This window comes from bacterium, assembly GCA_035691305.1.
Lineage (GTDB): Bacteria > Sysuimicrobiota > Sysuimicrobiia > Sysuimicrobiales > Segetimicrobiaceae > DASSJF01.
In genome coordinates this window covers 1-57,671 of sequence record DASSJF010000038.1, presented here as the reverse complement: position 1 = coordinate 57,671, position 57,671 = coordinate 1, and the positions used below count along the sequence as shown (strand labels likewise).

At 69.9% G+C, this 57,671-nt stretch carries 57 protein-coding genes and 1 pseudogene (1 of these 58 running past the window's edge); 54 read left to right on the top strand and 4 right to left on the bottom strand.

Annotation, left to right across the window (positions count from 1 at the left end; translation table 11 throughout):
- Together VFL28_07065 and VFL28_07060 are read right to left on the bottom strand one after the other, a co-directional pair.
- On the bottom strand, positions 1 to 485 hold the 5' portion of the coding sequence (locus VFL28_07065) for a peroxiredoxin (protein HET7264413.1). Its footprint begins 175 nt before the window's first position; the window shows 485 of its 660 coding nt (coding positions 1–485); the start codon lies at positions 483 to 485; its stop codon lies beyond the left edge, outside the window.
- 289 nt (positions 486 to 774) lie between these two features.
- Positions 775 to 3,114, bottom strand: a complete 2,340-nt coding sequence (locus tag VFL28_07060) for a tetratricopeptide repeat protein (protein ID HET7264412.1) — start codon at positions 3,112 to 3,114, stop codon at positions 775 to 777.
- Between the two features lie 439 nt (positions 3,115 to 3,553).
- On the opposite strand from VFL28_07060, the gene ilvB reads away from it, so the two are divergent.
- The 23 genes and pseudogenes from ilvB to VFL28_06945 all read left to right on the top strand — a co-directional run bounded on the left by ilvB (position 3,554) and on the right by VFL28_06945 (position 25,370).
- Positions 3,554 to 5,296: a biosynthetic-type acetolactate synthase large subunit gene (ilvB, locus tag VFL28_07055; GenBank protein HET7264411.1), complete on the top strand. Its 1,743-nt coding sequence runs from the start codon at positions 3,554 to 3,556 to the stop codon at positions 5,294 to 5,296.
- 37 nt (positions 5,297 to 5,333) lie between these two features.
- The gene (ilvN, locus tag VFL28_07050) at positions 5,334 to 5,819 is read left to right on the top strand and encodes an acetolactate synthase small subunit (GenBank protein HET7264410.1); all 486 of its coding nucleotides are present in this window, start codon (positions 5,334 to 5,336) and stop codon (positions 5,817 to 5,819) included.
- A gap of 35 nt (positions 5,820 to 5,854) precedes the next feature.
- A pseudogene (gene ilvC / locus VFL28_07045) lies at positions 5,855 to 6,841 on the top strand (ketol-acid reductoisomerase).
- 189 nt (positions 6,842 to 7,030) lie between these two features.
- On the top strand, positions 7,031 to 8,566 hold the full coding sequence (locus VFL28_07040; GenBank protein ID HET7264409.1) for a 2-isopropylmalate synthase: 1,536 nt from the start codon (positions 7,031 to 7,033) through the stop codon (positions 8,564 to 8,566).
- Positions 8,567 to 8,570: 4 nt separating this feature from the next.
- The gene (cimA, locus tag VFL28_07035; protein ID HET7264408.1) at positions 8,571 to 10,199 is read left to right on the top strand and encodes a citramalate synthase; all 1,629 of its coding nucleotides are present in this window, start codon (positions 8,571 to 8,573) and stop codon (positions 10,197 to 10,199) included.
- 11 nt (positions 10,200 to 10,210) lie between these two features.
- A complete protein-coding gene (gene leuB, locus VFL28_07030) occupies positions 10,211 to 11,275 on the top strand; it encodes a 3-isopropylmalate dehydrogenase (protein ID HET7264407.1) in 1,065 nt (354 codons plus the stop codon).
- 14 nt (positions 11,276 to 11,289) lie between these two features.
- Positions 11,290 to 11,547: a DUF1272 domain-containing protein gene (locus VFL28_07025; protein HET7264406.1), complete on the top strand. Its 258-nt coding sequence runs from the start codon at positions 11,290 to 11,292 to the stop codon at positions 11,545 to 11,547.
- Between the two features lie 152 nt (positions 11,548 to 11,699).
- Positions 11,700 to 12,410: a hypothetical protein gene (locus VFL28_07020; protein HET7264405.1), complete on the top strand. Its 711-nt coding sequence runs from the start codon at positions 11,700 to 11,702 to the stop codon at positions 12,408 to 12,410.
- Positions 12,411 to 12,421: 11 nt separating this feature from the next.
- The gene (locus tag VFL28_07015) at positions 12,422 to 13,342 is read left to right on the top strand and encodes a hypothetical protein (GenBank protein HET7264404.1); all 921 of its coding nucleotides are present in this window, start codon (positions 12,422 to 12,424) and stop codon (positions 13,340 to 13,342) included.
- Between the two features lie 57 nt (positions 13,343 to 13,399).
- Positions 13,400 to 13,732 (top strand): YerC/YecD family TrpR-related protein, encoded by a 333-nt coding sequence (locus tag VFL28_07010; GenBank protein HET7264403.1) that lies wholly within the window; start codon positions 13,400 to 13,402, stop codon positions 13,730 to 13,732.
- Positions 13,719 to 14,291 (top strand): cytochrome c-type biogenesis protein CcmH, encoded by a 573-nt coding sequence (locus VFL28_07005; protein ID HET7264402.1) that lies wholly within the window; start codon positions 13,719 to 13,721, stop codon positions 14,289 to 14,291. Before VFL28_07010 ends, VFL28_07005 begins: the two co-directional genes overlap by 14 nt.
- 82 nt (positions 14,292 to 14,373) lie before the next feature.
- Positions 14,374 to 15,669 (top strand): ATP phosphoribosyltransferase regulatory subunit, encoded by a 1,296-nt coding sequence (gene hisZ / locus VFL28_07000; protein ID HET7264401.1) that lies wholly within the window; start codon positions 14,374 to 14,376, stop codon positions 15,667 to 15,669.
- Entirely contained in the window at positions 15,666 to 16,340 is a 675-nt protein-coding gene (gene hisG / locus VFL28_06995) for an ATP phosphoribosyltransferase (GenBank protein ID HET7264400.1), read from the top strand. The genes hisZ and hisG overlap by 4 nt, the downstream gene beginning before the upstream one ends.
- A gap of 14 nt (positions 16,341 to 16,354) precedes the next feature.
- Positions 16,355 to 17,665, top strand: coding sequence for a histidinol dehydrogenase (hisD, locus tag VFL28_06990; GenBank protein HET7264399.1), 1,311 nt, complete (start codon positions 16,355 to 16,357; stop codon positions 17,663 to 17,665).
- A complete protein-coding gene (gene hisB / locus VFL28_06985) occupies positions 17,662 to 18,291 on the top strand; it encodes an imidazoleglycerol-phosphate dehydratase HisB (GenBank protein ID HET7264398.1) in 630 nt (209 codons plus the stop codon). The genes hisD and hisB overlap by 4 nt, the downstream gene beginning before the upstream one ends.
- The gene (gene hisH / locus VFL28_06980; GenBank protein HET7264397.1) at positions 18,288 to 18,914 is read left to right on the top strand and encodes an imidazole glycerol phosphate synthase subunit HisH; all 627 of its coding nucleotides are present in this window, start codon (positions 18,288 to 18,290) and stop codon (positions 18,912 to 18,914) included. The genes hisB and hisH overlap by 4 nt, the downstream gene beginning before the upstream one ends.
- Positions 18,892 to 19,632, top strand: coding sequence for a 1-(5-phosphoribosyl)-5-[(5-phosphoribosylamino)methylideneamino]imidazole-4-carboxamide isomerase (gene hisA, locus VFL28_06975; protein ID HET7264396.1), 741 nt, complete (start codon positions 18,892 to 18,894; stop codon positions 19,630 to 19,632). The genes hisH and hisA overlap by 23 nt, the downstream gene beginning before the upstream one ends.
- A 28-nt stretch (positions 19,633 to 19,660) precedes the next feature.
- On the top strand, positions 19,661 to 20,476 hold the full coding sequence (gene hisF / locus VFL28_06970) for an imidazole glycerol phosphate synthase subunit HisF (GenBank protein HET7264395.1): 816 nt from the start codon (positions 19,661 to 19,663) through the stop codon (positions 20,474 to 20,476).
- The gene (gene hisIE, locus VFL28_06965; GenBank protein ID HET7264394.1) at positions 20,473 to 21,132 is read left to right on the top strand and encodes a bifunctional phosphoribosyl-AMP cyclohydrolase/phosphoribosyl-ATP diphosphatase HisIE; all 660 of its coding nucleotides are present in this window, start codon (positions 20,473 to 20,475) and stop codon (positions 21,130 to 21,132) included. The genes hisF and hisIE overlap by 4 nt, the downstream gene beginning before the upstream one ends.
- A 12-nt stretch (positions 21,133 to 21,144) precedes the next feature.
- The gene (locus tag VFL28_06960; GenBank protein ID HET7264393.1) at positions 21,145 to 21,879 is read left to right on the top strand and encodes a metallophosphoesterase family protein; all 735 of its coding nucleotides are present in this window, start codon (positions 21,145 to 21,147) and stop codon (positions 21,877 to 21,879) included.
- Between the two features lie 79 nt (positions 21,880 to 21,958).
- Positions 21,959 to 24,022 carry a S9 family peptidase gene (locus tag VFL28_06955; protein ID HET7264392.1) on the top strand — a complete coding sequence of 688 codons (2,064 nt, stop codon included), beginning with the start codon at positions 21,959 to 21,961 and terminating at the stop codon, positions 24,020 to 24,022.
- Positions 24,019 to 24,579, top strand: coding sequence for a cob(I)yrinic acid a,c-diamide adenosyltransferase (locus VFL28_06950; GenBank protein HET7264391.1), 561 nt, complete (start codon positions 24,019 to 24,021; stop codon positions 24,577 to 24,579). The genes VFL28_06955 and VFL28_06950 overlap by 4 nt, the downstream gene beginning before the upstream one ends.
- Positions 24,580 to 24,584: 5 nt before the next feature.
- Positions 24,585 to 25,370 (top strand): DUF692 family protein, encoded by a 786-nt coding sequence (locus VFL28_06945; GenBank protein HET7264390.1) that lies wholly within the window; start codon positions 24,585 to 24,587, stop codon positions 25,368 to 25,370.
- On the opposite strand, the gene VFL28_06940 is transcribed toward VFL28_06945, so the two are convergent.
- Together VFL28_06940 and VFL28_06935 are read right to left on the bottom strand one after the other, a co-directional pair.
- Positions 25,371 to 26,585 carry an NADP-dependent isocitrate dehydrogenase gene (locus VFL28_06940; protein HET7264389.1) on the bottom strand — a complete coding sequence of 405 codons (1,215 nt, stop codon included), beginning with the start codon at positions 26,583 to 26,585 and terminating at the stop codon, positions 25,371 to 25,373.
- A 19-nt stretch (positions 26,586 to 26,604) separates the two neighbouring features.
- Positions 26,605 to 27,456, bottom strand: a complete 852-nt coding sequence (locus VFL28_06935) for a hypothetical protein (GenBank protein ID HET7264388.1) — start codon at positions 27,454 to 27,456, stop codon at positions 26,605 to 26,607.
- 131 nt (positions 27,457 to 27,587) lie between these two features.
- Between VFL28_06935 and VFL28_06930 the strand changes: the two genes are divergently transcribed.
- From VFL28_06930 to tpiA, 31 genes are all read left to right on the top strand, one after another.
- On the top strand, positions 27,588 to 28,325 hold the full coding sequence (locus tag VFL28_06930; protein ID HET7264387.1) for a succinate dehydrogenase: 738 nt from the start codon (positions 27,588 to 27,590) through the stop codon (positions 28,323 to 28,325).
- A 50-nt stretch (positions 28,326 to 28,375) separates the two neighbouring features.
- On the top strand, positions 28,376 to 30,115 hold the full coding sequence (locus tag VFL28_06925) for an FAD-binding protein (protein ID HET7264386.1): 1,740 nt from the start codon (positions 28,376 to 28,378) through the stop codon (positions 30,113 to 30,115).
- 14 nt (positions 30,116 to 30,129) lie between these two features.
- The gene (locus VFL28_06920; GenBank protein HET7264385.1) at positions 30,130 to 30,888 is read left to right on the top strand and encodes a succinate dehydrogenase/fumarate reductase iron-sulfur subunit; all 759 of its coding nucleotides are present in this window, start codon (positions 30,130 to 30,132) and stop codon (positions 30,886 to 30,888) included.
- A 17-nt stretch (positions 30,889 to 30,905) separates the two neighbouring features.
- The gene (gene mdh / locus VFL28_06915; protein HET7264384.1) at positions 30,906 to 31,844 is read left to right on the top strand and encodes a malate dehydrogenase; all 939 of its coding nucleotides are present in this window, start codon (positions 30,906 to 30,908) and stop codon (positions 31,842 to 31,844) included.
- A 19-nt stretch (positions 31,845 to 31,863) separates the two neighbouring features.
- Complete coding sequence (gene sucC / locus VFL28_06910) at positions 31,864 to 32,994, top strand: ADP-forming succinate--CoA ligase subunit beta (GenBank protein ID HET7264383.1); 1,131 nt, start codon at positions 31,864 to 31,866, stop codon at positions 32,992 to 32,994.
- The gene (gene sucD / locus VFL28_06905; protein ID HET7264382.1) at positions 32,994 to 33,860 is read left to right on the top strand and encodes a succinate--CoA ligase subunit alpha; all 867 of its coding nucleotides are present in this window, start codon (positions 32,994 to 32,996) and stop codon (positions 33,858 to 33,860) included. Before sucC ends, sucD begins: the two co-directional genes overlap by 1 nt.
- 105 nt (positions 33,861 to 33,965) lie before the next feature.
- Positions 33,966 to 34,307: a phage holin family protein gene (locus VFL28_06900; protein ID HET7264381.1), complete on the top strand. Its 342-nt coding sequence runs from the start codon at positions 33,966 to 33,968 to the stop codon at positions 34,305 to 34,307.
- Complete coding sequence (gene rapZ / locus VFL28_06895; GenBank protein ID HET7264380.1) at positions 34,304 to 35,248, top strand: RNase adapter RapZ; 945 nt, start codon at positions 34,304 to 34,306, stop codon at positions 35,246 to 35,248. Before VFL28_06900 ends, rapZ begins: the two co-directional genes overlap by 4 nt.
- Positions 35,245 to 36,678, top strand: a complete 1,434-nt coding sequence (locus VFL28_06890) for a gluconeogenesis factor YvcK family protein (protein HET7264379.1) — start codon at positions 35,245 to 35,247, stop codon at positions 36,676 to 36,678. Before rapZ ends, VFL28_06890 begins: the two co-directional genes overlap by 4 nt.
- A 211-nt stretch (positions 36,679 to 36,889) precedes the next feature.
- On the top strand, positions 36,890 to 37,195 hold the full coding sequence (locus VFL28_06885; GenBank protein ID HET7264378.1) for an NADH-quinone oxidoreductase subunit A: 306 nt from the start codon (positions 36,890 to 36,892) through the stop codon (positions 37,193 to 37,195).
- A gap of 6 nt (positions 37,196 to 37,201) precedes the next feature.
- A complete protein-coding gene (nuoH, locus tag VFL28_06880) occupies positions 37,202 to 38,182 on the top strand; it encodes an NADH-quinone oxidoreductase subunit NuoH (protein ID HET7264377.1) in 981 nt (326 codons plus the stop codon).
- Positions 38,179 to 38,673, top strand: a complete 495-nt coding sequence (locus tag VFL28_06875) for an NADH-quinone oxidoreductase subunit J (protein HET7264376.1) — start codon at positions 38,179 to 38,181, stop codon at positions 38,671 to 38,673. Before nuoH ends, VFL28_06875 begins: the two co-directional genes overlap by 4 nt.
- A complete protein-coding gene (gene nuoK / locus VFL28_06870; GenBank protein HET7264375.1) occupies positions 38,673 to 38,981 on the top strand; it encodes an NADH-quinone oxidoreductase subunit NuoK in 309 nt (102 codons plus the stop codon). The genes VFL28_06875 and nuoK overlap by 1 nt, the downstream gene beginning before the upstream one ends.
- Positions 38,982 to 38,988: 7 nt before the next feature.
- Positions 38,989 to 40,860 (top strand): NADH-quinone oxidoreductase subunit L, encoded by a 1,872-nt coding sequence (gene nuoL / locus VFL28_06865; GenBank protein HET7264374.1) that lies wholly within the window; start codon positions 38,989 to 38,991, stop codon positions 40,858 to 40,860.
- Complete coding sequence (locus tag VFL28_06860) at positions 40,857 to 42,365, top strand: NADH-quinone oxidoreductase subunit M (protein HET7264373.1); 1,509 nt, start codon at positions 40,857 to 40,859, stop codon at positions 42,363 to 42,365. The genes nuoL and VFL28_06860 overlap by 4 nt, the downstream gene beginning before the upstream one ends.
- Positions 42,366 to 42,375: 10 nt before the next feature.
- Entirely contained in the window at positions 42,376 to 43,857 is a 1,482-nt protein-coding gene (locus tag VFL28_06855) for an NADH-quinone oxidoreductase subunit N (GenBank protein HET7264372.1), read from the top strand.
- Between the two features lie 239 nt (positions 43,858 to 44,096).
- Complete coding sequence (locus tag VFL28_06850; protein ID HET7264371.1) at positions 44,097 to 44,447, top strand: V-type ATPase subunit subunit G family protein; 351 nt, start codon at positions 44,097 to 44,099, stop codon at positions 44,445 to 44,447.
- Entirely contained in the window at positions 44,444 to 46,399 is a 1,956-nt protein-coding gene (locus VFL28_06845) for a hypothetical protein (protein ID HET7264370.1), read from the top strand. The genes VFL28_06850 and VFL28_06845 overlap by 4 nt, the downstream gene beginning before the upstream one ends.
- Before the next feature lie 59 nt (positions 46,400 to 46,458).
- Positions 46,459 to 46,719 carry a F0F1 ATP synthase subunit C gene (locus VFL28_06840; protein HET7264369.1) on the top strand — a complete coding sequence of 87 codons (261 nt, stop codon included), beginning with the start codon at positions 46,459 to 46,461 and terminating at the stop codon, positions 46,717 to 46,719.
- Between the two features lie 18 nt (positions 46,720 to 46,737).
- Positions 46,738 to 47,325 carry a V-type ATP synthase subunit E gene (locus tag VFL28_06835; GenBank protein ID HET7264368.1) on the top strand — a complete coding sequence of 196 codons (588 nt, stop codon included), beginning with the start codon at positions 46,738 to 46,740 and terminating at the stop codon, positions 47,323 to 47,325.
- Positions 47,326 to 47,328: 3 nt separating this feature from the next.
- Positions 47,329 to 48,354 carry a V-type ATPase subunit gene (locus VFL28_06830; GenBank protein HET7264367.1) on the top strand — a complete coding sequence of 342 codons (1,026 nt, stop codon included), beginning with the start codon at positions 47,329 to 47,331 and terminating at the stop codon, positions 48,352 to 48,354.
- Positions 48,347 to 48,664 (top strand): V-type ATP synthase subunit F, encoded by a 318-nt coding sequence (locus VFL28_06825; protein HET7264366.1) that lies wholly within the window; start codon positions 48,347 to 48,349, stop codon positions 48,662 to 48,664. The genes VFL28_06830 and VFL28_06825 overlap by 8 nt, the downstream gene beginning before the upstream one ends.
- A 17-nt stretch (positions 48,665 to 48,681) precedes the next feature.
- Positions 48,682 to 50,508: a V-type ATP synthase subunit A gene (locus tag VFL28_06820; protein HET7264365.1), complete on the top strand. Its 1,827-nt coding sequence runs from the start codon at positions 48,682 to 48,684 to the stop codon at positions 50,506 to 50,508.
- Position 50,509: 1 nt separating this feature from the next.
- Positions 50,510 to 51,925 (top strand): V-type ATP synthase subunit B, encoded by a 1,416-nt coding sequence (locus tag VFL28_06815; protein ID HET7264364.1) that lies wholly within the window; start codon positions 50,510 to 50,512, stop codon positions 51,923 to 51,925.
- Positions 51,926 to 51,971: 46 nt separating this feature from the next.
- Positions 51,972 to 52,607: a V-type ATP synthase subunit D gene (locus VFL28_06810; protein ID HET7264363.1), complete on the top strand. Its 636-nt coding sequence runs from the start codon at positions 51,972 to 51,974 to the stop codon at positions 52,605 to 52,607.
- Positions 52,608 to 52,636: 29 nt separating this feature from the next.
- Positions 52,637 to 53,542 (top strand): Clp1/GlmU family protein, encoded by a 906-nt coding sequence (locus VFL28_06805; protein ID HET7264362.1) that lies wholly within the window; start codon positions 52,637 to 52,639, stop codon positions 53,540 to 53,542.
- On the top strand, positions 53,539 to 54,294 hold the full coding sequence (locus VFL28_06800; protein HET7264361.1) for a DUF881 domain-containing protein: 756 nt from the start codon (positions 53,539 to 53,541) through the stop codon (positions 54,292 to 54,294). Before VFL28_06805 ends, VFL28_06800 begins: the two co-directional genes overlap by 4 nt.
- 4 nt (positions 54,295 to 54,298) lie before the next feature.
- The gene (locus VFL28_06795; protein HET7264360.1) at positions 54,299 to 54,667 is read left to right on the top strand and encodes a small basic family protein; all 369 of its coding nucleotides are present in this window, start codon (positions 54,299 to 54,301) and stop codon (positions 54,665 to 54,667) included.
- Positions 54,668 to 54,822: 155 nt separating this feature from the next.
- Positions 54,823 to 55,827 carry a type I glyceraldehyde-3-phosphate dehydrogenase gene (gene gap, locus VFL28_06790; GenBank protein HET7264359.1) on the top strand — a complete coding sequence of 335 codons (1,005 nt, stop codon included), beginning with the start codon at positions 54,823 to 54,825 and terminating at the stop codon, positions 55,825 to 55,827.
- Between the two features lie 8 nt (positions 55,828 to 55,835).
- On the top strand, positions 55,836 to 57,020 hold the full coding sequence (locus VFL28_06785; protein HET7264358.1) for a phosphoglycerate kinase: 1,185 nt from the start codon (positions 55,836 to 55,838) through the stop codon (positions 57,018 to 57,020).
- Positions 57,013 to 57,671: triose-phosphate isomerase (tpiA, locus tag VFL28_06780; protein HET7264357.1), on the top strand; the 659-nt coding region annotated here is incomplete at its 3' end. The genes VFL28_06785 and tpiA, both read left to right, overlap by 8 nt.

The window sequence follows — 57,671 nt, the reverse complement described above, 5'->3', positions numbered from 1 at the left end:
ACCCGCAGTACCTCGTCGAAGTTCCGGCCGGTGCTCATCGGGTACGCGATCGTCAGCTTGATCTTCTTGTCCGGCCCGATCACGTAGACTGTGCGCACGGTCTGGTTGTCGGCGGCGGTGCGGCCGTCGCACGACCCTTCGAGGTCGGCCGGCAGCATCTCGTATAGTTTAGAGACCTTGAGCTCGGTGTCCCCGATCATCGGATAGTTCGGCGCGTGCCCCTGCGTCTCTCTGATATCGTTGGCCCACTTGGAGTGGTTGCCCACGGGATCGACGCTGAGTCCGATGATCTTGGTGTTGCGCCGGTCGAATTCCGGCTTGATCTTGGCCATGTAACCGAGTTCGGTGGTGCAGACCGGCGTAAAGTCCTTCGGGTGGGAGAACAGCACCGCCCACCCGCCGCCGATCCAGTCGTGAAACCGAATCCGGCCCTCAGTCGTCTCGGCCTCGAAATCGGGGGCCGTATCGCCAAGCCGAAGCGTCATCTTCAGCACCTCCGTATGCTTGATGTCTATCGTACAGGAAATCTGGACGAACCGGCGTTCCTGCTTTCGGCCGGTCATCGACGGTTCGCGGCCGCCGAGCCCCGGCCCTTGCACGGTGGGCGCTCGGCCGCCCGGCGTCAATCCCCTCCCTCCGCGTCGCGGATTGCCTCGTTGGGGCGGGTTCAGGATAGCGCGGCGCCGGGGGTTAGGTCACCGGGAGAAATACCTGTTTGAGGTCGTGCCGGTACCTGTCCTTTGCGCGCGGGTACCGTCCGGAGGTCTGCGGCGGTCAGCCCGACGGGATCCGGAGCCCGTGCTCAACCGCCCACGCGGCGATCTGGGCGCGTGAGCTGAAGCCCAGCTTATTGAGGATGCTCTGCACGTGGCCTTCGGCGGTGCGTTCGGCGATCACGAGGCGCGATGCGATCTGTCGGTTGGGCAGGCCTCGGGCAACAAGCGCCGCGACTTCGCGCTCGCGGGCGCTCAGCGGGAGCCCGGAGACATCTCGCCGGCGGGCGCTCTCGCTCCGCCCGACCGGCGTCGCGGACATGGCGAACGCTTCCGCGACGGCTTCGTCGGCGGTCATGGCCCGTCCGGCGTCGCGCGCGGCGGTGAAGGCGTGATCCCCGAGGCGGGCGCGTAGCGATGCCGTCGTCTCCTCGAACTCCGCACGTTCTGCCGGCTCGAGGTAGAGGCCGGCGGCGTCGAGTAGGCTGCTCACCGCGCCTGTGAGCCGCGCCGATCGTCCGGCCTGCGCGTCTCGCGACACCGCCGCGAGCCCGGCAACGGCCATGATAACGTCTCGAGGACTCCTCAGGTTCTTCGCGCTCAACAGGCTTTCACGCAGAAGGTCGCGCGCCTCGGTGATCCTGCCCTGATGGAGCCTGATGTGCCCGAGGTTGTGGAGGAGATGCGCATGACCGCGGTGGTCGCCGATTTCGTCGTAGAGCGCCATCGCACGCCGCGTCAAAACCTCGGCGTGGTCGTACTCCCCCCTGCTGCGCGCGATCTCGCCGAGGCAGTCGATGGAGTTGGCCAACCCGCCGCGATGGTGGACCTCTTCATACAGCGCCACGCTGCGTTGCATCATCCGAGCCGCTTCATCGTAATCGCCGGCGCTCTGACGAACGTGCGCAAGGAAATGAAGGGACTGGGCGGCTGCATATGCGTCGTCGTGCTGCTTCGCAAGCGACAGGGCGGTCGAGCAGAGGGTCGTGGTGCGCGCATAGTCCCCCTGACGATAGGCCAGGATGCCGGCGGTATTGAGGGCCCGGGCCCGCACCCGCGGCGTCGCGCTCTCCCCGGCCGCGATCATGCTCTCCAGCCACGCCCGCGCTTCGGCGTAATAGGCGCGCAGCTCCCAGTAGCGCTGGAGGTGCACCGCCAGCTGCAAACCGCGCTCCACTTCTGCGGCGCGCCCACGGCTCCATTCGAGGGCGGCCCGCATGTTGTCGTACTCGGCGTCGCTGCGGTCCAGCCATGCCGTGTGCTGCGCTCCGTCCAGCTCCACGCTGCCCTGCTCGGCCGTCGTGAGACACCAATCGCGGTGGCGTCGCCGGATGGGTTCCGCGGAGTCCGTATCGTCCAAGCGTTCGCCGGCATACTGCCGTACCGTTTCAAGCAGGGCGTAACGCGCCGCGCCGCTTTGGATGTCCGCGAGCACAAGCGATTTATCGACCAGAGAGGCCAACAGATCCAGGATCTCCGCCGGCTGGATCCCGTCGTCGGCGCACACCGCCTCAGCGGCCTCGAGCGTCCATCCGCCGGCGAACACCGACAGCCGGCCGAGCAGCGCCCGTTCCCGCTCGGTCAGAAGGTCGTAGCTCCAGTCCATCGCGGCGCGCAGGGTACGGTGCCTCGGAAGCGCCGTCCGGCTGCCGCTCGTCAGCAGACTGAACCGATCGTCGAGGCGGGCCGCGATCTGCTCAGCCGAGAGTGCCCGCACCCGCGCAGCCGCTAGTTCGATCGCCAACGGAATCCCGTCCAAACGATGACAGATCTGCGCGAGCGCGCGGGCGTTGTCGTCCATGACACCGAAGCCGGGCCGAACCGCCGCGGCGCGCTCCACGAAGAGCCGCACCGCCTCGAACCGTATGAGGTCATCCGCAGACGGCAAGTGAAGCGGGTCCGGAACCGCGAGCGAGGGTACGCGCCAAACGGTTTCACCCGGTACCCCGACCGGCTCGCGGCTCGTGGCGAGGATGCGCAGCCGGGAACATTCTCGCAGCAACGCCGCCGAGAGGTCGGTACACGCACTCAACACATGTTCGCAATTGTCGAGAACCAGCAGCAGCAATTTGTCTCGAAGCGCCCGGGCGATCACATCCGTAACCGCCTGGGTGACGCGCTCGGTCACCCCGAGCGCCGACGCCGCTGCATGGGGGACCAGGGCCGCTTCGGAAAGGCCGGCCAATTCGACGAGCCATACGCCGTCGCGAAAGTCCTCGAGCTGAGTCCGTGCGACCTCATAGGCCAGTCGTGACTTGCCGCATCCTCCTGCTCCGGTTAGGGTAAGGAGGCGCGTGCCGGAGAGGAGCCGCCGCACTTCACTGATCTCGCGCTCGCGGCCGACAAAACTCGTTAATGAGGCGGACAGGTTGTTGGGAACCACGTGGTGCGCGCGGGCCATGCGCCGACCCCCGGCCGGGCCGGTCGGCGGCCCGGTGGGAGGGCACGTTCGGCGGAGCCAGGCCGGTTCCTTGACAGGGTACCGGTGGTTTGATAGAGTCACTTGACAAGTTCTCGCATACAGGCGATGAGGAGGCCGGGCCGCGGTAGCCCGGATTCCGAGAGAGCTGGGTCAGGTGTGAGCCAGCATCCGGAACCGTGACCGCTCACCTCCGAGCTGCGGAACCAAAGGCGACGCCGGCCGTATCCCGCCGGCCAGTCCCCGCAAGGGCGACAGCCGAGTAGCATCCGCCGGCCCCCGCCGTAACCGGGCAGAGTGCCGTTCGAGCCGCCTCCGGCCGGATGGAACTAAGGTGGTACCGCGGGAAGCCCCGTCCTTAGATGGCATCCCGCGGTTTTTGTTTTTGGCCGGCAGCGTTATTCGAGGGAGGAACAGTGAGATGACGCGTCAGACGACGTCTACGGTGAAGCCGGGGCCGGCGACCACGGTGAAACGCATGCTGGGATCGCAGGCGCTGATCGAATGCCTGCACCGGGCCGGCGTCGAGGTCATCTTCGGCCATCCGGGCGGCGCCGCGCTCCCGCTCTACGACGCGCTGTACGACGCGCGGGGCATCCGCCATGTCCTCGTCCGCCACGAGCAGGTGGCGGCGCACGCGGCGACCGGGTACCACCGCGTCACCGGCAAAGTCGGCGTGTGCATGGCGACGTCGGGCCCGGGCGCGACGAACCTGATCACCGGCATCACCGACGCGATGATGGACTCCGCCGGGATCGTCGCGATTACCGGCCAAGTCAGCACGCTCGCGATCGGCCGCGACGCGTTCCAGGAAGCCGACGTGACGGGCATCACGATGCCGGTCACCAAGCACAACTGCATCGTGCAGAAGCCGGACGAGCTTCCGCGCCTCGTGCTGCAGGCGTTCCTGATCGCCGGCAGCGGCCGGCCGGGTCCGGTCCTTGTCGACATCCCGCGCGACATCGCCGCGGCGGAGCACGACTTCGAATTTCCTGAACAGGTGACGCTGCGCAGCGGGAAGATCCCGCCGGCCGTGCCGAGCCCGAACCAGATCGCGGCGGCGGCCGCGCTGCTCTCCGGCGCCTCACGTCCCCTCATCTACGCCGGCGGCGGCGTCATCACCGCGAACGGAGCCGCGGAGCTGACCACGCTCGCGCGCCAGACGCGCATCCCGGTCACGACGACGCTGATGGGCAAGGGCGGCTTTCCCGAGACGGACCCGCTGTCGCTCGGCATGCTCGGCATGCACGGCACGGCGTACGCGAACCACGCGATCAACACGGCGGACGTCGTCCTCGCCGTCGGCGTGCGCTTCGACGACCGCGTGACCGGGCGCGTGAAGGACTTCGCGCCGCACGCCAAGTTCATCCACGTCGACGTCGACCCGGCGGAGATCGGCAAGATCAAACCGGCGGCGGTGCCGATCGTCGGTGACGCCCGCGAGTCGCTGCGGGTGCTGGCGGCGCAGGTTACGGCGCCGGCGTGCGAGCCCTGGCACGCGCAGCTCGCGGAGTGGAAGGCGCGTTTCCCGCTGCGCTACCGGCAGAACGGCGACGGGATCAAGCCGCAGTTCGCGATCGCGGAGATCTACAAGATCACCGAGGGGAAGGCGATCGTCGCGACCGACGTCGGCCAGCACCAGATGTGGGCGGCGCAGTTCTACCTCACGACGGAGCCGCGTACCTGGGTCAGCTCCGGCGGTCTCGGGACGATGGGCTTCGGCTTCCCGGCGGCGCTCGGCGCCCAGATCGGCAGGCCGAACGCGCTGGTGTGCGCGATCGTCGGCGACGGCGGCTACCAGATGACGATGCAGGACCTCGCGACGGCCGTGGAGTGGGGCCTGCCGATCAAGGTCTACATCATCAACAACGGGTCGCTCGGCATGGTCCGGCAGTGGCAGCAACTGTTCTATCGGGAGCGGTACTCGCACGTCTTCCTCAAAAACCCGGACTTCGCCAAGGTGGCGGATGCGTTCGGGGCGGTGGGCATCAGCGTCCGGCGGCCGGACGAGGTCGGGCCCGCGGTGCGCCGCTCGCTCGAGGTCACGGACCGGCCGTGCGTGGTCGACATCTTCTGCGATCCGGACGAGAACTGCTACCCGATGATCCCGTCGGGCCAGTCGATCAAGGAGATGATCGTTGAAGATGATCGCATCCGCGACTGAGGCCCTCAACGAGACCGCGCCGCGGACGCAGCGCCCGATGAAGCACACCATCTCCGTGCTGGTGGACAACGCGCCGGGCGTGCTGATGAAGGTTGCCGGCCTGTTCCGCCGCCGCGGCTACAACATCCACAGCCTGGCTGTCGGCGTGACCGAGCAGCCCACCGTGTCGCGGATGATCATCGTCGTCGAGGGCGAGCCGGAGATTCTCGAGCAGATCATCAAGCAGCTCAACAAGGTGATCGAGACGATCAAGGTCAACGACGTCACCGGTTTCAACACCGTCGACCGCGAGCTCGCGCTGATCAAGCTCAACGCGACCCCGCAGACGCGGATGGAGATCATGGAGATCAGCAACGTATTCCGCGCGAGCGTCGTCGACCTGACGGAAAAGACGATGACGCTCGAGGTCACGGGCCGGTCCGACAAGATCGACGCGATTCTCCAACTGCTTTCGAAGTACGGCGTGCGCGAGATGGTCCGGACGGGTCAGGTGACCCTCGTGCGCGGCACCCAACCTACGTAATCTTCGGGGCGAGCCCCAAGGGAGGCGGCGCAGCGATGCCGGCCAAGGTCTATTACGAACAGGACGCCAACCTGAACGTGCTCCGCGGCCGCCGGGTCGCGGTGATCGGCTACGGCAGCCAGGGGCACGCCCAGGCCCAAAACCTGCACGACAGCGGCGTCTCCGTCGTGGTTGGGCTGTATAGGGGCAGCCGGTCTTGGGAGCAGGCCCAGGCGGACGGCCTCGAGGTCGCGACGGTCTCCCAGGCCGCCGCTCAGTGCGACATCATTCAGATTCTGATTCCGGACGAGATTCAGGCCCGGGTGTACCGCGAGGAGATCGCGCCGCACCTCACGGCCGGCAAGGCGCTCGGCCTCTCCCACGGGTTCAGCATCCACTTCCATCAGATCGTGCCGCCGGCGGACGCGGACGTGTTCATGATCGCGCCGAAGAGCCCCGGCCACCTGCTGCGCCGGATGTACGTCGAGGGGAAGGGCGTACCGTCGCTGCTCGCGGTCCACCAGGACCATACGGGCAAGGCCCGCACGACCGCGCTCGCGTACGCGCACGGCATCGGCAGCCTGCGCGCCGGGGTCATCGAGACCACGTTCCGCGAGGAGACCGAGAGCGACCTCTTCGGCGAGCAGACCGTGCTGTGCGGCGGCATCTCCGAGCTGATCAAGGCGGGGTACGAGACGCTCGTCGCCGCCGGCTACGCTCCGGAGATCGCGTACTTCGAGTGCCTGCACGAGATGAAGCTCATCGTCGACCTCATCTACGAGGGCGGCCTGGGCCTGATGCGCTATTCCGTCAGCAACACCGCGAAGTTCGGCGACTTCACACGGGGCCGCCGGATCATCACCGACGAGACGCGGGCCGAGATGCGCCGCATCCTGGCGGAGATCCAGAGCGGTGCGTTCGCCAAGGAGTGGATCCTCGAGAACGAGGCGGGGCGCCCGGTGTTCAACGCGCGCTACCGTCAGGAAGCCGATCATCCGATCGAGGAGATCGGGCGGCAGCTGCGCGCGATGATGCCGTGGCTGAAGCGGGACATCTCCGTGCCCGGGCAGGACGGCGCGGGAGCGAAGGCCGGGTCTCGGAAAACCGAGGCGCGTGCCAAGCGGTAGGCGGCCGCGCCGGCGCATTCCGCCGGCTTGTCCCCGCGAGGGACGCGGCGGGCCGCGCGCGGATCACGGCCCCGCATTCGCGAGGCCGGAGGGGGAGGAGAAGGGATGGGCGAGATGATCCGGATCTTCGATACCACGCTGCGGGACGGCGAGCAGTCGCCGGGCTTCACCATGAACACGCAGGAGAAGCTCGAGGTTGCCCGCGCGCTCGCCGCGCTGCGGGTCGACATCATCGAAGCCGGCTTCCCGGCGAGTTCGCCCGGCGATCTCGAAGGCGTGCAGCTGATCGCCCGCGAGGTGCGCGGGCCCGTGATCGCCGGCCTCGCCCGCGCGAATCGCGGCGACGTCGAGGCGGCGATCGAGGGCGTGCGCGAGGCGGAGCGCCCGCGCATCCACACCTTCATCGCCACGTCCCCGATCCACATGGAGCATAAGCTGCGCATGACGCCGGACCAGGTCTACGAGGCCTCGGTCGCGGCCGTGCGGCTCGCGCGGCGGTCGGTGGAAGACGTCGAGTTCTCGGCGGAGGACGCGAGCCGGTCGGATCCCGCGTTCCTGGTGCGCGTGTTCGACGGCGCGATCGCGGCGGGTGCGACGACGATCAATGTCCCGGACACGACCGGTTACGCGACGCCGGAGGAATACGCGGCGCTGCTCAAGTTCTGCATCGAGCACACCCGGGGCGGCGACAAGGTCGTCTGGAGTGTGCACTGTCATGACGACCTCGGGCTGGCCGTCGCCAACTCGCTCGCCGCGCTGCGCGTCGGCGTGCGTCAGATCGAAGGCACGATCAACGGCATCGGCGAGCGGGCCGGCAACGCCGCGCTGGAAGAGATCGTCATGGCGCTGCACACGCGCCGCGGCTACTACGGCTGCGAGACCGGGATCGACACGACGAAGATCTACCGCACCAGCCGGCTGATCAGCGCGATCGCCGGCGTGCCCGTTCAGCCGAACAAGGCGATCGTCGGCGACAACGCGTTCGCGCACGAAGCCGGGATTCACCAGCACGGCGTCCTCATGAACCGCGAGACCTACGAGATCATGACGCCGCAGACGATCGGTATCCCGAGCAACAAGCTCGTGCTCGGGAAGCACTCCGGCCGCCACGCCTTCAAGAACCTGCTCGAGGAAAACGGCCTCAAGCTGAGCGACGCCGAAGTCGAGCGGGCGTTCGTCGAGTTCAAGGTGCTCTGCGACAAGAAGAAGCAGGTCTCGGTCGAGGACATCCTCTCGCTCGTCGAGAGCGAGGGGCAGGGGCCGCAGACCTACGCCCTCCGTGCCTTCCACGTCTCGACGAGCAGCACGCTCCCGCCGATGGCGTCCGTCACCCTCGCGCGCGGCCGCGAGCTGTTCACGGAGGAGGCGAGCGGCGACGGCCCGGTCGACGCGATCTACAACGCCGTCAACAAGATCACCGGCCTCTCCCCGACCCTGGCCGACTACGCGATCAAGGCCGTGACCGTCGGCACCGACGCGCTCGGCGAAGCCACGGTGAAGGTGCGGGACGGCGACGGCCTGTTCGTCGGCCGCGGAACCAGCACCGACGTGCTGGAGGCGAGCGCGAAGGCCTACCTCACCGCGGTCAACAAGCTCATCTACGAGCGCGAGCACTGGATGAGCAACACCTACGGCGGCTAGACGAATGCCGAACGGCGGGCGCATCGCGCTCTACGACACGACCCTCCGGGACGGCACCCAGGGGGCGGGCATCACGTTGTCCGCCGACGACAAGTTGCGGATCGCGGAGTACCTCGACGCGTTCGGCCTCGACTATGTTGAAGGGGGCTGGCCCGGCAGCAATCCGAAGGACATGGAGTTCTTCGAGCGGGCCCGCGGCCGGACGTGGCGTCACGCCCGTCTCACCGCGTTCGGCAGCACCCGGCGGCCCGGGATCCCGGCCCAAGACGACGAGAACCTCAACCTGATCCTCGCCGCGGCCACACCGGCCGCGGCGCTCTTCGGCAAATCCTGGGATCTGCACGTGCGCGAAGCGCTTCACACGACCCTCGACGAGAACCTGGCCATGATCGAGGATTCGGTCCGCTACCTGCGGTCGCGCGGCCTCGAGGTCGTCTACGACGCCGAGCACTTCTTCGACGGCTGGAAGGCCAACCCGGACTACGCGCTCGCCACCCTCCGCGCGGCGGAGCGCGCCGGCGCATCGGTCGTCGCGCTCTGCGACACGAACGGCGGCTGCCTCCCGCACGAAATCCGCAAGGGCGTCGAGGCGGCGCGCGGGACGGTCGCGGGGCCGCTCGGCATCCACACGCACAACGACGGTGAGCTCGGCGTGGCGAACACGCTGGTCGCGGTCGAGGCCGGCTGCGTGCACGTCCAAGGCACGATCAACGGGATCGGCGAGCGCTGCGGCAACGCGAACCTCGTCTCCATTATTCCGAACCTCCAGCTGAAGATGGGCTACCGCTGCCTGCCGGGGGAGCACCTCGTGCGGCTCGGCGAGGTGTCGCGCTACGTCGCCGAGCTGGCCAACCTCACCCCGGACGAGTACCAGCCGTTCGTCGGACAGAACGCGTTCGCGCACAAGGGCGGCGTGCACGTCAGCGCCGTGATGGCCCACCCGCCGACCTACGAGCACATCGCGCCGGAGGCGGTGGGCAACGCGCGTCGCGTCGTGGTGAGCGATCTCTCGGGGCGCGCCAACGTCATGTACAAAGCGCAGGAGATGGGCATCGACCTCTCGCGCGACCGGCCGGAGGTCCGCCGGATCCTGGCGGAGCTCAAGCGGCTGGAGCACGAAGGATACCAGTTCGAGGCCGCGGAGGCCTCGTTCGAGCTGCTCATGCGGCGGATCCTCGGTCAGCACCGGCCCTCGTTCACCCTGCTCGGCCTGCGGGTGACGGTCGAGAAGCGGGGCGGCGGCGCAAGCGCGGCGGAGGCCACGATCAAGGTCGCGGTCGAGGGCCAGGAAGAGCACACCGCCGCGGAGGGCGACGGTCCGGTGAACGCGCTCGACCGCGCGCTGCGGAAGGCGCTCGGGCGCTTCTACCCGGCGATCCAGCGCGTGCGCCTGACTGACTACAAGGTGCGCGTGCTCAACGCGGACGCGGCGACCGCCGCACGCGTGCGCGTGCTGATCCAGTCCACCGACGGGACGAACACCTGGGGCACCGTCGGCGTCTCCGAAAACGTGGTAGAAGCGTCCTGGCAGGCGCTGGCCGACAGCCTCGAGTACGTGCTCCTGCGCGCGGAGGTCGCAGGCCGCGCGGTCCCCGCCGGGGCCGGGGCAGGGCGCCCGGGCGTCCGCCCGTGAGCGGGCGCGCCATGCAGATCGCGGTCGTTCCCGGCGACGGGATCGGCCCCGAGGTGGTCACGCAGGCGGTGCGGGTCCTCCGTGAGGCCGGGCGGCGGTTCGAGATCTCGCTCTCGTTCGAACAGGGCATCGCCGGCGGCGCCGCGATCGACGCGACCGGCGATCCGATTCCGGACGAAACGGTCAATCTGTGCGCCCGCTCGAACGCGATTCTCCTCGGCGCGTGCGGCGGCCCAAAGTGGGACAAGGGGCCGCGGCACCTTCGGCCGGAGCAGGCGTTGTTCACGCTGCGCCGGCGGTTCGGGCTCTACGCCAACCTCCGCCCCGCGGTCGTGCGCGGGCCGCTCGTCGGCGCGTCGCCTCTGCGGCGCGAGCTGGCCGAGGGCGTGGACATGCTGATCGTGCGCGAGCTCACCGGCGGCCTCTACTTCGGGCCGCAGTCGCGCACCGGGGAAGGCGAGGCGGCCACCGCGCAGGACACCCTGCCGTATTCGGCGGGAGAGGTGCGCCGGGTCGTCCGCGCGGCGTGCCGGTTCGCGCGTACACGCCCGCGGCGCAAGGTCACGTCGGTCGACAAAGCCAACGTGCTCGAGACCTCCCGGTTGTGGCGCGAAGTGGCCGCGGAGGTCGGGCGCGAGTTCGCAGACGTGACACTCGAGCATATGCTGGTGGACAACTGCGCGATGCAGCTCGTGCGCGACCCGAAGCAGTTCGACGTGATCGTGACGGACAACATGTTCGGCGACATCCTGAGCGATGAGGCCGCGGGTGTGATGGGCACGCTCGGGTTGATGCCGTCGGCCAGCCTCGGCGATGCGGCGCCCGGCCTGTTCGAGCCGGTGCACGGCACGGCGCCGGACATCGCCGGCCGCGGGATCGCGAATCCGCTCGCGGCGATTCTGACGGGCGCGCTGCTGCTGCGCTACGGCGCCGAGCACGAAGCCGCGGCGTCGGCGATCGAGATCGCCGTCGTCCAGGCGCTCGCGGACGGCTGTCGCACGGCCGACATGGCCGGAAACGGGCCGGCGCTCGGGACCGCGGCGATGGCCGACGCGGTGCTGGCCCGGCTGTCCTGAGGGCGAGGCGGGCGATGTTGGAGATTCGTCCCAACTGCGAGTGCTGCGACCGAGATCTCCCGCCGGATGCGGCGGACGCGATGATCTGTTCCTTCGAGTGCACCTTCTGCCGCGGCTGCGCGGAGAGGATTCTCCGCGGCCGGTGTCCGAACTGCGGCGGCGGCCTCGTTCCGCGCCCGATCCGGCCCGCGGCCGCGTTGGCCCGGCATCCCGCCTCGACGGTGCGCGTGCTCAAGCCCGAGCGCTGCGGCCGCGCGCCGGCAACCGCGTAATCAAAACCCGACCGCGGCCCCGGGCCGTGTAGGGGAACCCGCCGTACGACCGCCGGCGCTCTCGTCCGGGTGACGATCGCGTCGTCTTGCTTGCATTTGCGCGCGTGCCGAGCCTACAATAACCCTGTCGTGCGTTCAGACAGCGCGCATTGGTGATGCCCGCGGCCGCCGGGCTCGCGCTCGGGTACGGGCTGGCGGCGGCGGTCGCCGTGATGGGCGGGTCCAGGTCCTTGCGGCCTTGGCTTCTTGTCGCGTTCGCGGCCGGCAGTATCGCTTTCCCCCTGACGGTCTTCCTGGTTTTCTCGATTCAGCTCCTATTGGCGTCCCTGTTCGGCTGGGGACCCGACGCGATCGCGATGACGCTCGGTCCGGGGCTCGCAGGTGCGGTCGTGACCGCGACCGTGAACGAGGTATTCACGCTTGCGGCGGCGCTGCTTGCGTGGCGACTGTCGCGCGGCGGGGCGCCGTACGCGTTCGGGGCCGCGGCCGGCGCCGGGTTCGCGGTGGTCGGCGCGTATCAAGTCATCCACCTGGCGCTGATGGCCCGCGCCCTGCCGATCAGCTCCGCGTCGGCCTTCGGTGTGTCGCTGCTCCAGCAACTCGCGTTCGTCGCCGCCAACACCGCGTCAACGGCGCTCGCCGCGCTGGGGGCGGCGCGCGGGCGGGGCGGCGCGTACCTCGTCGCAGCCATCTTGTTTCAGAGCGTCTTTCTCGCCTTCGGGCTGCTGTACGCGCTTCGGCTCTACTCGAACGTCGTATGGACCGCGCTGGAGCTGACCGCCGCCGCGGCGCTGGTCGTCGGCGTGTTGATTCTCGACCGGCGGCGCCCTGCCGGCGACGCGGCGCTCCCGTCCGCGGCCTGACGGCCCCGCTCGTGGACGCGCGGCCCACGGGACGCACGCGCGCCGCGGAGGGCTGGCGCGCGCTCCGCGCCTTTTTCGCGGAGGGCGCGCGGCATCTGTCCGAGGCGGTCGCCGCGTTCGAGGAGGCCGAGCGCCTGCTGCGCCGCGCGGATCCGGAGACCGCCGGCCCCGGCGGGGAGACCGGCGCCGCGGACGTCGAAGGCGTACTGATCGGCTTGTCGCTCGCGCTACGTCTCCGCCGCCGCCCCGAGGACGCGCGCCGCGCGGTCGTGCTGGCGCAGGAACTGCTCAACGTCGTGCGCCGGGAATCCGGTGAAGCGGCCGCGGTTCCGCTGCGCGCCTATCTCGAGGACGCGTACCGCGACCTGGCCGACCTGACGACGGGCGCCGAGGCCGGGCGCGCCGCGGAGGACGGGATCGCGGCGTGCGACCGTACCCTCGCGCTCGCGAAGCGCTTCCACGCCGGCGACGCGGTGGCGCACGCGCGGGCGACAAAATCGCTCCTGCTTCGACGGCTCGCCGCGCTGCGGACGCGGCCCTCGGGGGACGGCGTCCGCTCCGCCTCCGCGGCGGCGGAAGCGCGCGGGCTGCTGCGGGAGGCGGACCGTCTCGCCGCGGCGGCCCTGGCCGGCTGGCCGGCGGGCGACGCGGAGGGCCTCGCGGCGTTCCGGGCCGACGTCGCGACGGCGCTCGTCGAGGGCGCGCATCCACGATCGTCCGCGGTCGACCGGGCGGAGGAGCTGCTCCGGCAGGCCGAGCGCGCGGCGCCCCCCGAGAACCGCTATCTTGCCGCCCGGATCGCCAAAGCGCGCGCGCGCGCGGCCCTCGCGGTCGGGCGCCCGGAGGCGGTCGACGACGTGGCCGCCGCGTCGGCGGCACTGCGCGATCTGGGGCTCGAGGGCGAGGCGGAGGAGGTGGAGCGCTGGCTCTGACCGAACTGCGCGGCGGTTTCACGCGTCAGCGTAGCAGAGAATGGGAGGACCGCCGCCGTGAACAGCCGCGCCGTGGTCAATCCGAAACTGCGGGAGCCGGAGACCGACGCGCTCTTCCGCGCGGTGCTGCGGCTGCGCAGCGTCGACGAATGCTACCGGTTCTTTGAGGACCTCTGCACGATCGGCGAATTGAAGGCGCTCGCCCAGCGCTTCGCGGTGGCGCGGATGCTGGCCGATGGACGGACCTACCAGCAGATCGCGGAGCGCACCGGGGCGTCGTCGGCGACGATCAGCCGCGTTCGGCGGTTCCTGACCTACGGGGCGGACGGATACGCCCTCGTCCTCGACCGGCTTCGGCGGCGGCCCCGCACCGCTCGTGACGGCGCGTAAGGCGGGAGCGATTCGTGCCGGCCGGCCCGCGGCCGGCCGCCATGTAATTGCCGCCGCGTTCGTGCTGCTCGCGGCCGCGACCGCGGCGTCGTGGCGTCCGGCCGCCGCGCGCGCCGACACCCTCGACGACCGCGTCTACGCCGTCGCGCGCCAGCTGATGTGTCCTGTCTGCGTGGGGCAGACCGTCGCAGAGAGCGATTCCGCGGTCGCGCGGGAGATGCGCGACGTCATCCGCGCCAAGCTTCAGGCCGGCGAGACCCCGGCCCAGATATTGAGCTTTTTCGTGGGCCAGTTTGGGGAGAGCGTGCTCGCCGAGCCGCCGCGGCGCGGGTTCTCGCTGCTGCTCTACGCGGGTCCGGCCGCCGGGCTCGCCGGCGGGTTGGGGCTCGCGCTGCTCCTTATCCGTCGCTGGACGGCCCGAGCGGGCGCGCCGCGCTCCGGCACCCGGGCCGCCGTGCCAGCGCCGCCCGCCCTTCCCGCGGGGGACGAGCCGGCCGGCGCGGACGCGGCCGACCGCGCCCGCCTGGCCCGCGAGTTGGAGGCCCGCGACCGGTTCTAGCCGCCGTTGACGGTCCCCGGCGCCCATGGTAGGATAGCCGGGTGCTTCAACACTCTATCACTTTATCGAGGTAAAGTACCCGTTGCACCGCGATCCGCGAGAGCGCTGGCAGCTGATCCCCTCCGGCACCCGCGACTGGCTGCCGCGGCAGGCCGCGCGTCTTCGGGCGGCGACGGCCGGCGTGCTCGCGGAGGCCGCCCGCTGGGGGTACCGTGAGGTCGTCACGCCGACGCTCGAGTACCTTGACGTCCTGGTGCGGGGCGAGGGCGCCGACGCCGCGGACCGGCTGTTCAAGCTGGTCGACCGCGGCGGCGAGCTGCTGGCGCTGCGTCCGGAGATGACGACGCCGGTCGCGCGGCTCGTCGCGACCCGCCTGCGGGACGAGCCGGCGCCGCTGCGCGCCGCCTACGCCGGCTGGGTGTTCCGCGGACGCGAAACCGGCGCCGCGCGGCTGCGCGAGTTTCCGCAGGCCGGGTGCGAGCTGATCGGCTCCCAGAGCGTGGAGGCGGACGCGGAGATCGTCGCGCTGGCGGTCGGCGCGCTGCGCGCCGCGGGCGCGTCCGACTTCTCGCTGAGTCTCGGTCACGTCGGTTTTCTGCAGGGCGTGCTCGCGGGGCTCGACCTCGCGGGCGACGACGCGGGCGGCGTGCGGGAGCTCCTGTACCAGAAAGACTTCGTCGGCCTGCGCAACCTGCTCGAGCGCCGCCGCGCGCCCGCGGCGCGGCTCGACGCGCTCATGGCGCTGCCGGCGCTGCGCGGCGCGGGCGCCTTGGAGGAGGCGCGCCGCCTGGTACACACGCCCGAAGGCCGCGACGTCGTGCGCGACCTGGAGCGTCTCGGCGAAGCGCTCGCCGCGCACGGCGTGGCGGACGCCGTGACGTTTGACCTCAGCATCATCCGCGACTTCGACTACTACACCGGCATCGTCTTCGAGGGCCACACCGTCTCGCTCGGCGCGCCGCTCCTGGGCGGCGGCCGTTACGACCGGCTGCTGGAGCGGTTCGGAGTGCCGCTTCCGGCGACGGGATTTGCGATCCGCCTCGAACGCGTGCTGGCCGCGGAAGACGGCGATGCGCCCGGCGGAACGGGCCAGGCGTGGCTGCCGGATGTCGTCTTGGCCGCGGAGCCCGGGTGCGCGGCCGAGGCGGCGGCGTGTGCGCGCGCGCTTCGCGCGCGTGGGTTCGCCGTCGCGCTGGAAGTGCTCGGACGCCCGTGGGACCAGGTTGCGGCGGAGGCGGCGCGCCGCGGGATCGCGCGCGCGGTCCTCGTCGGGCGCGGTACCGCGCGCGTCCGGGAGGGCGCCGCGTCGGAGCACGTCGTTCCGGCGGCCGAGGTGGTGGCGGACCCCGGCGCCGCCGCGCGGGGAACCGCGCCGTGACGCGCGGGCGTACGCCGGGCGACGCGCCGCTCGTGACGGTCGCCGTGCCGTCGGGCCGGCTGTTGGACGGGGCGATGCGCATCCTCGACGCCGCGGGCTACCTCGACGGCGCGGCCTGGCGGGACAGCCGGCGGCTGATCGTGGAGGGGGCGGAGGCCGGCCTGCGCTGCCTGATCGCCAAGCCCGTCGACCTGCTGACGTACGTCGAGCACGGCGCCGCCGACCTCGGCATTGCCGGCAAGGACGTGCTGCTCGAGCAGGGCCGGGACGTCTACGAGCTCGTCGACCTCGGGTTCGGAACCTGCCGCGGCGTGCTGGCGTTTCCGCGGCGGCTCGCCGCGACCTGGGAGCGGCTGTCGCCGCTGCGCATCGCGACGAAGTATCCGCGCGTGACGGAGCGCCGCTTCTGGACGCAGGGCCGTCCGGTGGAGATCATTCCGATGAACGGCACCGTGGAGCTGGCACCGCTCGTCGGGCTGGCCGACGGGATCATGGATCTCGTGATGAGCGGGCGGACGCTGCGCGAGAACGGTCTCGTCGAGGTCGAGGAGCTGTTTCAGTCGACCGCGCGGCTCGTCGTGAACCGCATCAGCCTGCGCAGCCGCGCCGAGGCCGTGGCCGCGGTGATCGAGCGGGTGCGGTCGGCCGTGGCCGCGCCGCCGATCGTGTGAACGGAGGGAGCGCCGTGGACGTCGTCCGTCTCGCCGATGCGCCGCCCGACCGCCTGCAGCAAATTTTGCGGCGGTCGAGCGCCGAGATCTTCGACCCGGCGCGCGTCGCGCACGTCGCCGGCATCATCGCCGACGTCGAGCGGCGCGGGGACGCGGCGATCGTGGACTACACCGCGCAGTACGACAAGGTCACCCTCACGCCGGAGCGCCTCGCCGTGGCGCGGACGGAGGTGCGGAAGGCGTACGATGAGATCGACGACGGGCTGCGCACCGCGCTCGCCGCGTCGATCGCGCGCGCGCGGCGCTACAACGAACGCCTGCGTCCCGCCGGTCTCACGCTCGACGAGTTGGAGCCGGGCATCACGGCCGGCGTGAAGTGGACGCCGATCGACGCCGCGGGCGTGTACGTTCCGAGCGGGAAGGGCACGTTTCCCTCGACGCTCGTGACCCTCGTCACGCCGGCGGTCGTCGCCGGGGTGGAGGAGATCGCCGTCGTCGTCCCGCCGCGGCCCGACGGCAGCGTCGACCCGGCGATCTTGGTCGCCGCGGACATGCTCGGCGTTCCGCGGGTCTACCGGTGCAACGGCGTGGCCGGCATCGCGGGGCTGGCGTCGGGCACCGCCACCCTGCCGCGCGTCCGGGTCCTCGGCGGTCCCGGCAACCCCTACGTGACCGCCGCGCAGATCGCCGTGCAGTCCCGAGGCGTCCGCCTCCTGTCGGTGCTCGGGCCGACCGAGTCGATGATCCTCGCCGACGAGACGGCGGACGCGGACCGGCTCGCGCTCGACCTCTTGAACGAAGCGGAACACGGCACGGACTCCGCGGCCGTTCTCGTGACGGTCTCCGAAGCGCTGATCGACGATGTCCAGGAGCGTCTGCCGCGGTATCTCGCGCGGATTCCGGCGCGCCGCCGCGCCTTCGCGGAGGCGGCGCTGCGCGGCTACGGCGGCGCGATTCTGGCCCGGTCGATGGAAGAAGCGATCGCGTTCGTCAATCTGTACGCGCCCGAGCATCTGCAGATCGCGACGCGCGATCCGCTCGGGACCCTGGGCACCATCCGGCACGCCGGCGAAGTGCTGCTCGGACAAGACACGCCGTTCTCGGCCGGCAACTACGCCATCGGCGTCCCCGCCGCGCTGCCCACGTCCGGGTTCGCCCGGGTCGCTTCGGGGGTGACCGTGATGAGCTACCTCAAGGCGACTTCGGTGGCCGCCCTGGACGCGCGCGGGCTGGCCGCGGTCCGTCCGGTCGTCGAGCGGCTCGGGCGGTATGAGGACTTTCCGGCGCACGTCCTCGCGGTGACCGCCCGCGGGGTGGACGAGTGAGCCCCGTCCAGCGGGACGGCGCGGCCGAGGAGGCCGCGGCGCGTGTCGGCCGCGCGTCGCGCGCGACCGGCGAGACCAAGGTGGACGTCCGCTGGAACCTCGACGGGACGGGCGATGCGGAGATCGCGACGGGCGTGCCCTTTCTCGATCACATGCTGGAGCAGATCGCGCGCCACGGGCGGTTTGATCTGGTCGTCGCGGCGTCCGGCGACCTCGAGGTCGACGCGCACCACACGGTCGAGGACGTCGGGATCGCGCTGGGCCGGGCGTTCAAGGACGCGATCAGCGGCGGCGCCGGCATCTTCCGGTACGCGGACGCGCACGCGCCGCTCGACGAGGCGCTGGTCCTCGCGGTGGTGGACGTGAGCGGCCGGCCGTTCCTCCGTTACGCGGTGCCTCTCGCGCGCCAGCGCCTCGGCGCCTACGACACGGATCTCACGGAAGAGTTCTTCCGCGCTTTCGCCGTGAACGCGGGGATCACGCTGCACCTCATGCTCCTCCACGGCCGGAACGCCCATCACATCATCGAAGCGGCGTTCAAGGCCGTCGCGCTCGCACTGGACCGCGCGACGGGACGCGATCCGCGCGTCGCCGGCGTGCCGTCGACGAAGGGAACGCTCGAGTGATCGTGGTCGCCGACTACGGCGCCGGCAACCTCCACAGCATCGGGATGGGGCTGCGCCGGCGCGGCCTGGACGTCCGGGTGACCGACGATCCTGGGGATCTGGATGCGGCCGCGGCGCTCGTCGTGCCCGGCGACGGCGCGTTCGGGCCGGCGATGGCCCGGCTGACCGACGCGGGGTTCGCGGAGCGGATTCGCGCGTACGTCCGGTCCGGGCGGCCCTTCCTCGGCATCTGCCTCGGGATGCAGCTCCTCTTCGATGAGAGCGTCGAAGCCGGCGTGACCCGGGGGCTCGGCGTCCTGCCGGGCCGGGTCGTCCGGCTGCCGGATTCCGTGAAGGTGCCGCACATGGGTTGGAATCAGCTGCGGGTGGAGCGGACGTGCCCGCTGCTCGACGGTGTTGCTTCGGGGGACTACGTCTATTTCGTGCACTCGTACTACTGCGCGCCCTCGGATCCCACGCTCGTGGCTGCGACCTGCTCGTACGGGGCCGACATCGCCGCGGTGGCCGGCCGCGGCAATCTCTGGGCGACGCAGTTCCACCCGGAGAAGTCGGGCGAGGTCGGCGAACGGATCCTGAACAACTTCGCGCGGTGGGCCGCCGGTGTTGGTGCTGCCGGCGGTTGACATCCGCGGCGGCAAGGCCGTGCGGCTGATTCAGGGCGAGCGGCGCCGCGAGCGCGTGTACGACGATGATCCGGTGGCGGCCGCCCGCCGCTGGACGTCGGCCGGCGCGCGCTGGCTGCACGTGGTGGACCTCGACGGCGCGTTCGCCGGGAGCCCCGGCAACCCCGACGCCGTCGGCCGCATTCTGGCCGAGGCCGGCGTCCCGGTCGAGGTCGGCGGAGGTGTGCGCGACCTCGCGACGATCGAGCGGCTGCTCGACGCCGGCGCGGCCCGCGTGATCCTCGGGACGGCCGCGGTGAGCGCGCCCGAGCTGCTCCGCGCGGCCTGCGCGCGTTTCGGCGGGCGGATCGCGGCGGCGATCGACGCGCGCGACGGCCGCGTTGTCACCGAAGGGTGGACGGCCGCGACACCGCTCACGGTGGCGGAGGCCGCGGCCCGGGTCGTCGGGGCCGGCGCGCGGCGCATCGTCTACACGGACACGCGCCGCGACGGCATGCTCGGCGGCCCCGACGTGGCGTCGCTCGAGCCCTTCCTGGCGGCGGCCGCGGTCCCCGTGATCGTCGCAGGCGGCGTGACGTCCGCCGGCGATCTGCGACGCCTCCGCCGGCTCGAGCCCGCGGGGCTGGAAGGGGCGGTCGTGGGGCGCGCGCTGTACGAAGGCAGCGTGCGGCTGCAGGACCTTCTCGCCGCGGCGGCCGGCGATCGGGGGCCGGCATGATCGCGCGAATGCCCGCGGCGGGGCGCTGATGCTCGCGCGCCGCGTCGTCGCGTGCCTCGACGTGAAGGACGGCCGCGTCGTCAAAGGGACGCGCTTCGTCGATCTGCGCGACGCCGGCGACCCGGTGGAACTCGCTACGGTCTATGATCGCGAGGGGGCCGATGAGGTGGTCTTGCTCGACATTACCGCGAGCCATGAGGGCCGCGGGATCATGGAAACGATCGTCCGGCGGACCGCGGAGGTGCTGACGATTCCCTTCACCGTGGGCGGCGGGCTGGCGGCCGTCGAGGACCTCCGCCGCATGCTGCGCGCCGGCGCGGACAAAGTCGGCATCAATACCGCGGCGGTCCGGCGCCCCGAGTTGATCCGCGAGGGCGCCGAGCAGTTCGGCAGCCAGTGTATCGTGGTGGCGATCGATGCGCAGCGCGCCGGCCCCGGACCCGGCGCCCGCACCGCGTCGCCGCGATGGGACGTCTTCACGCACGGGGGCCGCCGCGCGACCGGATTGGATGCGGTCGAGTGGGCGGCGCGCGCCGCGGCGCTGGGGGCCGGGGAGATCCTCCTGACCAGCATGGACCAGGACGGTCGCGAGGACGGGTTCGATCTCGACCTGGTGCGGGCCGTGACGAGGGCCGTCCGGATCCCGGTGATCGCGTCGGGCGGGGCTGGCGCGCCCCGGCACTTCGTAGAGGCGGTCACGGCCGCCGACGCCGACGCGGTCCTGGCCGCGTCTGTGTTTCATTACCGGACGCACAGCATCGCGGCGGTGAAAGCCGCGATGGCGGCCGCGGGGATCCTCGTCCGGCCGGCAGGACGCCCCGCGGCCGGAGGTGGGCACGTATGAACGACGCCGATCGGGTGATCTACGACGCTTCCGGACTGGTGACGGTGGTGGCGCAGGATGCCGCGACCGGAGAGGTGCTGATGGTCGCGCACATGACGCGAGAGGCCCTCGAGCGCACTCTCGCCACCGGTCAGGCATGGTACTGGAGCCGCAGCCGGCGGCAGTTGTGGCGGAAGGGCGAGACCTCCGGCCACACCCAGCGCGTCGTGGAAGTACGGGGCGACTGCGACGGCGACGCGATTTTATTGAAGGTGGAGCAAACGGGGCCGGCCTGCCATACGGGACACCGCTCGTGCTTCTTCCGCTCGGTCGCGCCCGACGGCCGTCTGGCCGGCGGTCCGGCGGGGGCGGTCGCGGAGACCCCGCGGACGGCCGGGCCCGAGATCCTCACAGAGTTGGCCGCCGTGCTCGCCGAGCGCCGGCGAGCGCCCGCCGCGGGCTCATACACCGCCGGATTGTTCACCGCAGGCGTGGCACGGCTCAACGAGAAGGTGATGGAAGAAGCCGCGGAAGTCGCGCGGGCGGCGCGCAAGGAGACTTCCCGCCGTCTTGTGGAAGAGACCGCCGACCTCTGGTTCCACTCGCTCGTCCTGCTCGTGCACCAAGGCATCAGCCCGACCGAAATCTTCACAGAGCTGGCCCGGCGGAGGCGCTGAGAACCGAGCGCGGTGCGCTACGCGGTCATTTCGGATATCCACGCGAACATGGAGGCCCTGCAGGCCGTGCTCGCCGACGCGGCGCCGCGTTCGCCGGACGGATATCTGTGCCTCGGCGACGTCGTGGGCTACGGCCCGGACCCCAACGCCTGCGTCGAGCGGGTGCGCCGCCTCGGGGGAGCGGTGATCGCGGGCAACCACGATCGCGGCGCGGTCGGCCAGCTCGCGGCCGCGGCGTTCTCACCGCTCGCACGGGCGGCGATTGAATGGACCGCGCAGGAGCTGACCGAGGACAACCGCGCCTACCTCGCGGCGCTGCCCGAGCGTTGCGACACCCCGGCATTCGTCGCGGTGCACGGCAGTCCGCGGCGTCCTGTCGAGGAGTACATTCTGGACCTGCCCACCGCCCTCGCGGTATTCGCCGAGGCCGACTTCCGCGTGTGTCTCGCCGGGCACACGCACGTCGCGGGGGTCTTTGCCCGGCATCCGAACGGGCACCTCAGGACCGAGGCGCTGCCTCCCGAGGCGCCCTTCGATCTCGCCGCCGCCTCCCGCTACATCATCAATCCCGGCAGCGTCGGCCAGCCGCGTGACGGCGATCCCCGCGCCGCCTATCTCGTGTTCGACGATGCGAGGCTTCAGGCCGTGCTCCACCGCGTCGCCTATCCGATCGCCGCGACGCAGGCGAAGATGGCACGGCGCGGCCTGCCGACGCTCTTGTCGCGCCGCCTCGCGGCGGGTGTCTAGGGATGGCGGTGCGGAGGGAGCGCTTTCCGCACCGCCGAAGCGAAACGCGCCGAACGCACTTCGCGCCGGAGGGACACGCGTGATCCGGGCTCCACACCGCATGACGATCGACCACCTCGTCGCCATCCCGGTGCTCAACGACCCGCAGTTGTCGCCCGGCGGCGAGCAGGTCGCCTTCACCGTGACGCGGGCGGACCGCGCCGCCAACACCTACCGCATCAATCTGTGGCTCGTGCCGGCCGCGGGAGGAGACCCGCGCCAGCTCACGACGGCGGCCGCCAAGGAAACCTCTCCGCGATGGTCGCCGGATGGAACGCGCCTCGTCTTCGTCTCCGACCGGAACGGCGACAAGCAGCTCTGGGTCATCTCGGTCGGCGGGGGCGAAGCCCGCGCGATCACCTCCGGCAAGGTGTCGCCGGCGGATCCCGTCTGGTCGCCGGACGGCCGCTGGATCGCCTTCGTCGGGAAGCCGGAGGCCGCCCGCCCGCGCGAAGAGAGCGACGTCAAAGTCATCTCGCGCCTGCGCTACAAGCAGGACGGTGAAGGCTTCTGGGACGGCCGCTGGAAACAGATTTTCGTCGTGGCCGCCGCGGGGGGACGCGCGCGGCAGATCACGACGGGGGACTACGATCACCTGACGCCCGCGTGGTCGCCCGAGGGCACGATGCTCGCGTACGCCGGCAACGCCTCGCCCGACGCCGATCTTAGCAACACGTCGGATATTTGGGTGCTCTCGATCGACGGGGGATCGCCGCGGTGCCTTACCAACAGCCGCGGTCCGGCGTCCGTGCCCGCGTGGTCGCCGGACGGGCGGACCATCGCCTACGTCGGGCACGACAATGCCTGCTGGGCCGCCACGAACTGGGGGGTGTGGACGGTGCCCGCGGGCGGCGGTGAGCCGGTCTGCCTCACCGCGCACGAAGACCGGAACGTCGGTCACCACATCGCGACCGACTCGCGGGTCCACCCGCCGACGGGCGGTCTGACGTGGAGCCGCGACGGTACGCGTCTCATCTTCATGGTCTCCGACGGCGGCAATACACAAATCGCGTCGATGGCCGCGTCGCCGCCCACGCCCGGCGAGGGTGCCGGCGCGGCGCCCCGACGGGCGATCCGGCTCGAGACGCGCGGCGACCACGAGCTGATCGGCTGCTCGCTCGATGCCGCGGCGCGGCGCGCGGTCTGTATCGAGAGCGACCCGGCCACGCCGGGTGAGATCGCCGTATTCGACCTCGGGAGTCCGCTGCGCCGCCTGACCGACCTCACCGGCCCGGCGCTGGGTCCGATCGCGCTCGCGCGGCCCGAACGCTTCGAATTCGAGAGCCTGGACGGGTGGACGGTGGAAGGGTGGGTGATGCGCCCGACCAACCCGGTGTACGGCGCGAAGGCGCCGGCCGTACTGGAGATTCACGGCGGGCCGCATGCCGCCTACGGCAACGCGTTCTTCCACGAATTCCAAGTGCTGGCGGCGGAGGGGTACGGCGTCGTCTACCTCAACCCCCGCGGCAGCCAAGGGTACGGGGAGCGGTTCACCGCGGCGACGCGCCACGACTGGGGCGGCAAGGACTACGAGGATTTGATGCGCGGGCTCGACCGCGCCCTGGCCGAACATCCGTGGATCGACCGCGAGCGGCTTGGCGTCGCCGGCGGCAGCTACGGCGGCTTCATGACCAACTGGATCGTTGGGCACACGCGGCGGTTCCGGGCCGGGGCGACGATGCGCAGCATCAGCAACGCCTACAGCCAGTGGGGGACCTCCGACCTCGCCTACATGAAAGGCATGTGGGAGTACCCGGGCGATCCGTGGGAGGCGCCGCAATTCTACCTCGAGCGCTCGCCGATTACGTACGTGCGCGAGATGCGCACGCCGCTCTTGATCCTGCACAGCGAGCAGGACCACCGCTGTCCGATCGAGCAGGGCGAACAGCTCTTCGTCGCGCTCAAGAAGCAGGGGGTACCGACTCTGTTCGTGCGCTTCCCGAACGAGAGCCACGACCTCTCCAGAAACGGACAGCCGCGCCACCGTCTCGAACGGCTGCGCCACATCACCGCGTGGTTTCGGCAGTACCTCGTATCCGGCGGCGGCGAGGCGGCGGGGCAGGCGGCGGGTACCGGGCGCGCCGCCGCGCGGGCGGACGAGTGACGCGGATCTACACGAAGACCGGCGACGCGGGCGACACCGCCCTGTTCGGCGGCCGGCGCGTCCCCAAGAGCCATCCGCGGGTGGCCGCGTACGGCGCAATCGACGAGCTCAACGCGGTGCTCGGGGTGGCGCGTGCGACGGATCCGCCCGCGTCCATTGCGCCCGTGATCGAGAAGCTGCAGCACTACTTGTTCGACGTCGGGTCGGAGCTGGCGACCCCGTCCGAGGCCGCGACCGCAACGGCCGCGCACGCGAGCCGTGTCACCGGCGCCTGGGTCGACGCGCTGGAGCGCGAGATCGACCGGCTGGAGGACGCGCTGCCGCCGCTCCGGGCGTTCATCCTGCCGGGCGGAACGCCGACGGCCGCGGCGCTGCACCACGCCCGGACCGTGGCGCGGCGCGCGGAGCGAGCGATTGTGACGCTCGCCGCGCACGAGCCGCTGAACCCCGAGCTCCTCAAGTTCGTGAACCGCGTGTCCGACCTGCTGTTCGTCCTTGCGCGCGCGGCGAACCAGGCCGCCGGACGTCCCGACGTGGAGTGGCGGCAAACACGGTAGGTACGGTGCCCACGCTGCTGGGTCTCGGCGATACCGATCTCGCACGGCGGTTGATCGCCGGCGCGGCTGTCCGCGTGGACTTTCTCGAGACCGGCGGCCCGCGGGCGGCCACCGCCGCGGGTTCGGGGGCGCGGCTGTTCGTGCACAACGCGGTATGGAATTGGTCGCTCGCGCATCCGCGCGCGCTTGACGAGCCGGGCGTGTTGTCCGCGACCCGTGAAATTCTCGACCGGACCGCGGCGCCGTGGCTCAGCGTGCATCTCGGGTTCGCGTCGACGCGGGTCGCCGCGGACGGGCCGATGATGGTGCCGCGCTCCCCTGTGCTCCCGCGAGAGGCCGCGCAGGCCGCGATCGCCCGGAACGCCCGGGCGCTCGCGGCCGCCCTGCCGGTCCCGCTCTTGTTCGAGAACCTGGATTACTGGCCCTCGGGCGCCTACGAATACATATCCGAACCCGGGTTCATCACGGACGTACTCGAGGCGGCCGGCACGGGGTTTCTGCTCGACCTCGCGCACGCCCGCGTCGCCGCCGCCCGGCTGTCATTGCCCATCGATGAGTACCTGGCGCGGCTGCCGCTCGGGCGGGTCCGCGCCGTACACGTCAGCGGGCCGCGGATGCGCGACGGCGTGCTGCTCGATGAACACGAGCCCTTGAGCGCCGAGGACGACCGGCTGCTGCGAACGGTGCTCGACGCGGCCCAGCCGGCGGCCGTCACCTTCGAATATCACGGGACCGACCCCGACGCGGTGCGCCGGGAACTTCCCCGCCTGCGCTCTCTGCTCGAGGGGTGATCAGACGACGCGGCGCTTGAGCCCCTTGTCGATTTCGTCCATGAAGGCCTCGGTTGTCAGAAACGGCTCGTTCGGGCCGATCAGGATCGCCAGATCTTTCGTCATCTTGCCGCTCTCGACCGTTTCGACGCACACGCGTTCCAGCGACAGCGCGAAGTCCATTACGGCCGGCGTCTCGTCCATCCGGCCGCGGTACTGCAGCCCGCGGGTCCACGCGTAGATCGACGCGATCGGGTTCGTCGACGTCGGCTTGCCCTGCTGGTGCAACCGGTAGTGTCGCGTGACCGTGCCGTGGGCCGCTTCCGCTTCCACGGCCTTGCCGTCCGGCGAGGTGAGGACCGACGTCATCAGCCCAAGCGAACCGTAGCCTTGTGCCACCGTGTCCGACTGCACGTCGCCGTCGTAGTTCTTGCATGCCCACAGGTACCCGCCGGTCCACTTGAGGCTCGCGGCGACCATGTCGTCGATGAGCCGGTGCTCGTAGGTGAGCCCCGCGGCCTCGAATCTTGCGCGGAACTCCGCGTCGAAGACCTCCTGGAAGATGTCCTTGAACCGGCCGTCGTACGCCTTGAGGATCGTGTTCTTGGTCGAGAGATACACCGGGTACCCGCGGTCGAGCGCGTAGTTGAAGCACGCGTGCGCGAAGCCGCGGATCGAGCTGTCGAGGTTGAACATGCCGAGCACGACGCCGGGCCCGTCGGCTTTGATGATCTCGCGTGCGATCGGCGCCGCGCCGGCCGCGGGCGTCCACGACACCGTGAGCGTGCCCGGACCCGGAAACCGGAAATCTTGCGCCCGGTACTGGTCGCCGAAGCCGTGGCGGGCCACCACGACCGGCTTGTCCCACTGCGGGACGATTCGCGGCACGTTGCGGCAGATGATCGGCTCGCGGAAGATCGTGCCGTCGAGGATGTTGCGGATGGTGCCGTTCGGGCTGCGCCACATCTGTTTGAGCGTGAACTCTTTGACGCGCGCCTCGTCCGGGGTGATCGTGGCGCACTTTACGCCGACGCCGTACTCGCGCACCGCGTTCGCGGCGTCGACCGTGATGCGGTCCTCGGTCTCGTCGCGTTTCTGGATCGAGAGATCGTAGTACTTTAGGTCGAGGTCGAGGTAGGGCAGGATGAGCCGCTCGCGGATCCAGTGCCACATGATCCGCGTCATCTCGTCGCCGTCCATCTCCACGATCGGATTTTTCACCTTGATCCTGGCCATCGGTTCTCCTGTGCCTCCGCTACTTGCGCTCGCCGCCTCGCGGCAGCGGCGGGGCGGCGGGGCCACGGTACGGCAGCGGCACGTACTGTACGGACGGCCGCCGGTTGCCGGCCTGCGGGTACAGCTCCATCAGTTCGTACACGCCGCGCGGCATCTCCGTGGAAACGGTGAAGCCGAGCCCCCGCGCTTCGTCGACCGTGATCGGGTAGTCGTGCGTCCACTGGCCGGTCGCGAGCTGGTCCGCCAGGGCGTTCGCCTGCTCGGGCGAGAGGCGCCGCGCCGCGAGCTCCACGACCGCGGCGTGGACCTGGCGCAGCGCCTTCTTCGCGACGTCCGCGAGAATGAGCGTGTCGTCGTCCACCCGCTCGATCGGCTTGCGCTCCACGACGCCGACGATCGACGCGGCCGGGTACTGGCCGAGCTGCGGATCGACCGGGCCCAGCACCGCGTGCGCGTCCATGACGATCTCGTCCGCGGCCAGCGCGATCAGTGTCCCACCGGACATCGCGTAGTGCGGCACGAAGACGGTGACGCGGCCTTCGTGGCTGCGCAGCGCGCGGGCGATCTGCTCCGCCGCCAGCACCAGGCCGCCGGGCGTGTGCATGATCACGTCGATCGGCAGGTCCGGCGGCGTGAGGCGGATCGCGCGCAGCACGTCCTCGGAGTCCTGAATGTCGATGTAGCGGGCGAGCGGGATGCCGAGGAGGCTGATCGTTTCCTGCCGGTGGATCAGCGCGATCGCGCGGGTCCCGCGCGATCGCTCGAGGCCCTGCAGCGCGCGGATGCGCGCGACCTGCTGCCACTGGCGCTGGAGGATCGGCTGAATGAACGAGATGGCGAACAGGATCCAGAGGATGTCGCTGAAGTTCAAAGTCGTCCTCCACGCTAAGACGAGCGGGCCCGCGCGTATAGTATGCCGCGGGGGAGGAAACCCCTTCGTGTGACCCGAAAAGTCGAGCAGCGTCCCTTGAATCGCCCAGTCGACCAAACCGGAAGGTTCCCATGAGCGATCAGGCACTCCGCAATCCGCACGGTTCGTCTGCTCCCGCGATTCCGTGGTGGTTGCAGCCGGCGGCGACCGTCACCGTGCTGACGGCCTTCGGCGTCTATTCGATCTGGGTCGCGCTGCAGGGACACGGCTACGTCGCTCCCTACCTGTCGCCGTTCTACTCGCCGCCGGTGCGGATCAACGGGATTCCGATCTCACCCGCGTTTTGGGTGCTGTGGGCGCCGCTCGGATTCCGCGCGACGTGCTACTACTACCGCAAGGCGTACTACCGCTCGTACTTCATGGACCCGGTCTCGTGCATGATCCCGGAGCGGCGCGGCGGCTACACGGGCGAGACGCGGTTCCCGTTCGTCCTCAGCAACTTCCACCGGTACTTTCTCTACGCGGCGATCATCGTGCTGCTCTTTCTCTGGAAGGACGCGATCGATACGTTCTTCCAAAACGGCGTGTTCACGGTCCACTTCGGCTCGCTGTTGTTCCTCGTGAACGTGATTCTGCTCTCCGGCTATACGTTCGGGTGCCACGCGTGCCGGCACCTTGTCGGCGGGAATCTCGACTGCTTCTCCTGCGCGCGGGGCGGCCTGCTCCGGGCGCGCCTGCGGCAGGGGGTCAGCCGGCTCACGGTCCACCACGCCGCGTGGGCCTGGCTGAGCCTGTTCTCCGTCGGACTCGCGGACGTGTTCATCAGGTTGTTGGGCGCGGGGATAATCGGCGACCCGAAGCTGTTCTAGGAAACCGGCGGGTCGAGCGCCCGCAGGCGGGCGTGAGGGGAGACGGTCTCGTGGCTGATTGGTACGACGAGCGCCAGTACGACGTTCTGATCGTCGGTGCGGGCGGCGCCGGCCTGCGCGCCGCGATCGCGGCCGCCGATGGCGGCGTGTCGGTCGGACTCGTGTGCAAGTCGCTCCTCGGAAAAGCCCACACGGTCATGGCCGAAGGCGGCATCGCGGCGGCGCTCGGCAACGTCGACTCACAGGACAACTGGGAAGTGCACTTCGGCGACACCATGCGCGGCGGGCAGATGATCAACGACTATCGCATGGTGGAGTTTTTCGCCAAAGAGGCGCCCGAGCGCGTCTACGAGTTGGAGCACTGGGGCGGTCTCTTCGACCGCACGCCGGACGGCCGCATTCTTCAGCGGCCGTTCGGTGCCCACACCTACCGCCGCTTGTGCCACGTAGGCGACCGGACCGGCCTGGAGATGATCCGCACGCTCCAGGATAAGGCGATCCACTGCGGCATCGACGTGCACATGGAAGTGACGCTCACCCGCCTCCTCAAGGACGGCGACCGCATCGCCGGGGCGTTCGGGTACGTCCGCGAGACCGGACGGTTCGTCGTGTTCCGCGCGAAGGCGGTCGTGCTCGCGACCGGCGGTTGGGGCAAGCTGTACAAGGTGACCAGCAACTCCTGGGAGTGCACCGGCGACGGCTGCGCGATGGCCTACGAGGCCGGCGCCGAGCTCATGGACATGGAGATGGTCCAGTTCCACCCGACCGGGATGGTGTGGCCGCCCGGGGTGAAAGGGATTCTGGTCACGGAGGCGGTGCGCGGCGAGGGCGGGATCCTCCGCAACTCCGAGGGCGAGCGCTTCATGGAGCGCTACGATCCCGTGAAGAAGGACCTCAGCAGCCGCGACGTGGTTGCGCGGTCGATCTACAAGGAGGTCCAGGCGGGCCGCGGGACGCCGCACGGCGGTGCCTGGCTCGAGATCACGCACCTCGACGCGGAGGCCATCAAACGGAAGCTGCCGAGCATGTGGGAGCAGTTCCACAAGCTGGCCGACATCGACATCACAAAGTCGCCGATGGAAGTGGCGCCCACCATCCATTACGTGATGGGCGGCGTGCGGGTCGAGGCGGGCACCGGCCAGTCGACGGTTCCCGGGCTCTTCGCGGCCGGCGAGGTCGCGGCGGGCCTCCACGGTGCGAACCGGCTCGGCGGCAACTCCCTGAGCGATCTGATCGTCTTCGGCAAGCGCGCCGGCGAGCACGCCGCGCAGTACGTGAAAGGCGTGTCCGGGATGCCGCGCGTCGACGACGCGCAGGCGGACGAGGAGCGGACCCTGCTCCGCCGGCCGTTCGAGGGCGACGGCAGCGAGAACCCGTACGCCGTTCACGAGGGCCTCCAGGCGATCATGGCGGAACACGCCGGCATCGCGCGGACGGGCGAGGGGCTGCAACAGGGGCTCGACAAGCTGCTCGCGCTCCAGGCGCGCGCGGAGCGGCTGCACGTCGGCGGGTCGATGCTGTTCAACCCCGGCTGGCACGAATGCCGCGACGTCCGGTTCATGCTGACGCTCGCGGAGGCGATCTTCCGCTGCGCGATCGAACGCCGGGAGAGCCGCGGCTCGCATTGGCGGCTCGACTTTCCCGACCAGAACGCGGACTGGGGCCAGAAGAACATGATCGCCGTCAAGGAGAACGGCCGGATGGCGGTACGAACGCGGCCGGTGCCGCAGATGCCGCCCGAGCTCGCGAAGCTCGTGCAGGGCCAGACCGTCGTCAAGTCTGTGCGGTAGGAGAGCGAAGCGCGATGGCCGATCAGATCTTCCACGTCTTCCGGGGCGACGCGAAAGGCGGCGACCTCAAGGAGTACGCCGTGCCGCCGATGGAGGGCATGGTCGTCCTCGACGCGATGCATCACATTCAGGCGCATTTCGACTCGACGTTGGCCTGCCGGTGGAACTGCAAGGCGGCCAAATGCGGCTCCTGCAGCGCCGAGATCAACGGCAAGCCGCGGCTCATGTGCAAGACCCGCGTGGACGACTTTCACGGCGCGCCGATCACGGTGCGGCCGATCAAGGTGTTTCCGCTCCTCAAGGACCTCGTCACCGACGTCTCGTGGAACTACCGCGTGAACAAGGAGATCCCGCCGTTCACGCCTTCGGCCGAGGACGCGCGTTCGAAGGAGTGGCGCATGACGCCGCTCGACGTGGAGCGGCTGTTCGAGTTCCGGAAGTGCATCGAGTGCTTCCTGTGCCAGGACGTCTGTCACGTCCTGCGCGAGCATCACGGCACGGATCGCTACTACGGCCCGCGGTTCATGGTGCGCATCGCCGCCCTCGAGATGCATCCGAAAGACACGCTGACCCGGACCGACCTGCTCGCGGGCAAGGGCGGCATCGGGTACTGCAACATCACGAAGTGCTGCGAAGAGGTCTGCCCGGAAAGCATCCACATCACGGACAACGCGATCATCCCGCTGAAGGAGCGCACCGCGGACGATCACTTCGACCCGTGGCGCGCCCTGCTCCGGGCCTTCGGCGGCCGCAAGGAGCCCCGCGGCACGTAGAAAGGGGAGTTTCAACGGTGGCACGCACCCGCGCGAAAGTCTCGATCGTCGGCGCCGGCAACGTCGGGCACTCCGCGGCCCAGTGGATCGTCTCGCGCCGCCTCGCCGACGTGGTGCTCGTCGACGTCATCGAGGGCATGCCGCAGGGCAAGGCGCTCGACCTGAGCGAGGCCGGGCCGATCGAGGGCTTCGACCTCCGTCTCGTCGGGACCAACAAGTACGACGAGACCGAGGGCTCCGACGTCATGGTGCTTGTCGCCGGCGTCGCGCGCAAGCCGGGCATGAGCCGGGAGGATTTGCTCAACGTCAACGCGGGCATCGTCCGCGGCGTCACGCAGGAATTGACGAAGCGGTCCCCGGATGCGTGCCTGATCGTCGTCACGAACCCGCTCGACGCGATGGTCTACCTTGCCTACAAGGTCAGCGGCTTCCCGCCGGAGCGCGTCATCGGCCAGAGCGGCGCGCTGGACAGCACACGGTTCCGGACGTTCATCGCCGAAGCCGCCGGGGTGTCCGTGCTGGATGTTTCGGCGATGGTCGTGGGCGCGCACAGCGACACCCACATGGTGCCGCTCGCCAGCCTGGCGACGATCGGCGGCCTGCCGCTCGCAAAGTGGCTGCCTCCCGACCGGATCGCCGCGGTCGTGGAGAGGACCCGCAAGGGCGGCGCGGAGATCGTGAATCTGCTCAAGACGGGCAGCGCGTTCTTCGCGCCCGGCGCCGCCATCACGCAGATGGTCGAGGCGATCCTGTTCGACCGAAAGCGCGTGCTGCCGGTTTCCGCGCATCTCACCGGCCAGTACGGTGTTCGCGATCTCTACGTGGGGACGCCGGTCGTCCTGGGCGCCGGCGGCGTCGAGCGGATCTTTGAGGCGCCGCTTGCGCCCGACGAGCGGAAGGCGTTCGACGCCGCGGTCGCCGGCATCCGTGAGAACGTCGCCCTGCTGAAGCTGTAGCCCGACCGGCGGCCGTTTCATGAAGCTGCACGAGTATCAGGCCAAAGAGGTGTTCGCGCGCTACGGTCTGCCCGTCCAGACGGGCACCGTCGTCGACCGGCCGGAGGCGGTGCGCGGCCTCTCCATTCAATACCCGGTGGTCGTGAAGGCCCAGGTGCTGGTCGGCGGCCGGGGCAAGGCCGGCGGGGTGAAGCTGGCCAAGGTTCCCGCGGAGGCGGAGACGCACGCCCGGGCGATCCTCGGCATGGACATCAAAGGCGAGCGCGTCGGCCGCGTCCTCGTGGTGCCGGCGGCGGAGATCGAGGCCGAGTACTATCTCGCGTTCGTGACCGACCGCGGCCCGCGCCGGGCCGCGGGCATCGCCTCTGCGTCGGGCGGCGTCGAGATCGAGACCGTCGCGCGCGAGACCCCGGAAAGGATCGCGCGCCTGGACGTGGACCCGTGCCTGGGCGTGCCCGCCTTCGCCGCGCGGGGGTTGGGGCGGCGGCTCGGCTTCACCGGCCCGCTGCTCGAGGAGTTCACCGGGATCGCGGCCACGCTGTACCGGCTGTACCGGGACGAAGACGCGGACCTCGCGGAGATCAATCCCCTCGCGCGCGTCGGCGGCCACCTGCTGTGCGTGGATGCCAAACTCGTCCTCGACGACAACGCGGCCTACCGGCACAACGACCGGCCGCCGTCGGAGGAGATGACGGCCCTCGAGCGCGAGGCGCGCGAGCACGGCCTCTCCTACGTCGAACTGGACGGCGACATCGCGGTGATCGGGAACGGCGCCGGCCTCGTCATGAGCACGCTCGATCTCCTGGCGCATTTCGGCGGCCGGGCGGCCAACTTCCTCGACGTCGGCGGCGGCGCGAGCGAGGAGGGCATGCAGGCCGCGATCGAGCTCGTGCAGCGCAAGCCCGGCGTCCGCGCGCTGTTCATCAACATCTTCGGCGGGATCACGCGCTGCGACGACATCGCACGCGGCATCGTGACGCGGCCGCCGCGCGTGCCGGCGAGCATCCGGCTCACCGGCACGAACGAGGTGGAGGCCCGCGAAATTCTCAAGGCGGCGGGCATCACGGTCGGCATCGATCCGGAAGAAGGCGCGCGCGCCGCGGTGGCGCTGGCGCGCGGCGGGACCTCCGGCGCGGCGGGCCGCGGCTGATGGCCGTCCTCGTCGGCCGGGAGACCCGGCTGCTCGTCCAGGGGATCACCGGGTACCAAGGCGCGTTCCACGCCAAGCAGAGCCTCGACGCGGGGACGGCCGTCGTCGCCGGTGTCACCCCCGGCAAGGGCGGGCAGCGGGTCCACGACGTCCCGGTCTTCGACACGATCGACGAAGCGGTGCGGGAGACCGGGGCCAACGCCTGCGTGATCTTCGTGCCGGCGCGGTTCGCGAGGGAGGCGGCGCTGGAGGCGATCGCGTCGCGCCTCGACCCCGTCGTTACGATCACCGAAGGCCTCCCGGTGCACGACGCGATCGACGTCGTTGCCTACGCGCGCCGCCAGGGGGTGCGCGTCCTCGGGCCCAACGGGCCGGGCGTCACGACCGCCGGTCAGTGCCGGGTCGGCATCATGCCGTGGCACCTGTTTACGCCGGGGCCCGTAGGGGTCGTCTCGCGCAGCGGCACGCTGACCTACGAGGTCGTCGCCGGCCTGACGCGCGCCGGCCTCGGGCAAACGACGGCGGTCGGGCTCGGCGGTGATCCCGTCGCCGGGACGTCGTTCGTCGAGGCGCTGGAGTGGTTCGGCGCCGATCCCGAGACCAAGGCGGTCGTGCTGATCGGTGAGATCGGGGGCAGCGCGGAGGAAGACGCGGCGCGCTACATCGCGCGGTCGCTGAAGAAACCCGTCGTCTCGTACATCGCCGGCCGCACGGCTCCGCCGGGCAAGCGGATGGGGCACGCCGGCGCGGTCATCTCCGGCACCGAGGGCACCGCGCAGCACAAGGTCGCGGCGCTCGAAGCCGCCGGTGTGGGGGTCGCGCAGTTGGTGAGCCAGGTTCCCGCGTTGGTGCGTGCCCGCCTCTAGCCTGGCGCCGGCGCCCGCCCGGCGGTGCATCGCGCGGGTTCCGGCCACGGCCCCGTAACGGGGCCGTGAGGGCAGGGTGCCGGGGCCTGTTATAATGGATGGAATATGGGATTTCTGATCCGCTGGCTGATCAACGCCGTGGCGCTCTACCTGACGACGCGGGTCGTGCCCGGCGTCGAGGTCACCAGTTTCGGCGGGACCGTGCTGGCCGCGCTGGTGCTCGGTGTCGTCAACGCGGTGCTGCGGCCGATCGTCCTGCTGCTGACGCTGCCGCTCAACATTCTGACGCTCGGCCTCTTCACCTTCGTCGTCAACGCCTTCATGCTCTGGATCGTCGCGGTCACGACGCATCAACTCGTCCTGACGAGCGCGCTCGCGGCCTTCGTCGGCGCCATCGTTCTAAGCGTGATCAGCTTCGTTCTGTCGCGCCTCGTGGCGGACGTATGAAATCGCTGCGGCCGGCGCCCGCGGAGGGCCGGGACCCGGCCGGCGGCCCTGCGCCGGACCGGGTCGCTCCGCGGACCGCCACGGACGACATCGAGTGTCTCATCGTCACGGGACTGAGCGGCGCCGGCAAGTCCCAGGCCATGCACGCGCTCGAGGATCTCGGCTTCTTCTGCGTCGACAACCTGCCGCCCGCGCTCGTGACGAAGTTCGCGGAGATCGTCCGCGAGTCGCAGGGCAGGATCCGGCGCGTCGCCCTCGTCATGGACGTGCGCGGCGGCGAGTTCTTCGACTCGCTCGACGCGGCCCTCCAGGCGCTCGCGGGGATGGGCATCCGCGCTCAGATCGTGTTCCTGGACGCGTCCGACGAGGTGCTGGTGCGGCGGTTCGAGGAGACCCGGCGCAAGCACCCGCTCGGGAGCAGCATCCTCGACGGGATTCGCAGCGAGCGCCGGCGCCTGCAGCCGCTCAAGGAACGGGCCAACAAGGTCATCGACACGACCACGCTGACCGCGCGCGAGCTGCGCGAGGAGCTGGCGGAGGCGTTCGTCCGGGCGGACGCGCAGCGGACGCTCACCGTCGGGGTCACGTCGTTTGGGTACAAGTACGGCATCCCGCTCGACGCCGACCTCGTGTTCGACGTGCGGTTTCTGCCGAACCCGCACTACGTCGAGACGCTCCGCGCGCTGCCGGGCAACAGCCCGGAGGTCCGCGAGTACGTGCTGCGCTCGGACGACACGCGCGAGTTCCAGCGGCGCCTCCACGATCTGCTGGGCTACCTCCTGCCGCGGTACACCGCCGAGGGCAAGTCGCACCTGACCGTCGCGATCGGATGTACCGGCGGCAAGCACCGGTCGGTGGTGATCGGCGAGGATCTCGCCCGCTTCATCCGCTCGCTCGGCTACACGGTGCGCCTGAAACACCGGGACGTCCGCAAAGAATGAGCCTCAACGGCGGCGCCGGCCGCGCGCGCAGCGCGGTGCGGCACTGGATCCGGTGGTTCGAGCCGGGGCTCGGCGTCAAGCGCTACATCCTTCTCATCGCCGTCGGGGTGCTGCTGGTCAGCACCGGCGTGGCCCTGATCGTGGACGTCAAGCTGCTCGGCGTTCTCGAGCTCGCCATCATCCGCGCGGTGGGCGTCGCCTACGCGGTGACCGGGCATGTGCTGTCGCCGATGTTGGGCGGCGTCGCGCTGCTGCTCGGCGGTCTCGGGCTCATCGCCTACGGGCTGCGCGCCACGATCCGGTCGATCGTCGACGTGTTCTTGCCGCGCGGCGATCCCCGCCTGGTTGAGCTGCTCGTGCAGCAGCGCGCCCTCCAACGGGGGCCGAAGATCGTCGCGCTCGGCGGCGGGACGGGTCTCGGCACGCTGCTGCGCGGCCTGAAGAGAGTGTCGACCAACATCACGGCGGTCGTCACGGTGTTCGACGACGGCGGCTCCTCGGGCCGGCTGCGGCGCGAGCAGGGCATCCTGCCGCCCGGCGACATCCGCAACTGCCTCGTCGCGCTCGCGGAGGCGGAACCGCTGATGACCCAACTCTTCGAATATCGCTTCAAAGGCGGCGAGCTCGACGGGCACAGCTTCGGCAATCTCTTCATCGCCAGCATGTCGCAGGTCGCGGGCGATCTCGAGACCGCGGTCAAGGAGAGCGGCAAGGTGCTCGCCATCCGGGGCCGCGTGCTGCCGACGACCCTCCACGACGTCACGCTGTGCGCGGAGTTCGAGGACGGCGGCGTCGTAGAGGGTGAGTCGGCGATCACAGGGGCCGGCCGCTCCGTCCGCCGCGTCTACCTCAACCCGTCGTCGGTGCCGCCGCTCGCGGACGTTCTCGAAGCGATCGCGGACGCGGACATGGTCGTGATCGGCCCCGGCAGCCTTTACACCAGCCTGCTGCCCAACCTGCTCGTGGAGGGCGTGGTGGAGGCGATTCGCCGGTCGCCGGCGATGAAGGTCTACGTCTGCAATGTGATGACGCAGCACGGCGAAACCCGCGGGTTCACGGCGTCCGACCACGTCCGCGTGCTGCTCGAGCAGGGCGGGGGCGGCCTCTTCGACTACGCGCTGATCAACACGAGCCGGCCGCGCAGCCCCGAATTGCTCGCGCGGTACGCGCAGGAGCACGCGGAGCCGGTGGAGGCCGACGTCGCCGCGGTCGAATCGCTGGGCGTGCGCTGCGTTGCCGAGGATCTGTTGAGCGAGGACGGGCTGGTCCGGCACGACGCGCGGAAGGTGACGGCCGTGCTGCTGCGCCTGCTGTCGACGGTGTCGCCGGAGCTCCGCCGCACGGCCTCAGCCGAGTTCGGCGGCTCGGCCCCGCGGGGGCCTCTGGGGGAGCGGGCGGCGGAAGGCGGCGCGAACGTCGCGCCGCTGTAAACTCGGCGCCGCCCCGGCAGGGTTGACACGCTTCGGCGACGGATACTACCATCAGCCGCGGTTCATCGCCAAAAACTTCGCAGAGCCGGCGACCAACTGATCTGAGAACCGGGTTCGCGCCACGCGTCCGCGCCGCAACACGTTCTAAGGAGGGACGACGATGCTGCTCGATTGGGGCTACGTCGCCATCTTCGCGCTCGTCGGCGCGGGGATGGTCTCGCTCCCTCTGCTCATCATCTGGCTGATCTCGCCGCGCAGCGACTACCCGCAGAAGTTCGAGACCTACGAGTCGGGCGTGCCTACGATCGGCCAGGCGTGGTCGCAGTTTCACGTTCGCTACTACCTGTTCTCGCTCGTCTTCGTCGTGTTTGACGTCGAGATCATCTACCTGTACCCCTGGGCGGTGGTCGCGCGCAGCCTCGGCCCGCTCGCGTTCTGGGAGATGTTGGTGTTTCTTGTGATCCTGGTGCTCGGCCTCGCCTACGCGTGGCGCCGCGGCGCCCTGGAGTGGACTTAGGCGGCGATGGACTGGCTCTGGGAGATCCTCCGCGCGTTCGTCGGCACGATCATCATCTTTTCCGCGGTGGCGTTCATCGCGGTCATGTTCGGCGTGCTGCTCGAACGCAAGATCAGCGCGTGGATGCAGAGCCGCCTCGGGCCGAAGCACGTCGGGCCGCAGGGCCTGCTGCAGACCGTGGCCGACACGGTTAAACTTCTGCAGAAGGAACACATCGTCCCGAACCGCGCCGACCGCCTCATCTTCGCGAGCGCGGTCGTCGTCGTGCCGCTGGCGGCGCTGCTCGACTACGTCGTCATTCCGTTCGGCACCACGCGGTCCGGGCCGCTGATCTTCCGCGATCTGAACATCGGCGTGCTGTACTTCGCGGCGACCTCGTCGCTGGTCGTGATCGGCATCCTGATGGCGGGATGGGGATCGAACAACAAATACGCCCTGCTCGGCGGCATGCGATCGGCCGCGCAGATGGTCACCTACGAGATCCCCATCGGGCTCGCGCTCGTGACGGTCGCGTTGATGGCGGGGTCGCTGTCGACCGTAACGATCGTCAACGGCCAGGCGCGTCTGTGGTACATCGTGGCCCAGCCCGTGGCCTTTCTGATCTTCCTCATCGCGGCGATCGCCGAGGTGAACCGCGTGCCGTTCGACCTGGTCGAGGCGGAGAGCGAGCTGGTCGCCGGCTACTTCTCCGAATACAGCGGGATGCGGTTCGCGCTGTTTCAGCTCGGCGAATACGGCGAGATGTTCGCGATGGCGGCGATGGCGGTTACGCTGTTCCTCGGCGGCTGGCGTGGGCCGGTGCTGCCGCCGGTGCTGTGGTTCGTCATCAAGCTGTACGCGTTGATCTTCGTCTTCATGTGGGTGCGGTGGACGTATCCGCGCTTCCGGATCGACCAGATGCTGAACTTTTCCTGGAAGGTCCTGATCCCGGTGTCCGTGCTCAACCTCGTCGTGACCGCGTTCGTCGTGGTGGTGGGACACCCGTGACCGGCGAGGCGATCGCCTTCTACGTGCTGGCCGCCGTCACGCTGGGCGCCGGCGTGGTGGTGGTCGCCAGCCGCAACATCGTGCACAGCGCCGCGGCCCTCGTGCCAGCGTTCCTCGGCGTCACCGGCCTGTACATTCTGCTGAACGCCGAGTTCGTGGCCGGCATCCAGGTCCTGATCTACGCCGGCGCGATCACCGTGCTGATCCTCTTCGCGATCATGCTGACCGAAGGCGGCACGGGGCTCGGGGGCCGGCAGCGCAACGAGCAGGCTGCGATCGGCACCGCGGTCGCCGCAGCGATGGCCGCGCTGCTGATCGCCGTCTCGACGCGCACCGGCTGGCCCGCGGGCGCCGGCGCGCTGCCGCCGTACACGCCCGGGGCGATCGGGCAGAGCTTTCTCCGTCAGAACATTCTGGTCTTCGAAGGTACGTCGATCGTCCTGCTGATCTCGCTGATGGGCGCGATCATGATCGCGCGGCGGGAAGATTGATGCCGGGCCTCGCGCACTACCTCGTCGTGAGCGCGCTGCTCTTCGCGCTCGGGCTGTTCGCGGTGGTCACGCGCCGCAACGCCGTGACGATCCTGATGGGCGTCGAATTGATGCTGAACGCCGCCAACATCAACCTGGTCGCCTTCAACAAGTACGCCGCGCCGGGGGCGATGCAGGGCCAGATCTTCGCGCTGATCGTGATCACACTCGCGGCGTGCGAAGCCGCGGTCGGCCTGGCGCTCGTGCTGGCCGCGTACCGGACCCTCGAGACGGTCTACGTCGACGAGATCAACCTGATGAAGTGGTGACCGCGCGGTGACCCACATCGCCTGGATCATCCCGCTGCTGCCGCTCGCGGCGTTCGCGACGATCACGGCCGTCGGGCCGCGCCTCCGGGGCCGCGGCGCCTACGTCTCGATCGCCGGCATCGTGCTGGCGGGGCTCGGCGGCCTGGTCGTGCTCGGCGAGGTGGCCGGCGGGGCGCGTGCCGATATCACCTATACGTGGGCGGTGCTCGGCGGCCGGCCGATCACGGTCGGCTTCGTCGTCGATCCGCTGAGCGCGATCATGCTGGCGATGGTCGGCGTGGTCTCGTCACTCATCACGATCTATTCGGTCGGCTACATGGCCGGCGACGAGCACTACCCGCGGTTCTTCGCGTACCTGTCGCTGTTCCAGTTCTCGATGCTGTTCCTGGTCCTGGCCGACAACTTTCTGTTCATCTACGCCGGCTGGGAGCTCGTCGGCCTGTGCTCCTACCTGCTGATCGGGTTCTGGTTCGAACGGCCGGCCGCGGCGAAGGCGGCGCTCAAGGCGTTCATCACGACCCGCGTCGGCGACTTCTCGATGATGATCGGCATCCTGATCATCTTCCTCCACACGGGCTCGTTGCGGTTCGACGAAGTGTTCAAGGGCATCCACACCGGCTCGCTCGCCGGGCCGCTCCTGACCGCCGCGGCCATCTTGGTCTTCGGCGGCGCGGTCGGCAAGTCGGCCCAGGTCCCGCTGCACGTCTGGCTGCCCGACGCGATGGAGGGCCCGACACCGGTCAGCGCGCTGATCCACGCTGCGACGATGGTCGCCGCCGGAGTCTACCTCGTCGCCCGCACCTATCCGCTCTTCCTGTTCACGACGGGCCAGGCGGGACTGACCGTCGTCGCCTGGATCGGCGGGGTCACCGCGCTGGCCGCGGCGACGATGGGGGTGGTCGAGAACGACATCAAACGCGTGCTGGCGTACTCGACCATGAGCCAGCTCGGCTACATGATGCTCGGCCTCGGCGTTCTCGGCTACACCGCCGGCATGTTCCACCTCATCACGCACGCCTTCTTCAAGGCGCTGCTCTTCCTCGGCGCCGGGAGCGTGATCCACGCCGTCGCGACCAACGACATGAAGCAGATGGGCGGATTGGCCCGGTACCTGCCGTGGACCACCTGGACGTTCGTCGCCGCGACGCTCGCGCTGACCGGCATTCCACCGTTCGCCGGATTCTTCAGCAAGGATCAGATCCTGGCCGCGGCGTTTGCGCACAACCGGGCGTTGTGGGCGGTCGGTGCGGCGGGGGCGTTCCTCACGTCGCTGTACATGGGCCGCCTCCTCTGGTACACGTTTGCCGGCACGTACCGCGGCGGCGATCCCCACGCGGCGGCCGCGCACGGGCACGGCGGTCCGCACGAGAGCCCCGCCGTGATGGTCGCGCCCCTCGTGATTCTCGCCGTCTTCGCGGTGTTTCTCGGCTGGATCGGCGCCGAGTCGCTCGGCAACCCGTTCGAGAAGTTCATCAACTTCCCCGGCGTCGAGCCGGCGCCGCCGAACTTCGGCCTGCTCCTCGGGTCGATCGCGATCGCCGTCGCCGGTTGGGTCGCGGCCGCGGCGATCTATGTCTGGCGCGTCGTGCCGTCCGAGTCGCTGCGGCAGGCGCTGCCGTGGCTGTATACGCTGCTCGCGCGGCGCTACTTCGTCGACGACCTCTATGCCTGGGTCTTCCTCGGAATCGGCGGCGTCGTGATGCGGCTCGCCGGGTTGTTCGACCGCCACGTCGTCGACGGCCTCGTGAACCTGATCGGCTGGCTGGCCCGGTGGTTCGGGCTCGGCCTGCGCTATCTGCAGACCGGGCGCGAAGAGACCTATCTGCTGATCGTGTTCCTCGGCGTCGTCCTCATCGTCGTCGTCAGGCTGGTGTGGTGAACGGCGTGCTGAGCCTCGTCCTCTGGATCCCCGCCGCCGGCGCCGCCGCGCTGCTCGCCGTGCCGCGCGGGCAGGTACGCACGATCCGTCTCGTCGCCCTCGCCGCGGCGATCGCGGACTTCCTCGCCTCGGTGTGGGCGGCGGCCGCGTTCGACTTCGGCCGCGCGGGGACTCTGCAGCTGACCGAGCAGGCGCGCTGGATTCCGTCCCTCGGCGCGACGTACCATCTGGCCGTCGACGGCCTCAGCCTGCCGCTCGTGGTGCTGACGACGCTGCTCACGCTCCTGTGCGTCGTGTACTCGTGGCGCGTGGATCTCCGGCCGAAAGAGTACATGATGCTGTTTCTGCTGCTCGAGACCGGGATGCTCGGCGTGTTCTTGGCGCTTGACTTCTTTCTGTTCTACGTGTTCTGGGAGGTCAGCCTCATCCCGATGTACTTCATCATCGGCGTCTGGGGCGGGCCGCGCCGGGTCTACGCCGCGGTCAAGTTTTTCCTGTACACGCTGGTCGGCTCGCTGGCGATGCTGCTGGCGATCCTGATCGTGTACTTCCACTCCTCGCCGCGGACGTTCGACATAGTGGCGCTCTTCCAGCAGAAGCCGCTGGCGGGGGACCTGCACCTCGCCACCCTGGCGTTCTGGGGCTTTTTCCTCGGCTTCGCCATCAAGGTGCCGATGTTCCCGTTCCACACCTGGCTTCCGGACGCGCACGTCGAGGCGCCGACCGCCGGCAGCGTTCTGCTGGCCGCGATCCTCCTGAAGCTCGGCACCTACGGCTTCGTGCGTATCCTGCTGCCGCTGCTGCCGGGCGCCTTCCACCTCATGGCGGGCATGGTGGCGGTTCTCGCCGCGATCGCGGCCGTCTACGGCGCGCTGGTGGCGATGGCGCAGACGGATCTGAAGAAGCTCGTCGCCTATTCGAGCGTCAACCACATGGGCTACGTGATGCTCGGCGTCGCCGCGGCGGCCGCCGCGGAAGGGCAGCCGGCGCTGCGCAACGCCGCGGCGATCGCCCTGAACGGCGCGACGATGCAGATGCTGGCGCACGGCGTGATCACCGGGGCGCTGTTCTTCCTCGTCGGCGTGATCTACGACTACCGGGCGCACACCCGCGGCGTGAACGATTTCGGCGGCCTGTGGGAGCGCCTCCCGGTGTACACGGGACTCACGATGCTGGCGATGCTGGCGTCGCTCGGTCTGCCGGGGCTGATGGGGTTCGTGGCGGAGTTCTCGATTTTCCTCGGCGCCTACCAGGTCTATCCGGCGCTGACCGTCGTGTCGCTCGTCGGCGTCGTGATCACGGTCGCGTTCTTCCTCTGGACGATCTACCGCATCTTCTGGGGGCCGCTGAACGCGAAGTGGGCCGGACTCCCCGATCTGGACGGTCGTGAGGCGTGGACGCTCGCGCCGCTGGCCGCGTTGATGATCGCCGTCGGGCTCTATCCCGCGCCGGTCGTCAACACGATCAACGCGGCAATGCTGGGCATCCTCAACCTCGTGCGATGAGGGCCGGCCGGTGACGGGAATCGACCTCCGGCCCCTGCTGCCCGAGATCACGGTCGGGATCCTGGCCCTCGGCCTGCTCGTGATCGACTTGATCGTCGCGCCGGAAGACCGCCGCCTCGTGGGGTGGACGGCGATCATCGGCCTGGCGTTCACGCTCGGCCCCTCCGCGGTGCTGATCGGCGGCCCGCGGTACCTCGTGGTGTTCGACACCTACGCGGTCGACCCGTTCGCCGGCTTCTTCAAGGTGGTCGCGATCCTGAGCGCGATTCTCGTCATCGCCGCGGCGATGGACTTTTTCCGGGACCACCCGACGGCGCACGAGGGCGACATCTACGTACTCATCGTGTTCATGGTGCTCGGCCTGTTCGCGATGGCGGCGGCGGCCGATCTGATCGTGCTGTTCCTCGCGATCGAGTGGGTGTCGCTGATCTCGTATGTGCTCGCCGGCGCCCTGAAGGCGAACCGGAAGAGCAGCGAGGCCGGTGTGAAGTACTTCTTCTACGGCGCCGCGGCGTCGGCCGTGATGCTGTACGGCTTCACGTACCTGTACGGGGCAACCGGCACGACGAACATCTACGCGCTGGCCTCGCGGCTCGGAGCCGCCCAGCCGGGGTTCCTCGTGGTCGCGGTCGTGCTGATCCTCGCCGGGTTCGGGTTCAAGATCTCCGCGGTGCCGTTCCACCAGTGGACGCCGGACGTGTACGAAGGCGCCCCGACGCCGATCGTCGCCTTTCTGTCGGTGGCCAGCAAGGCCGCAGGTTTCGCCGCCCTGCTGCGGATGCTCTACGTGGCGCTGCCGCCGGGGGCGTGGGTCGGCATCGTCGCCGCGATCTCCGTGCTCTCCATGTCGTTCGGCAATCTGCTCGCGCTGTCGCAGTCGAACATCAAGCGGATGCTCGCGTACAGCTCGATTGCGCACGCCGGGTACATGCTGATCGGCGTCGTGGCGCTCTCCGCCGGGCCGGGGGTGCTCGGCTCCGGGGTCTCGGCGCTGCTGTTCTACCTGATGGGCTACCTCTTCACCAACATCGGCGCCTTCACCGTCGCCATCGCCGTAGCCCGGGCGAGCGGCACGGACGCGATCGCGGGCTACGCCGGGCTCGGCCAGCGATCGCCGTTTTCGGCGACGCTGATGGCCGCGTTCATGCTCGCCCTCACAGGCATTCCGCCGACCGCGTTGTTCTGGGGAAAAGTGTTTCTCTTCAGCGCCGCGATTCAGTCCGGGTTCCTCTGGCTGGCCGTGGTCGGCATCATCAACAGCGTGGTGTCGCTCTACTACTACGTGGGCGTCATCCGGGCGATGTGGCAGATGCCCGCCGCCGGCGGCGAACCGGCGGCACCTCCGGCCGGCGAGCCGCTCGGCGGGCCGGTCGAGACGCCGCTGTTGCGGGGCGTGCTGGCCGTGACGGCCGCGGGCGCGCTCGTGCCGGGGTTCTTCCCGGATGCGCTCATCCGCTTCGCCCAGGCGGCATCACTGCTGTTGAAGATCTAGACACCGGCGTCGCCCCGGCGCGGGACTAGGCGTCGGCATGCGACGGCGTCGCCCCGGTGCGGGACTAGCCGTCGGTATGCGACGGCGTCGTCGAACCGTTGTTTGGCTTCTTTCTTGACACCATTTTGGGGGGTTGTTACGATGTTGGCCGCAGTGGAGCGCCAACGTCCGCGGGCCGGCAGGCGGCTCAACCACGGTCTACGGACGGTATTTTTTTGTTCCACGCAGGAGCATGCGAGATGACCGCACACGATTCCCCCGGCAGTCAATCGGGTGAAGCCCTGCTCCGCGAGATCGCGCAGCGCGAACAGGAGCTGCAGCGCCAGGTCGCCGACGCTCGCGCCGAGGCTACCCGGCGCGTGGAACAGGCACAGCGGCAGGGCGAGGAACTGCGCGCGCGGGCCCGCGACCGCGCCCGCGACATCGCGTCCGGCGCCTCCGCGGAGGCGTCACGCGAGGCCGAGCGCATCGGGAAGGAAATCGTGGCGCGCGCCGAGGCGGAAGCCGCGGCCATCCGCAAGCAGGCGGAGGAGCGGCGCGCCAAGGCGGTCGAGCTCGTCGTCCGCGAGGTTCTCGGGAGCCAGGCATGATCGTATCGATGAGCCGGGTGACCGTGCTCGGGCCCCGGCGGCTGCAGGCGGACGTTGCCGGCGCGATTCAGGGCCTCGGCAGCCTGCATGTCGACCACGTCCGGCCGATCGAGGACGGCATCGGCCCGCGGCCGCTCGACGCACGCGACCAGGCGGCGCGCGAAACGATCGACGCGGTGCGCACCCGCGCCGAGGCGATTCTCGCGCTCCTCCCGGCCCTCGAGATTCCGCCCGTGTCCACCGAACCGTACGAAACGCAGTCGCCCGAGGCGCTGCGGGCGCGGCTCGACGCCGTGGAGACGCAGGCCAAGGATCTTACGCGGCGCCTCTTGGACGCGGAAGAGGAGCAGGAGATCCTCCAGGCCTACGGGCGCGCGATCGAGATCCTCGCGCCCCTGCTGGCTCCGCTGCAGGGCAGCCGCACGCTGGAGGCCGCCGGGTTCCTCATCGACGCGAAGCCGGGCGCGCTCGAGGCGCTGCGCGGCGAACTGGCCGCGGCGACGCAGGGCAGGGTCGAGGTGGTGAACCGCGCGCTCGACGCGCACCGGCTCGCCGTCGTGGCGGCGTACGCCCGCCGCGACGCGGACGCGGTGCGACCCGTGCTGACCCGTGCCGGGGCGAGCGAACTCCGCCTGCCCGCCGGCGTCCGCGGGATGCCGCTGCCGCAGGCCGTGACCCACCTCCAGGAGCGGGCGCGCGTGCTGCCGGGCGAGATCGAGGATTGCCGGCGGCAGCTGATCGAGCTCAGCCGGCGGCACCGGCCCGAAGTGACGGCGATCGCCGTGGTGGCGCGGGACGCGGTGCACCGCTACGAGCTGATGGCGCAGACGCCGCAGTCGCGGTACGCGTTCGTGCTATACGGCTGGGTGCCCAGCGCCCGCGTCGCCGCGGTGCGCGAGGGCCTCAAGAAGCGATTCGCGGACGGCGTCATGGTCTTCGACGAGCCGGCCCCCGTGCACCACGCGGAAGCCGTGCCGGTGCTGCTCGACAACCCCGGATGGCTCAAGCCGTTCGAGATGTTCCTCGCGATCTTCGACCCGCCGAAGTACGGAACGCTCGATCCGACGATCTGGTTCGCGATTTCGATGCCGCTCTGGGTCGGTCTCATCATCGGGGACGTCGGATACGGCCTGTTCCTGCTGGGAATCACGCTGTGGCTCGCGGGCAAGGCGCGGACGGGGAAGCCGTGGCGCGTCGTTCTGGCCGGCATGGACTTCGGGTTCACGCTGACGCCGGTCGTGATGCGGCGCGTCGTCGCGCTGCTCACGTGGATGACCTCGTTCACGTTCCTCTTCGGGATCGTCTTCGGCGAGTTCTTCGGCGATCTTCCGCAGCGGCTGTTCCCGGGCTTCCATCCGATTTTCGACCGGCTCGAGGGGATCAATACCTACCTCTATCTGTCGGTGGGCTTCGGCCTCGCCCAGGTCTACCTCGGGCTCTTCATGGAGATGGTGAAGGCCGTCCGGCACCGTGAGCGGACGGAATTTCTCGAGGCGGCGGCGCTTCTCTTCGGCGGGACGACGGTGTTCCTGTGGCTCGCGACGCAGGTGCACGTGCTGCCGTCGTCGTTCTTCAGCCCCGTCATGCTGGGGTGCGCGGTGCTGTTCCTCCTCTCGCTGCTGTTCTCGGCCAGCTTCGGCAGCGCGATGTGGATCATGGAATCGATCTCGACGTTCGGCGCGATCATCTCGTACGCCCGAATCTTCGCGGTCGGCGTCGCGTCGCTCGCCCTCGCCATCGTGGCGAACACCATCGGCGGGAAGGCGCCCGCGCTGATCATCGGCATTTTCGTCGGCGCCGTCGCGCACATCATGTTCTTCGGCCTGACGATCATCGGGCACATCCTGCAGCCCGCCCGGCTCAACTGGGTCGAGTTTTTCTCCAAGTTCAAATACTACCAGGACACCGGTCGACCGTACCGGCCATTTCAACGCAGCGGGGGTGGAGCGTGAAGTCTCGGAAAGTGTGGACGGTTCTCGGCCTGACGGCCGTCGGGCTGATGCTCTTGGCAATGGGAGCGGGCGCGCAGCAGGCCGCGCAGGCGGCGGGGGCCGGCACGGGGGCGGGCCTCTTGGGCGTGGGCGCGGGCCTCGCGATCGGCCTCGGCGCGGTCGGCACCGGCATCGCGCAGTCGCGTATCGGCGGAGCGGCGGCGGGCGTCATCGCCGAGCGGCCGGAGATGTTCGGCACGATGCTGATCCTGCTCGTGATCCCCGAGACGCTGGTCATCTTCGGATTCGTCATCGCGTTCTTTCTGTACGGCAAGATCTAGGGCGGGCGGAGCGGTCGCGTGGGAACGCAGCTGATGCAGCTCCTCGAGCAGGAAGCGCGGGTCGAGAAAGACCAGGCGCTGAACGAGGCGCAGGCCAAAGCCGAGGAGGTCGCCGCGGCGGCGGCGCGGGAGGCCGAGGAGATCGAGGCTGAGGCCCGCCGGCGCGTGGAGGCGGAGCAGGCCCAGGCCCGGGCGCGGGCGACCAGCACCGCGAGCCTGCGCGCGGCCGCGCTCGTGCTGGCCGCGAAAGACGAGGCGATCCGCAAAGTGTTCGAGCAGGCGGAAGCCGAGTTGCGCACCGGCGCGGCCGGGGCCAACTCGCAGCGGCGCGGCGCGGTGCTCCGCGGGCTGCTGCGCGAGGCGGCGCGGGGCCTCTCCGGCCGCCTCACGGTGGAGACGGCACCCGCGGACGTCCAGACGGTTCGCGACGCGTGCCGCGAACTCGGACTCGACGCCGAGGTGCGCGAGGCGCGGGACGTCGCCGACGGTGTCCGCGTCGCCTCGCCGGACGGCCGCGTGGTCGTGGAGAACACGATCGGTAGCCGCCTGAGCCACGCCCGGCGGGAGATGGTATCCCGGGTCGCCGAGACGTTGTGGAGCCGGTGAGGCGTGGGTGATTTTTCCTACATAAACGCGCGGGTCAAGGTCATGAAATCCCAGCTCCTTCCGCCGTCGCGTCTGGAGGAGCTGCTTGCGGCGCCGGATGTCCCCGCGATTATTCAGGCGCTCGTCGACACCCCGTACAACGCCGAGCTGCAGGAGGCCCTCAGCCGGTTCGGCGGCGTGCGGGCGATCGACGAGGCGCTGGCGCAGAACTTCTACCACGCGACCCGCCGCATTCTGAGCTTTGCCGACGGGGCGGAGCGGCGCCAGATCGAGGTCGTCCTGCTGCGCTATGATCTGCAGAACATCCGCGCGATCGTCCGCGGCAAGCACACGGACAAGCCCGACGACGACATCCTGTCCACCCTTTACCCGGGCGGGTCGCTCAGCGAGGTCCGGCTGCGCGAGCTGCTCGAGCAGCCCGACCTGCGCGCGATCGCGGACACGCTGCAGACCTGGATGCATCCGCTGGGCCGGGCGCTGCGGGAAGGCGCGGATGCCGCGCAGCGGAGCGGCGGCCTGCTCGACGTCGAACTCGCGCTCGACCGTGCGTACGCGCAGTACGGCTACCGCGTTGCCGACGGCGAAGGGGACGGCGAGACGAGCTTCCGCCGCTTTCTCAGCGCGGAAGTCACCGCCACGAACTTCAAGACCGCGCTGCGTCTGCGGCGGATCCGGGAGCTCCCGCGCGAGGAGCGGGACCAGTTCTTCGTGCTGGGCGGTGCGATCTCGCGGGAGCGGTTTCTCGTACTCGCCGATCCGCAGACCAGCATCGCCGACGTCCAGGGCACGAAGATCCTCGGCGTGGATCTGACGGGCACGGAAGACCTGCTCGAGATGGAACGGTTCGTCGACCGCGGGGTCCAGCGCATGGCCGCGCAGATGCTGCTCGGCGATCCGCTGGGCATCGACGTGGTCGTCGGCTACCTCACGCGCAAGGCGGCGGAAGTCGCCAACGTGCGCGTGATCGCGCACGCGCGGCAGCTCGGGCTTGCGACGGACGTCGCGCGCCAGGAGATCGTGAATGTATAAGGTCGCGGTGATCACCGATCCCGAGACGGCGACGGGGTTCCGTCTCGCGGGCGTCGAGGTCCGCGAGGCGGGCACGCCCGAGCAGGCGCTCGAGCTGATCCGCGAGCTGACCGCGGCCGGCTACGGGCTGCTCGCGGTGAACGAAGACCTGCTGCACGGCACCGAGGACGCGCGGACGCGGCTCCTGCGGGGCCGCGACCTGCCGCTGATCGTGCCGCTGCCCCCGGCGCGCGCGAACCTTGAGTCCGGAGAGGCGTACATTTCCAGGCTGGTGAAGGAGCACATCGGATTCGCCGTCAAGCTGCGGTGAGAGACGGAGGAGAAGGGATGGCGGCACCAACCGGCAAGATCACGCGTATCTCGGGCCCCGCGGTCATCGCCGAAGGTCTGGCCGGCGCGCGGATGTACGACATCGTCCGCGTCGGCAAGGAGAAGCTGATCGGCGAGATCATCCGCCTCGACGGCGACACGGCGTTCGTCCAGGTCTACGAGGACACGTCGGGCCTGTACGTCGGGGAGCCGATCGAGTCGACCGAAGCCCCGCTCGCCCTCGAACTCGGCCCGGGCATGCTGAGCAGCATCTACGACGGCATCCAGCGGCCGCTCGACAAGATCCGCGACGCGCAGGGCGACTTCATCTCGCGCGGCGTGGTCGTCGACTCGCTGGATCGGGCGAAAAAGTGGGCGTTCAAGGCGTCGGCGAAGGCCGGTGAGCGGGTCGGGCCGGGCGACGTGCTCGGGGAGGTCCAGGAGTACTCCTACGCCCACCGGATCATGGTGCCGCCGGACGCCCCGGCCGGTGAGATCGCCGAGATCAAGAGCGGCGACTTCACGGTGACCGATGTCGTCGCCCGCCTCACGAACGGCGCCGAGCTGCGGATGATGCAGACGTGGCCCGTGCGCGTGCCGCGACCCGCCGCCCGCAAGCTCGACCCGACGGAGCTGTTCATCACCGGCCAGCGGATCCTGGACGTGCTGTTCCCGGTGGCGATGGGCGGGACCGCGTCGGTCCCCGGCCCCTTCGGCAGCGGCAAGACCGTCGTGCAGCAGACGCTCTCGAAGTGGTCCAACGCCGACATCATCGTCTACGTCGGCTGCGGCGAGCGCGGCAACGAGATGACCGACGTGCTGACGGAGTTTCCGGAGCTCGAAGACCCGCGCAACGGCCGGCCGCTCATGGAGCGGACGATCCTCGTCGCCAACACCTCGAACATGCCGGTCGCGGCGCGCGAGGCCAGCATCTACACCGGGGTCACGATGGCGGAGTACTTCCGCGACATGGGCTACCGCGTCGCGCTGATGGCCGACAGCACGAGCCGCTGGGCGGAAGCGCTGCGCGAGATTTCGTCCCGCCTGGAGGAGATGCCGGCGGAGGAAGGCTACCCGCCGTACCTCGCGAGCCGCCTGTCCGCGTTCTACGAGCGGGCGGGACGCGCCGTCGTCCTCGGCAAGGACGAGCGCATCGGGGCCGTCACGGTCGTCGGCGCCGTCTCGCCGCCGGGCGGCGACCTGTCCGAGCCGGTCACCCAGAGCACGCTGCGCATCGTCGGCACGTTCTGGTCGCTCGACGCGCAGCTTGCCTACCGCCGCCACTTCCCGGCGATCAACTGGAACCGGTCCTACAGCCTGTACGAGGCGCTGCTCGCGCCGTGGTACGCGAAGCAGGTGGCGGAGGATTTCGCCGACCAGCGCACGTGGCTGAGCGCGATCCTCGCGCGCGAGGCGGGCCTGCAGGAGGTCGTCCAACTGGTCGGCCCCGACGCGCTCCAGGACGCGGAGCGCATGGTGATCGAGGCCGGGCGCATGATCCGTGAATTCTACCTGCAGCAGAGCGCGTTCAGCGACGTCGACGCGTCGTGCTCGCTCGAGAAGGCCTACGGGATGATCCAAGGGATCCGGGCGTTCTACGAAGCCTCGCTCGAGGGTCTGCAGCGGGGGATGACGATCGACGAGATCCTCAACCTGCCGCAGAACGAGCGGATCGCGCGGTTCAAGGAAGTGCCGAACGACAAGTTTCCGGCGGCGCTCAAGGAGTTCATGGACGGGCTCGCGCAGACGTTCGCGAAGGCAGGCGGCGAGGCCGCCGCGGGGACGAGCCCGCGGGATGCGCAGGCGTCGGCGGGCGCGGCGTCGGGCGACGGGCGGAGGAGCTGACATGGATCTCGCCACCAAGCGCTACACGAGCATCAACTACATCTCGGGCCCGCTGCTGTTTGTCGAGGGCGCCCGGGACCTCGCCTACGGCGCGATCGTCGAGATCCACGTGCAGGACGGCAGCGTGCGCGGCGGGCAGGTCATCGAAGTCTCGGAGAAAAACGCGGTCATCCAGGTGTTCGAAGAAACGCGCGGCATGGACCTCGCGAAAACGTCGCTCAGCCTGCGCGAGGACGTCGCGCGGATCGGCGTCAGCCGCGAGATGATCGGCCGGCGGTTCAACGGTCTCGGCGATCCGATCGACGGCCTGCCGCCGATCATCCCCGAGAAGCGCCTGCCGATCCTCGGCGCCCCGATCAACCCGGTGGCGCGGGAGAAGCCGGCGGAATTCATCCAAACCGGCATCTCGACGATCGACGTAATGAACACGCTGGTCCGGGGCCAGAAGCTGCCGATCTTCTCCGGCGCCGGCCTGCCCGCGAACGAGATCGCGGCGCAGATCGCGCGCCAGTCGAAAGTGCTCGGCGAGGCGGAGCAGTTCTCGGTCGTGTTCGGCGCGATGGGGATCACTCAGCGCGAGGCCGCGTTCTTCATCCAGGAGTTCGAGACGACGGGGGCCCTCGCGCGCAGCGTGGTGTTCATGAATCTGGCCGACGACCCGACGATCGAGCGCCTGATGACACCGCGGACCGCGCTCACCGTCGCGGAGTACCTCGCGTACGAGCTCGACATGCAGGTGCTCGTCATCCTCACCGACATGACGAACTACTGCGAGGCCCTGCGCGAGATCGGCGCGGCGCGCGAAGAGATCCCCGGGCGCCGCGGCTACCCCGGCTACATGTACACCGACCTCGCCAGCATCTACGAGCGCGCCGGCCGCATCAAGGGCAAGAAGGGCACGATCACGCAATTCCCGATCCTCACAATGCCGGACGACGACATCACGCACCCGATCGCCGACCTTACCGGCTACATCACGGAGGGCCAGCTCGTGCTGGCGCGGCCGCTCCACCGGCAGGGCATCTACCCGCCGATCAACCCGCTGCCGAGCCTCTCGCGGCTCATGAACAACGGCATCGGACGGGGCCGCACGCGCGAGGACCACCGGCAGGTCGCCGACCAGCTCTACTCCGCGTACGCGCAGGGCCTCGACCTCCGCCGACTCGTCGCGATCATCGGTGAGGAGGCGCTCACCGAGAACGACCGGCTGTACCTGAAGTTCGCCGACTCGTTCGAGAAAGAGTTCATCAACCAAGGCAACAGCGACCGCTCCATTCAGGACTCGCTGACGCTCGGCTGGAAGCTGCTGTCGGTGTTCCCGAAGACCGCGCTGACGCGCATCAGCCGCGACCACGTAGACAAGTACTACTACGGGGAGCAGGCCGACAAGATGTTCCGCCCCGGCGAGGTGCGGTAGGGGCGGGGTCCCCTCCGTCGCTCGGATAACATGAGGAGAAGCCGTTATGGCTGAGACGATCAGCCCCACCCGAATGAACCTGCTGCAGCGCCAGAACCAGGTGAAGCTGGCGCAGCAGGGTGTCGACCTCCTGAAGAAAAAGCGGGACGCGCTTGTGGCGGACTTCTTCAATATCGTGCGGCGGGCGCTGGCCGCGCGCGAGAAGCTCACGCAGTCCGCGGAGCAGTCCTACACGCTGCTCGGGCTGACCAAGGCCGTCGAGGGCCGGGAGACGCTCGAGGCCGTCGCGCTGGCGGATCCCCGCCGCCTGGAGGTCGGGATCGACACCAAGAACGTCTGGGGCACGCGTATCCCCAGCATCGCGACGAACGGCGTCAAGCGGTCCCTGCTGGAGCGCAACGTCGATCCCGCGTCCGTGTCGGCGCGCACGATCGAGAGCGCCGACCGGTTCGAAGACGTCGTGGACGCGCTCCTCGAGGTGGCCGGGACTGAGATCACGTTGAGGAAGATCGGCGAAGAGATCAAGAAGACGACGCGCCGGGTCAACGCGCTGGAACAGGTCGTGATCCCGCGTGTGCGCGGCGAGATCCGGTACATCCGCGACGTGCTGGAGCAGCGGGCCCGCGAAGACGTCTTCCGGCTGAAGCGAATCAAGCAGAAGCTGGAGAGCGCGAAGAACTGAACGTCCCGGGCGGTGGCGATTGGCACACGGTGGCTTCCGCCGTCGTGGCCTTGCCCGGAACCGTGATGATGCTCGGGGCGGTGGACGTCGGCAAGACGACCACCGCGACGCATCTGGCCGCCGCGGCCGCGCGCGCGGGCGTCGCGGCGGCGGTTGTCGACGCCGATACGGGCCAGTCTGATCTGGGGCCGCCGGCCGCCGTCGGCTGGGGGCCGGTGCGGACGCCGGTCCGCCGCATGGATGCCATTCCGCCGGCCGGGCTCTGGTTCGTCGGCGACACGACCCCCCAGCGGGTGTACCGGTACCTTCTCCAGGGAACGCTCGAGCTGACCCGGCGCGCCCGGCGCGAGGGGGCAGAGATCGTGGTCGTCGATACGACGGGGTGGATCGAAGGCGCGGGCGCCGCCGCGAAAGTCCGTAAGATCCGGCTGCTGGCCCCGCGGCACCTCGTGGCCATTCAGCGCGGCTGCGAAGCCGAGCCGATTCTCGCGCGCGTTTCTCATGACACCGTCGTGCACAGGCTGCGCCCCGCGCCCGCCGTCAGGCGCCGCTCGGCCGCGGAACGGCGCGCGCGTCGCGAGGGGCGGTTTGCCGCCTACTTCGCCGGGGCCGCAGAACTCGTGCTCGATCTTCGCGACGTGATTCCGCAGCGCCCGGCCGTCTATCGCGGACGGCGGGTCGCACCGTCCCGCGTCCTTGCCGACATCCCTCGGGACGCGCTCCGACACCTGCTGGTCGGGCTGGCCGCCCGCCGTGGTACCATCATGGCGATGGGTACAATCGTCGACGTGGACCCGGTGGGACGGCGGCTCGTCGTAGCGGCGCCGGATGTCGCGGCGCGCGCGGTCCAATGCGTCCAGTGGGGCGTGCTTCGGGTGACGCCGAGGGGCCGCGAAGCGGGCCGCCTCTTCGATCGGATGGGAGCGCCCGCATGAGGTTCCGCGGGCGCGCCGCGGGTGCGGGCATCCGCCGGTGGCAGGTCGCGCTGACCGCCGTTGCGGTTGCGGTCGGCTTCGTCTTTGCCGTGCAGTCACGCACAGAACAGTCGATTGAAACCGGCCTCCAGGTCAGCTCGGGCCGTCTCGACGAGGTGGCCTACCGGTACCGTGCGGAGGAAGGGCGCCAGGCGGCGATGCGCGCGGAGATCGCCGATCTCCGACGCGAGATCGCGGACGACGAGCAGCGCGCCGCGGGCGATCGGCGCGTCGCCGCTTCCCTGACGGAAGACCTCGCCAAGTTGCGGTCCGCGGCCGCCCTGACCGCGGTGCGCGGGCCGGGTGTGTCGGTGACGATCACCGACAGCCGGAGGCCGCTTCGGCCGGGCGAGGATCCGAACCTGGTGCTGATCCACTACTCCGACGTTCGCGCCGTGGTCAACATGCTGTGGGCGGCGGGGGCCGAAGCCGTCGCGGTGAACGACGAGCGCATCATGGCGACGACCGGTTTGTCGTGCGTCGGGACCACAATCCTGTGCAACACGCGGCGCATGGCCCCGCCGTACCGGATCGTCGCCGTCGGCAACACGGACGCGATGATGGTCGCCGCGCAGGCGCGCGGCGGGATTCTGGACCAACTGCGGGCGTTCGAGTTCCCGGTGACCGTGACGCCGGGCACCGACCTGTTGGTGCCCGCGTACAGCGGCGGGTTCGTGTACCGCTACGCTAAGCCGGCCGGGACGGGAGGGTAGCGCTGTGTGGCTGCCGATCGTAGGTCTCCTGGCCGGCCTCGCGCTCGGCCTGCTGGTCAGCGTTCAAGTCCCGCTCAGCTACGTAAAGTACAGCGCCATCGCGATCCTGGCTTCGGTGGATACCATCCTGGGCGGGATCCGGGCGCAGTGCGAGCGTCGCTTCGACCTATGGGTGTTCTTGTCGGGGTTCGTCGTGAACACCGTGTTCGCGGCGGCCCTCACCGCGCTCGGCGACCTGCTGGGGCTGGACATCTACCTCGGGGCGGTGATCGCGTTCAGCATCCGGATCTTCAATAATATCGGCTTCATCCGGCGCGATCTGCTGGGGCTGGTCTGGCGGGACCGGCCGTCGGAGGTCGAGGAGCCGGGATAGCCGGTCCGCGGCGTACGGCTCACGTCCGAGCGCGGATCGGACCGCCGCCGGATAGGATGCGCCCGGGCACAGCGTTATGGATTGACTCGGGGCATGACACGCGCGCGCAGGGCGCGCGCGTACGACGGTAGTTGTTCACGACGGGAGGCGGACCGATGCCACGCGTGGGGATCAACGGATTCGGACGGATCGGGCGGCAGGTGCTGCGGGCGATTCTCGAGCGCCATACGAACCTCGAGGTCGTCGCGGTCAACGACCTGACCGACGTCAAGACCAACGCGCACCTCTTCAAGTACGACAGCACCTACGGCCCGTATCGCGGGACGGTCGAGGGCCGGGACGGCACGCTGGTCGTCGACGGCCGCTCGATCGCCGTCATCGCCGAGCGCGACCCCGCGAAGCTGCCGTGGAAGCAGTACGGCGTCGACGTCGTCATCGAGTCGACCGGCCGCTTCACCGACGCGGGGAAGGCGGCGGGCCACCTGCAGGGCGGGGCGAAGCGCGTCGTGATCAGCGCGCCGGCGACCGGCGAGGATCTCACGGTCAACATGGGCGTGAACCACACCGCCTACGACCCGTCGAAGCACAAGGTGATCAGCAACGGCTCCTGCACCACCAACTGCCTGTCGGTGACCGCGAAGGTGCTCGACGAGAGCTTCGGCATCGCCGGCGGGTTCATGAACACGATCCACTCTTACACGAACGACCAGGTGATCCTCGACACGGTCCACAAGGATCTCCGGCGGGCCCGCGCGGCCGGGCTGAGCATCATCCCGACGACCACCGGCGCGGCGAAGGCGATCAACCTCGTGCTGCCCGGCCTGAAGGGCAAGCTCAACGGCCTGGCGATGCGCGTGCCGACGCCGACGGTCTCGGTGGTCGACCTGACGGTGTCGCTCGCGAAGCCGGCGACGGCGGAGCAGATCAACGCCGCCTACAAGCGCGCCGCGGCGGAGGAACTGAAGGGTCTTCTCGGCTACAGCGACGAGCCGCTCGTTTCCGTCGACTACAAGGGCGATCCGCGCAGCGGCATCATCGACGGCCTGTCCACGATGGTCGTCGGCAGTCTCGCGAAGGTGCTGTCCTGGTACGACAACGAGTGGGGCTACTCGTGCCGGGTGGCGGATCTCGTCGCGTACATGGTCTCGCGCGGCGTGTGAGCGCCGCGGTGGGCACGAAGAAGAAGACCGTTCGGGACATCGACGTCCGCGGCAAGCGGGTGTTCGTCCGCGTCGATTTCAATGTGCCGCTCGACCGCGGACGGATCACGGACGACCAGCGTATCCGCGCCGCGGTGCCCACGATCCAGTACCTGCTGGATCACGGCGCGATGGTGATCTTGGCCTCCCACCTCGGGCGGCCGAAAGGGCCCGACGACTCGCTGCGCATGGATCCGATCGCAGCGCGCTTGAGCGAACTGCTTCACCGGCCGGTCAAGAAGGTGGACGACTGCGTGGGCCCCGTCATCGAGGATCAGGTCTTCTCGATGCGCGCGGGCGACGTGGTCCTGCTCGAAAACCTGCGATTTCACCGCGAGGAGGAGGCCAACGAGCCCATCTTCGCCCACGCCCTGGCCCGCCTCGCCGACGTCTACGTGAACGACGCGTTTGGGACGGCCCACCGCGCCCATGCGAGCACGGTCGGGATCACGCAGTATCTTCCCGCGGTCGCCGGCCTCCTGATGGAGCGCGAGCTGACCTTCCTCGGCAAGGTGCTCGAGCATCCGTCCACGCCGCTCGTCGTGATCCTCGGCGGCAAGAAGGTGGAGGACAAGATCGGCGTGATCCGCAATCTGCTTCGCCTGGCGACGACGATGCTGATCGGCGGGGGCATGTGCTACACCTTCCTCAAGGCGGCGGGGGCGCAGATCGGATCGTCGCTGCTCGAGGCGGAGAAGCTCCCGCTCGCGTCCGAGCTGCTGCGCGAGGCCGAGTCGCGCGGGGTCACGATGGTGCTGCCGATCGACGTCGTTGCGGCCCAGAAGGTCGAGGCCGGTGCGCCGACCCGGATCGTCGACGCGCGGGCGATCCCGGACGGGTGGCTCGGCGTGGACATCGGACCGCGCACCGTCGCGGCGATGGGCGCGCCGATCGCGGGCGCCGCGACGATCCTCTGGAACGGACCGATGGGAGTCTTCGAGATCCCGGAGTTCGCCTCCGGCACTCGGGCGATCGCGAAGGCCGTCGCCGAGTCGTGCGGCGAGTCGATCGTCGGCGGGGGCGACACGGGGGCGGCCGTCGAGCAGTTCGGCTACGCGGACAAGGTCACCCACGTCAGCACGGGCGGAGGCGCGACGCTGGAGTTCATGGAGGGCAAGATCCTGCCCGGCATCGCGGCGCTGCAGAATGCCTAAGCGCGTCCCGTTCATCGTCGGTAACTGGAAGATGCACATGACCCGGGGGCCGGCGGAGCGTCTGGCGCGCGACGTGACCGCGGCGATCGCGAATGTCCGCGGGGTCGACGTGGCGCTCTGCCCGCCCGCGACGGCGCTCGATGTTGTCGGCCGCGCGCTCGCGGGCACGACCGTCGTGCTCGGCGCCCAAACGATGCACGAGGAAGACAAAGGCGCGTTCACGGGGGAGATCAGCCCGTCGATGCTGGTCGACGCCGGCTGCAGGTGCGTCATTCTCGGCCACTCGGAGCGCCGGCAATGGTACGGGGAGACCGACGCGGCGCTCGAGCGCAAAGTGCGCTCCGCGGTCATCGCGAATCTCCTGCCCATCATCTGCGTGGGCGAGCGCCTCGTCGAGCGCGAGGCCGGCCAGACGGATGCGCTCGTGACGATGCAGGTGGAAGCGGCCGTGGGCGGGCTCGGCGGGCGGCCCGCGGTGCCGCTGGTCGTGGCCTACGAGCCGGTCTGGGCGATCGGCACCGGCCGCACCGCGACCGGCGAGGAGGCCAACCGGGTCGCGGCCCTGATTCGCTGGGTCGCGGCCTCGCGCTGCGGCGCCCAGGCGGGCGACACGCTGCGCGTCCTCTACGGCGGCAGCGTCAAGCCGGACAA

Coding starts and splice junctions, on each gene's coding strand:
- VFL28_07060 (HET7264412.1), bottom strand. CDS start 3,114: ATGGCCCGCGCGCACCACGTGGTTCCCAACAACCTGTCCGCCTCATTA.
- ilvB (HET7264411.1), top strand. CDS start 3,554: ATGACGCGTCAGACGACGTCTACGGTGAAGCCGGGGCCGGCGACCACG.
- ilvN (HET7264410.1), top strand. CDS start 5,334: ATGAAGCACACCATCTCCGTGCTGGTGGACAACGCGCCGGGCGTGCTG.
- VFL28_07040 (HET7264409.1), top strand. CDS start 7,031: ATGGGCGAGATGATCCGGATCTTCGATACCACGCTGCGGGACGGCGAG.
- cimA (HET7264408.1), top strand. CDS start 8,571: ATGCCGAACGGCGGGCGCATCGCGCTCTACGACACGACCCTCCGGGAC.
- leuB (HET7264407.1), top strand. CDS start 10,211: ATGCAGATCGCGGTCGTTCCCGGCGACGGGATCGGCCCCGAGGTGGTC.
- VFL28_07025 (HET7264406.1), top strand. CDS start 11,290: ATGTTGGAGATTCGTCCCAACTGCGAGTGCTGCGACCGAGATCTCCCG.
- hisF (HET7264395.1), top strand. CDS start 19,661: ATGCTCGCGCGCCGCGTCGTCGCGTGCCTCGACGTGAAGGACGGCCGC.
- hisIE (HET7264394.1), top strand. CDS start 20,473: ATGAACGACGCCGATCGGGTGATCTACGACGCTTCCGGACTGGTGACG.
- VFL28_06940 (HET7264389.1), bottom strand. CDS start 26,585: ATGGCCAGGATCAAGGTGAAAAATCCGATCGTGGAGATGGACGGCGAC.
- VFL28_06930 (HET7264387.1), top strand. CDS start 27,588: ATGAGCGATCAGGCACTCCGCAATCCGCACGGTTCGTCTGCTCCCGCG.
- VFL28_06920 (HET7264385.1), top strand. CDS start 30,130: ATGGCCGATCAGATCTTCCACGTCTTCCGGGGCGACGCGAAAGGCGGC.
- sucC (HET7264383.1), top strand. CDS start 31,864: ATGAAGCTGCACGAGTATCAGGCCAAAGAGGTGTTCGCGCGCTACGGT.
- sucD (HET7264382.1), top strand. CDS start 32,994: ATGGCCGTCCTCGTCGGCCGGGAGACCCGGCTGCTCGTCCAGGGGATC.
- VFL28_06900 (HET7264381.1), top strand. CDS start 33,966: ATGGGATTTCTGATCCGCTGGCTGATCAACGCCGTGGCGCTCTACCTG.
- rapZ (HET7264380.1), top strand. CDS start 34,304: ATGAAATCGCTGCGGCCGGCGCCCGCGGAGGGCCGGGACCCGGCCGGC.
- VFL28_06890 (HET7264379.1), top strand. CDS start 35,245: ATGAGCCTCAACGGCGGCGCCGGCCGCGCGCGCAGCGCGGTGCGGCAC.
- VFL28_06885 (HET7264378.1), top strand. CDS start 36,890: ATGGTCTCGCTCCCTCTGCTCATCATCTGGCTGATCTCGCCGCGCAGC.
- nuoH (HET7264377.1), top strand. CDS start 37,202: ATGGACTGGCTCTGGGAGATCCTCCGCGCGTTCGTCGGCACGATCATC.
- nuoK (HET7264375.1), top strand. CDS start 38,673: ATGCCGGGCCTCGCGCACTACCTCGTCGTGAGCGCGCTGCTCTTCGCG.
- VFL28_06850 (HET7264371.1), top strand. CDS start 44,097: ATGACCGCACACGATTCCCCCGGCAGTCAATCGGGTGAAGCCCTGCTC.
- VFL28_06845 (HET7264370.1), top strand. CDS start 44,444: ATGATCGTATCGATGAGCCGGGTGACCGTGCTCGGGCCCCGGCGGCTG.
- VFL28_06840 (HET7264369.1), top strand. CDS start 46,459: ATGGGAGCGGGCGCGCAGCAGGCCGCGCAGGCGGCGGGGGCCGGCACG.
- VFL28_06825 (HET7264366.1), top strand. CDS start 48,347: ATGTATAAGGTCGCGGTGATCACCGATCCCGAGACGGCGACGGGGTTC.
- VFL28_06820 (HET7264365.1), top strand. CDS start 48,682: ATGGCGGCACCAACCGGCAAGATCACGCGTATCTCGGGCCCCGCGGTC.
- VFL28_06815 (HET7264364.1), top strand. CDS start 50,510: ATGGATCTCGCCACCAAGCGCTACACGAGCATCAACTACATCTCGGGC.
- VFL28_06810 (HET7264363.1), top strand. CDS start 51,972: ATGGCTGAGACGATCAGCCCCACCCGAATGAACCTGCTGCAGCGCCAG.
- VFL28_06800 (HET7264361.1), top strand. CDS start 53,539: ATGAGGTTCCGCGGGCGCGCCGCGGGTGCGGGCATCCGCCGGTGGCAG.
- gap (HET7264359.1), top strand. CDS start 54,823: ATGCCACGCGTGGGGATCAACGGATTCGGACGGATCGGGCGGCAGGTG.